Origin of the sequence: Porphyromonas loveana (assembly GCF_003096695.1) — a bacterium.
Classification (GTDB): domain Bacteria; phylum Bacteroidota; class Bacteroidia; order Bacteroidales; family Porphyromonadaceae; genus Porphyromonas; species Porphyromonas loveana.
Map to the genome: position 1 here is coordinate 1 of NZ_QEKY01000012.1, position 57,671 is coordinate 57,671.

49 protein-coding genes and 5 tRNA genes (1 of these 54 running past the window's edge) are annotated in these 57,671 nt (G+C 50.9%); 25 read left to right on the plus strand and 29 right to left on the minus strand.

Going from position 1 to position 57,671, the window contains the following annotated elements; translation table 11 throughout:
• Positions 1-385 precede the first annotated feature (385 nt).
• The 17 genes from C7382_RS07310 to C7382_RS07395 all read left to right on the plus strand — a co-directional run bounded on the left by C7382_RS07310 (position 386) and on the right by C7382_RS07395 (position 19,269).
• Positions 386-790, plus strand: coding sequence for a hypothetical protein (locus C7382_RS07310; protein ID WP_116679642.1), 405 nt, complete (start codon positions 386-388; stop codon positions 788-790).
• A gap of 87 nt (positions 791-877) precedes the next feature.
• Positions 878-1,537, plus strand: a complete 660-nt coding sequence (locus C7382_RS07315) for an ABC transporter ATP-binding protein (protein WP_116679643.1) — start codon at positions 878-880, stop codon at positions 1,535-1,537.
• 11 nt (positions 1,538-1,548) lie between these two features.
• Positions 1,549-2,826, plus strand: coding sequence for an ABC transporter permease (locus C7382_RS07320; RefSeq protein WP_116679644.1), 1,278 nt, complete (start codon positions 1,549-1,551; stop codon positions 2,824-2,826).
• Positions 2,827-2,841: 15 nt separating this feature from the next.
• Positions 2,842-4,104: an ABC transporter permease gene (locus C7382_RS07325; protein WP_116679645.1), complete on the plus strand. Its 1,263-nt coding sequence runs from the start codon at positions 2,842-2,844 to the stop codon at positions 4,102-4,104.
• Between the two features lie 29 nt (positions 4,105-4,133).
• Positions 4,134-5,237: an efflux RND transporter periplasmic adaptor subunit gene (locus C7382_RS07330; RefSeq protein ID WP_116679646.1), complete on the plus strand. Its 1,104-nt coding sequence runs from the start codon at positions 4,134-4,136 to the stop codon at positions 5,235-5,237.
• On the plus strand, positions 5,234-6,601 hold the full coding sequence (locus C7382_RS07335; RefSeq protein ID WP_116679647.1) for a TolC family protein: 1,368 nt from the start codon (positions 5,234-5,236) through the stop codon (positions 6,599-6,601). The genes C7382_RS07330 and C7382_RS07335 overlap by 4 nt, the downstream gene beginning before the upstream one ends.
• 1,003 nt (positions 6,602-7,604) lie before the next feature.
• Positions 7,605-8,924, plus strand: coding sequence for a DUF6242 domain-containing protein (locus C7382_RS07340; RefSeq protein ID WP_262499711.1), 1,320 nt, complete (start codon positions 7,605-7,607; stop codon positions 8,922-8,924).
• Entirely contained in the window at positions 8,905-9,621 is a 717-nt protein-coding gene (gene porG, locus C7382_RS07345) for a type IX secretion system protein PorG (RefSeq protein WP_116679649.1), read from the plus strand. Before C7382_RS07340 ends, porG begins: the two co-directional genes overlap by 20 nt.
• An 81-nt stretch (positions 9,622-9,702) precedes the next feature.
• The gene (locus tag C7382_RS07350; protein ID WP_116679650.1) at positions 9,703-10,479 is read left to right on the plus strand and encodes an isoprenyl transferase; all 777 of its coding nucleotides are present in this window, start codon (positions 9,703-9,705) and stop codon (positions 10,477-10,479) included.
• A gap of 12 nt (positions 10,480-10,491) precedes the next feature.
• Positions 10,492-13,170, plus strand: coding sequence for an outer membrane protein assembly factor BamA (gene bamA / locus C7382_RS07355; protein WP_116679651.1), 2,679 nt, complete (start codon positions 10,492-10,494; stop codon positions 13,168-13,170).
• Positions 13,171-13,242: 72 nt separating this feature from the next.
• Positions 13,243-13,755 carry an outer membrane protein OmpH-1 gene (gene ompH1 / locus C7382_RS07360; RefSeq protein ID WP_116679652.1) on the plus strand — a complete coding sequence of 171 codons (513 nt, stop codon included), beginning with the start codon at positions 13,243-13,245 and terminating at the stop codon, positions 13,753-13,755.
• A 34-nt stretch (positions 13,756-13,789) separates the two neighbouring features.
• Positions 13,790-14,281, plus strand: coding sequence for an outer membrane protein OmpH-2 (ompH2, locus tag C7382_RS07365; protein WP_116679653.1), 492 nt, complete (start codon positions 13,790-13,792; stop codon positions 14,279-14,281).
• 254 nt (positions 14,282-14,535) lie between these two features.
• Positions 14,536-15,114, plus strand: a complete 579-nt coding sequence (gene rbr, locus C7382_RS07370; protein WP_116679654.1) for a rubrerythrin — start codon at positions 14,536-14,538, stop codon at positions 15,112-15,114.
• Positions 15,115-16,236: 1,122 nt separating this feature from the next.
• On the plus strand, positions 16,237-16,776 hold the full coding sequence (locus tag C7382_RS07380) for a DUF4199 domain-containing protein (RefSeq protein WP_116679656.1): 540 nt from the start codon (positions 16,237-16,239) through the stop codon (positions 16,774-16,776).
• Positions 16,776-17,726, plus strand: a complete 951-nt coding sequence (locus C7382_RS07385; RefSeq protein ID WP_116679702.1) for a glycosyltransferase family 2 protein — start codon at positions 16,776-16,778, stop codon at positions 17,724-17,726. Before C7382_RS07380 ends, C7382_RS07385 begins: the two co-directional genes overlap by 1 nt.
• The gene (locus tag C7382_RS07390) at positions 17,723-18,262 is read left to right on the plus strand and encodes a nitroreductase family protein (RefSeq protein WP_116679657.1); all 540 of its coding nucleotides are present in this window, start codon (positions 17,723-17,725) and stop codon (positions 18,260-18,262) included. Before C7382_RS07385 ends, C7382_RS07390 begins: the two co-directional genes overlap by 4 nt.
• Positions 18,259-19,269 (plus strand): FAD:protein FMN transferase, encoded by a 1,011-nt coding sequence (locus tag C7382_RS07395; protein WP_243405678.1) that lies wholly within the window; start codon positions 18,259-18,261, stop codon positions 19,267-19,269. The genes C7382_RS07390 and C7382_RS07395 overlap by 4 nt, the downstream gene beginning before the upstream one ends.
• A 73-nt stretch (positions 19,270-19,342) precedes the next feature.
• Here C7382_RS07395 and C7382_RS07400 read toward each other — a convergent pair whose 3' ends face one another.
• From C7382_RS07400 to C7382_RS07435, 8 genes are all read right to left on the minus strand, one after another.
• Positions 19,343-19,915: an electron transport complex protein RnfA gene (locus tag C7382_RS07400; RefSeq protein ID WP_116679658.1), complete on the minus strand. Its 573-nt coding sequence runs from the start codon at positions 19,913-19,915 to the stop codon at positions 19,343-19,345.
• Between the two features lie 25 nt (positions 19,916-19,940).
• Positions 19,941-20,531: an RnfABCDGE type electron transport complex subunit E gene (locus tag C7382_RS07405; RefSeq protein WP_116679659.1), complete on the minus strand. Its 591-nt coding sequence runs from the start codon at positions 20,529-20,531 to the stop codon at positions 19,941-19,943.
• Positions 20,528-21,205, minus strand: coding sequence for an RnfABCDGE type electron transport complex subunit G (locus tag C7382_RS07410; protein WP_116679660.1), 678 nt, complete (start codon positions 21,203-21,205; stop codon positions 20,528-20,530). The genes C7382_RS07405 and C7382_RS07410 overlap by 4 nt, the downstream gene beginning before the upstream one ends.
• On the minus strand, positions 21,205-22,185 hold the full coding sequence (locus C7382_RS07415; protein ID WP_116679661.1) for an RnfABCDGE type electron transport complex subunit D: 981 nt from the start codon (positions 22,183-22,185) through the stop codon (positions 21,205-21,207). The genes C7382_RS07410 and C7382_RS07415 overlap by 1 nt, the downstream gene beginning before the upstream one ends.
• 14 nt (positions 22,186-22,199) lie before the next feature.
• Positions 22,200-23,531, minus strand: coding sequence for an electron transport complex subunit RsxC (gene rsxC / locus C7382_RS07420; protein ID WP_116679662.1), 1,332 nt, complete (start codon positions 23,529-23,531; stop codon positions 22,200-22,202).
• Between the two features lie 36 nt (positions 23,532-23,567).
• A complete protein-coding gene (locus C7382_RS07425) occupies positions 23,568-24,428 on the minus strand; it encodes a Fe-S cluster domain-containing protein (RefSeq protein ID WP_116679663.1) in 861 nt (286 codons plus the stop codon).
• A 9-nt stretch (positions 24,429-24,437) separates the two neighbouring features.
• A complete protein-coding gene (locus C7382_RS07430; RefSeq protein WP_116679664.1) occupies positions 24,438-24,860 on the minus strand; it encodes a SoxR reducing system RseC family protein in 423 nt (140 codons plus the stop codon).
• Positions 24,861-25,172: 312 nt separating this feature from the next.
• Positions 25,173-26,462: a tetratricopeptide repeat protein gene (locus C7382_RS07435; RefSeq protein WP_116679665.1), complete on the minus strand. Its 1,290-nt coding sequence runs from the start codon at positions 26,460-26,462 to the stop codon at positions 25,173-25,175.
• Positions 26,463-27,089: 627 nt separating this feature from the next.
• Between C7382_RS07435 and C7382_RS07450 the strand changes: the two genes are divergently transcribed.
• The gene (locus tag C7382_RS07450; protein ID WP_116679668.1) at positions 27,090-27,947 is read left to right on the plus strand and encodes a GLPGLI family protein; all 858 of its coding nucleotides are present in this window, start codon (positions 27,090-27,092) and stop codon (positions 27,945-27,947) included.
• Between the two features lie 42 nt (positions 27,948-27,989).
• Positions 27,990-30,650, plus strand: coding sequence for a peptidase associated/transthyretin-like domain-containing protein (locus C7382_RS07455; RefSeq protein WP_207772723.1), 2,661 nt, complete (start codon positions 27,990-27,992; stop codon positions 30,648-30,650).
• 85 nt (positions 30,651-30,735) lie between these two features.
• On the opposite strand, the gene C7382_RS07460 is transcribed toward C7382_RS07455, so the two are convergent.
• Positions 30,736-32,448, minus strand: a complete 1,713-nt coding sequence (locus tag C7382_RS07460; protein WP_116679670.1) for a S41 family peptidase — start codon at positions 32,446-32,448, stop codon at positions 30,736-30,738.
• A 289-nt stretch (positions 32,449-32,737) separates the two neighbouring features.
• On the opposite strand from C7382_RS07460, the gene C7382_RS07465 reads away from it, so the two are divergent.
• Positions 32,738-33,658 (plus strand): magnesium transporter CorA family protein, encoded by a 921-nt coding sequence (locus C7382_RS07465; RefSeq protein ID WP_116679671.1) that lies wholly within the window; start codon positions 32,738-32,740, stop codon positions 33,656-33,658.
• Positions 33,659-33,667: 9 nt separating this feature from the next.
• Positions 33,668-34,420 carry a copper homeostasis protein CutC gene (locus C7382_RS07470; protein WP_116679672.1) on the plus strand — a complete coding sequence of 251 codons (753 nt, stop codon included), beginning with the start codon at positions 33,668-33,670 and terminating at the stop codon, positions 34,418-34,420.
• 34 nt (positions 34,421-34,454) lie between these two features.
• Here C7382_RS07470 and C7382_RS07475 read toward each other — a convergent pair whose 3' ends face one another.
• The 17 genes from C7382_RS07475 to C7382_RS07555 form a co-directional block, all read right to left on the minus strand.
• Positions 34,455-35,609 (minus strand): exo-beta-N-acetylmuramidase NamZ family protein, encoded by a 1,155-nt coding sequence (locus C7382_RS07475; protein WP_373698136.1) that lies wholly within the window; start codon positions 35,607-35,609, stop codon positions 34,455-34,457.
• Positions 35,610-35,662: 53 nt separating this feature from the next.
• Complete coding sequence (fsa, locus tag C7382_RS07480) at positions 35,663-36,325, minus strand: fructose-6-phosphate aldolase (protein WP_116679674.1); 663 nt, start codon at positions 36,323-36,325, stop codon at positions 35,663-35,665.
• A gap of 199 nt (positions 36,326-36,524) precedes the next feature.
• Positions 36,525-36,595 (minus strand) — tRNA-Gln (locus C7382_RS07485).
• A 294-nt stretch (positions 36,596-36,889) separates the two neighbouring features.
• Positions 36,890-37,477, minus strand: coding sequence for a 30S ribosomal protein S16 (locus tag C7382_RS07490; protein ID WP_116679675.1), 588 nt, complete (start codon positions 37,475-37,477; stop codon positions 36,890-36,892).
• 111 nt (positions 37,478-37,588) lie between these two features.
• Positions 37,589-37,831 (minus strand): GlsB/YeaQ/YmgE family stress response membrane protein, encoded by a 243-nt coding sequence (locus C7382_RS07495; RefSeq protein WP_165815139.1) that lies wholly within the window; start codon positions 37,829-37,831, stop codon positions 37,589-37,591.
• A 60-nt stretch (positions 37,832-37,891) separates the two neighbouring features.
• Positions 37,892-40,744 (minus strand): excinuclease ABC subunit UvrA, encoded by a 2,853-nt coding sequence (uvrA, locus tag C7382_RS07500; protein ID WP_116679677.1) that lies wholly within the window; start codon positions 40,742-40,744, stop codon positions 37,892-37,894.
• 142 nt (positions 40,745-40,886) lie between these two features.
• A tRNA-Leu gene (locus C7382_RS07505) sits at positions 40,887-40,970 on the minus strand.
• Between the two features lie 40 nt (positions 40,971-41,010).
• Positions 41,011-41,093, minus strand: a tRNA-Leu gene (locus tag C7382_RS07510).
• Between the two features lie 90 nt (positions 41,094-41,183).
• Positions 41,184-41,256 (minus strand) — tRNA-Gly (locus tag C7382_RS07515).
• Between the two features lie 178 nt (positions 41,257-41,434).
• Positions 41,435-41,803 carry a DMT family protein gene (locus tag C7382_RS07520; protein WP_116679678.1) on the minus strand — a complete coding sequence of 123 codons (369 nt, stop codon included), beginning with the start codon at positions 41,801-41,803 and terminating at the stop codon, positions 41,435-41,437.
• 80 nt (positions 41,804-41,883) lie between these two features.
• Entirely contained in the window at positions 41,884-42,678 is a 795-nt protein-coding gene (locus tag C7382_RS07525) for a cation transporter (protein ID WP_116679679.1), read from the minus strand.
• Between the two features lie 796 nt (positions 42,679-43,474).
• On the minus strand, positions 43,475-44,092 hold the full coding sequence (locus C7382_RS07530; RefSeq protein WP_116679680.1) for a YiiX/YebB-like N1pC/P60 family cysteine hydrolase: 618 nt from the start codon (positions 44,090-44,092) through the stop codon (positions 43,475-43,477).
• Between the two features lie 27 nt (positions 44,093-44,119).
• Positions 44,120-44,464 carry a nuclear transport factor 2 family protein gene (locus tag C7382_RS07535; RefSeq protein ID WP_116679681.1) on the minus strand — a complete coding sequence of 115 codons (345 nt, stop codon included), beginning with the start codon at positions 44,462-44,464 and terminating at the stop codon, positions 44,120-44,122.
• Positions 44,465-44,623: 159 nt separating this feature from the next.
• Positions 44,624-44,695: transfer RNA gene (locus C7382_RS07540), tRNA-His, on the minus strand.
• A 147-nt stretch (positions 44,696-44,842) separates the two neighbouring features.
• On the minus strand, positions 44,843-45,487 hold the full coding sequence (locus tag C7382_RS07545; RefSeq protein WP_116679682.1) for a hypothetical protein: 645 nt from the start codon (positions 45,485-45,487) through the stop codon (positions 44,843-44,845).
• 78 nt (positions 45,488-45,565) lie between these two features.
• A complete protein-coding gene (locus C7382_RS07550) occupies positions 45,566-47,692 on the minus strand; it encodes a M3 family metallopeptidase (protein ID WP_243405679.1) in 2,127 nt (708 codons plus the stop codon).
• A 39-nt stretch (positions 47,693-47,731) separates the two neighbouring features.
• Positions 47,732-49,852 (minus strand): tetratricopeptide repeat protein, encoded by a 2,121-nt coding sequence (locus C7382_RS07555; RefSeq protein WP_116679704.1) that lies wholly within the window; start codon positions 49,850-49,852, stop codon positions 47,732-47,734.
• An 875-nt stretch (positions 49,853-50,727) separates the two neighbouring features.
• Here C7382_RS07555 and C7382_RS07560 point away from each other — a divergent pair.
• On the plus strand, positions 50,728-52,815 hold the full coding sequence (locus C7382_RS07560; RefSeq protein WP_116679705.1) for an HD family phosphohydrolase: 2,088 nt from the start codon (positions 50,728-50,730) through the stop codon (positions 52,813-52,815).
• A gap of 29 nt (positions 52,816-52,844) precedes the next feature.
• Positions 52,845-53,390, plus strand: a complete 546-nt coding sequence (locus tag C7382_RS07565; protein ID WP_116679684.1) for a shikimate kinase — start codon at positions 52,845-52,847, stop codon at positions 53,388-53,390.
• On the opposite strand, the gene C7382_RS07570 is transcribed toward C7382_RS07565, so the two are convergent.
• Together C7382_RS07570 and rpe are read right to left on the minus strand one after the other, a co-directional pair.
• Positions 53,344-54,882: a ComEC/Rec2 family competence protein gene (locus C7382_RS07570; protein ID WP_116679685.1), complete on the minus strand. Its 1,539-nt coding sequence runs from the start codon at positions 54,880-54,882 to the stop codon at positions 53,344-53,346. The two genes, C7382_RS07565 and C7382_RS07570, sit on opposite strands and share 47 nt — an antisense overlap.
• A gap of 8 nt (positions 54,883-54,890) precedes the next feature.
• Positions 54,891-55,547 (minus strand): ribulose-phosphate 3-epimerase, encoded by a 657-nt coding sequence (gene rpe, locus C7382_RS07575; protein ID WP_116679686.1) that lies wholly within the window; start codon positions 55,545-55,547, stop codon positions 54,891-54,893.
• 165 nt (positions 55,548-55,712) lie between these two features.
• Between rpe and C7382_RS07580 the strand changes: the two genes are divergently transcribed.
• Both C7382_RS07580 and C7382_RS07585 read left to right on the plus strand, forming a co-directional pair.
• Positions 55,713-56,138, plus strand: a complete 426-nt coding sequence (locus C7382_RS07580; RefSeq protein WP_116679687.1) for a LexA family protein — start codon at positions 55,713-55,715, stop codon at positions 56,136-56,138.
• 6 nt (positions 56,139-56,144) lie between these two features.
• A complete protein-coding gene (locus C7382_RS07585; RefSeq protein WP_116679688.1) occupies positions 56,145-57,413 on the plus strand; it encodes a Y-family DNA polymerase in 1,269 nt (422 codons plus the stop codon).
• A gap of 37 nt (positions 57,414-57,450) precedes the next feature.
• Here C7382_RS07585 and truA read toward each other — a convergent pair whose 3' ends face one another.
• On the minus strand, positions 57,451-57,671 hold the final stretch of the coding sequence (truA, locus tag C7382_RS07590) for a tRNA pseudouridine(38-40) synthase TruA (RefSeq protein ID WP_116679689.1). It continues 538 nt past the right edge of the window; only the last 221 of its 759 coding nucleotides appear in the window; the start codon falls outside the window, past its right edge; it ends in the stop codon at positions 57,451-57,453.

The window sequence follows — 57,671 nt, forward strand, 5'->3', positions numbered from 1 at the left end:
TTTTAATCATAAAATCTGCAAGTTTTCTGCTATGAAGATAAGAAAACTTGCAGATTTAGCAAAGATATTCGCAAACTAATTTGCTGAATATCAGAAATTAAAACGAATTTTAAGGGACGACTATATAATATAGGTGTGGTAGTAGCGGAAGAAAATTTTTTCGCTTAAAGTTTGCGAATTTCAAAATTAGCTCATACTTTTGCGGTGTACTACAGAACTAATACGCAGGTCTGACAGGGTAGGATCAATAAAGAGTAATAACGAAATAGCAGGATAAGTATCACGTAGACGAAGTTTGAGTTGCGAGAGTGTAACCTTTTGGGCAGTAGCTCGTCAAAGAGGCAAACAAACTCAAGCAAGAACTTAACAAAAAAAGAAAACGATTATGGATTTAGATTCAGTTTTGGTACCGGCGGTAGTCTTCTACTTCATCTTCAAGATCTTCGAACTCTACGTGCGCCGTGGCGAGCGACTCCGCCTGATCGAGAAGCTCGATAGTCTGTCCTCCGTCGAAGGAAAGGTGGACCTCCGTATGCTCACACCTACCCCCTCTCTCGGTATCGGCCGCAACGTCGGCATCAAGATAGCCAGCCTTCTCATCGGTATGGGTTTGGGCGCACTACTCGGTATGGTGATGACGTTTTTCTTCGTGCGCGCCATGGACGGTTATGTCGATTGGAGCTTTTATCACACCTATGAGATGTTTTCGGGCATGGGAATGCTGATTTTCGGCGGACTCGGGCTGCTTATCCCCTCTATCATCCTACGCGATGAGAAGAAAGAACAATAAAGAGGAAACTGACACCCCCCCCCCACATGACAGGTTTCTGTTTGCTCTTCGTCATGGAAATAAAGAGGCAAATAAAAAAATAAACAAATGATTGACATCAAAGGCATTCACAAGACCTATCCGGGTGCGCAGCCACTGCACGTACTCAAGGGCATAGACCTGCACATCGCAGCGGGCGAGATGGTTTCCATCATGGGCGCATCAGGATCGGGCAAGAGTACACTGCTGAATATCCTCGGCGTGCTCGACAACTACGATGAGGGCGAGTATCGTCTGCATGGCGAACTCATACGCGATCTGACCGAGAACCGAGCGGCCGAGATACGCGGTCGGATGCTCGGATTTGTATTCCAGAGTTTCAATCTCATCTCCTTCAAGAATGCTGTCGAGAATGTGGCATTGCCTCTCTATTACCAAGGGGTAAGCCGTCGCAAGCGCAACGATATAGCGATGGAGTACCTCCGTCGTGTGGGGCTGGAGGACTGGGCGGATCATCTGCCCAACGAGCTATCCGGCGGACAAAAGCAGCGCGTGGCCATCGCTCGTGCACTCGTTTCCAAGCCACAAGTGATACTGGCGGATGAGCCTACGGGTGCCCTCGACAGCGTAACGACTGTGGAGGTGATGGATCTGCTCCGCAGTGTCAATCGGGATGGTATCACCATGGTCATCGTCACGCACGAGCAATCCGTGGCCGAAAGTACAGACCGCATTATTCACATCAAGGACGGCATCATCGGTGCCTGACGGAGAGCCTTATGTTCGATACTGACAATCTGCAAGAATTAGGAGCTACGCTGCGCAAAAATAAGTTGCGTACGGCTCTGACCGGATTTGCCGTGGCGTGGGGTGTCCTGCTGCTGGTGCTGCTGCTGAGTGCAGGGCGCGGATTCCAGCACGGTATCCGACACAATGTGGAAGAGTTCCGCATGGGTACCACGGCCATCACCTTCTCTACATGGCGTACGAGCAAAGAGTATGGCGGCTATCCGAAGAATAGATATATATATCTGACACCGGACGATTGTGAATACCTCGTCAAGCTCAATCCCAAACTGATAGAAGGCTATTCTTACTACATGTATCAGTGGCAATATGATGTGCAGTACGAGGAGCGTACGTACACGGGGCCGACAAAGGCTGTGTCGGGAGAATATGCTAACATGGTCTCCACTCCGATTCTGGAGGGACGCTTTCTCTCTCCGGCCGATGATGCTATGAGTAAAAAGGTGATAGTCTTGTGTGAGCAGGCGGCGGACAATCTCTTCGGTGAGGGTGTTTCTCCCGTAGGTAAGTATGTCAATCTCTCCAAAATAGCCTTCCTCGTCGTGGGAGTTTGCAAGGGCGAAGGAGGAGGACAGTTCAGCCCCAACTATATCCCATTTTCAACTTATAACGGTGTCTTTGCCAAGGGCTTTCGTATAGACTGTACGTTGGCAATGAACTGCCCTATGGTCAGGACCGAAGCGGAAGTGGAGAGGCTGAAGACGACGCTCAACCGCCAATTGGCATTCCGCAAGGGTTACGACCCTACCGATACGGAGGTGTCCTATGTAGATGCTCCGGTAACGGATATGAAGACAATGGATCGTATCTTCAGCGGGATCGACATATTCCTTTGGATTATTGGCCTGAGTACGCTTGTCATTGGTATCATCGGTGTGGCCAATATCATGCAGGTGACCGTGAACGAACGGCAGCGCGAAATCGGTATCCGCAAGGCTTTGGGAGCTAAACCGAAAGCGATCATCAATATGATACTCACAGAGTCTGTCATTGTTACCCTCGTTTCCGGCCTCATCGGGCTGGTTGTCGGAGTAGGTCTCATGGAGTTTATCTCGCAATGGGTGCAGAAAACAGGAGTAGGTTCGCAGGTAATGGAAGGCAGGACGCTCACCCTCTTTCTCGATCCGAGCATTGACCTCGGCATTGCCGTGCTGGCATTGATCGTCATGGTCGTCAGTGGTGCCGTTGCAGGTTATCTGCCTGCCCGTAAGGCCATACGTATACCGGCTGTGGAAGCCATGAGAAACTAAACAGAGAGACTGACTATGAGATTTTTTGACAGAGACCGCTGGGTCGAGATTTGGCACACCATTCGGAGCAATCGCCGACGTAGTCTGGCTACGGCCTTCGGAGTATTCTGGGGTATTTTCATGTTGGTGATCCTCACCAGCGTGGGGGCGGGCTTCAGTAATGGTATCCTGCGTGAGGTGTCGGGCATAGCTGCCAACTCGGTTTTCTATTGGACCAATACGACCTCCAAGCCCTATCAGGGGTTCCGAAGCGGACGCTATTGGGGTGCTACAACGAGCGATCTGCAAGCTGTGCGTAGCCAAGTGCGCGAGGTGGAATACATCAGTCCCGTCATGTGGGCGAGACGTACTGATAATAATGTTGTCTTCGGAGAAAAGGCAGAGACGTTCAATGTAGTGGGGGCAGAGCCAGATTATTTTGAAATCAATCGCCTCAACGTGCTTCAAGGACGGAGCCTCAACGCTGTGGACAATCAGCAGCAACGTAAAGTGTGTATGATCGGGAAAGAAGTGCGAGACAAGCTGTTTGCAGGCACCGATCCCGTCGGACAGGTCTTACGCGTCAACGGCCTTTATTATCGGGTGATCGGTGTGGTTGAAGCCAAGAGCAACAATGTCAACATAGGATCGTCTCCGAAGAGTACCGTTTACATCTCTTATAGCGTATTGCAGCAACTGGAGAATAGGGGCAATAAGGTGTACAATTTCGCTGTCAGTGCACATCCTACGGCTGATATGAAGCAGATGTTTGCGAAGATCGAGACCATCATTCGCTCACGCAACAACATAGCTCCGGACGATGACAAGGCTCTTTCCAAATTTGATATCTCGGCGCAGTTCCAACTGATGAATATGATCTTTACAGGCATCAACCTACTGGTATGGATAGTCGGCATCGGTACGCTACTCACAGGTATAGTGGGAGTGTCCAATATCATGCTCGTTACCGTCCGAGAGCGGACGCGAGAGATCGGTGTGCGTCGCGCACTGGGAGCCAAACCTCGCACGATCATCGGCCAGATTTTGAGCGAATCGCTCCTGCTGACGGCTCTGGCCGGACTTTCAGGGCTGATACTCGGTGTGGGTGTGATGAGTGTAGTGGATACGATAACTGCACAGGCTTCTTCCGACGGTTTTTCCTTTATCAGTCCGCTGATACCCTTCGGTACGGCCATGCTTTCCCTTTTTATCATCATAGCAGGAGGAATACTCGGCGGTATGCTGCCGGCCTATCGCGCTATCCAGATCAAGGCTATTGATGCCATCAGAGACGAATAAACGAATAACAAGAAATATAAAGAACCAAGATGAAAAAGTATTTCAAAATCCTCCTCTGGGTGCTGTTTGGCATCGCAGTAATCGGAACCTTCACGTTCCTGTGGCAGAAATCCAAAGCCAAACCTAAGGATTATCAGATCGAAACGGTGACCAAGCTGGACACCCTCGAGAGTAAGACGGTTATCACGGGCACGGTGGAGCCGCGCGACGAGGTCCTTATCAAGCCGCAGATGAACGGTATCGTGGCAGAACTCTTGCATGAGGCCGGCGACATCGTGCAGAGTGGCGATGTGATCGCCCGTCTGACAGTCGTTCCCGAGATGATTCAACTCAGTCAGGCCGAGAGCCGTGTGCGCATTGCCGAGATCGGTTATGAGCAGGGCAAGGAGTCTTATGCCCGCAGCAAGGACCTCTTCGAGAAGTCGGTCATTGCTCGTGAGGAGTTTGAAGCGGCTGAGGCCAACTATGCCAAGATCAAAGAAGAGCTGGCTAATGCTCGCGAAGCCATGGAGATCGTGCAGAAAGGTGCGAGCAGTCGCTCCGCCAAGCAGAGCAATACGCTCGTGCGCAGTACGGTGACGGGTAAGATTCTGAATATACCTGTGAAGGTGGGTAATTCTGTCATTCAAGCTAATACGTTCAACGAAGGAACTACCATCGCATCAGTAGCCGACATGAACGATCTCATATTCGTCGGAAGGATAGACGAGACAGAGGTGGGTCGCATCCGAATGGGGTCGCCCATGCGTATCTCAGTGGGCGCACTCGGTAAGGAGACTTTCCCTGCCACGGTGGAGTACCTCGCTCCCAAAGGAACGGTGGAGAACGGTGCCGTACTCTTCGAAGTGAAGGCTTCGGTTCGCATCCCGGGGGAGCGTGTGATTCGTGCCGGCTACAGTGCCAATGCGGAGATCGTGCTCGAAGGGGCTTATGGTGTGCCGGCAGTGCCTGAAGCTTGTATAGAATTTAGTGGTGATAGCACCTTCGTTCAGGTGGTGAAGAGTGAGAAGCCGTTGCAAACGGAGCGTCGCCAAGTGAAGACGGGTGTCTCCAACGGATCCAGTATCGAGATCAAAAGCGGACTGAAGGTGGGCGAAAAGGTACGTGGTATCGAAAAGGCAGAACAGAAATGAAACGGACAATCCTCCTGACGGCCGTGGCCGTCTTCACAGCACTGCCTACGCTTCGGGCGCAGACCGAACCTGCAACAACGAGCATCCCGACATCTCCTCTCACGCTGGAGGACTGCATCCGGATAGCTAAGGAGCGAAACCTGAACCTGCGCATGCAGGAGATCGAGCAGGCGGGGCGCACCATCAATCTCGATGCTGCACGCCACAGCTTCCTGCCTACGGTCAGCGCCGGAGTGGGACACAATTACAGCTTCGGTCGCTCCAAGGATAAGACGGGGGTGACGGTGGATCGCTCTTCGATGAATACGAACTTCAATGTGAGTGCATCTGTCGAGCTTTTTAGCGGCACACGCCGTCTGCACGACCTCAAGCAGCAGCAGTTAAATGTTGCCGACGGAGAGGCTTTGCTGGAGAAAGCTCGAGAAGACCTCAGCTTGCGCGTAGCATCGTTGTACATCAATCTCCTCTTCAGACAAGAAATGACCCGCACGGCCGAGGCTCAGTTGGCACTTACAGTCGAACAACGCAATCGCACAGCCGAATTGGTACGTGTGGGCAAATGGGCAGAAGGGCGTCTCCTCGATATTGACGCTCAATTGGCCAAAGACGAACAGTTGCTCGTGCAGTACCGTTCCGAGGAAGAGTTGGCACGTCTCGATTTGGGTCAGGCACTCGAGTTTGACCAACCCGAAGGTATCACGGTCAAAGCTCCGGATACCGATGCGCTCGTGGCGGAGAGAATGGCTTCGCTTGTTTCTCCCGATGAGATCTATCGAACAGCCGTTGCCATCAAGCCGGCCTTGCGTTCGGGCGAGTTGCAAATTGCCGCGGCTCGTGAAGGTTTGGCCTCGGCTCGTGCCGCCTACTTCCCAACGCTCAGCTTTGGAGCCGGATACAGCAACGGATACTTCCGCAATCTTGGCAAAGAGTACGCCGCACTCAATACCTCCTTTGCCGACCAATGGAAGACCAACGGCAGCTACAGCGTCGGTCTCTCGCTCAATATCCCCATCTTCAATGCAATGCAGACGCAGGACCGTGTGCGCAACAGCCGTCTACAAGTGCGTGCAAGCGAACTTCGCCTGACCGAAGAGAAGAAGACGCTCTACAAGGAAATACGTCAGGCCTATAGCAATGCCGTCGCAGCGGACAAAGCCATTTCGGCTGCGCGTAATAGTACTGCTGCTACCCTCCGAGCATACGAATATGCCCGTGACAGCTTCGAGGCGGGACGTCTGTCGGCTTATGAATATGCCGAAGCCAAGACCAAATACGCTCTGAGTCAGGTGGAAGAAATCCGAGCCAAGTACGACTTCATCTACAAAGCCAAAGTCCTCGACTTCTATCGCGGCATCGACTTCTGAGTGTGTCGGCTGGATAGGTTCTAATACCAAGTCTCCGGACTTGTAAGTAGGAAGTCGTAAAAGCCCTCTTCGTAATGAAAAAATGATATTGGTTCTCTTCTCTCGAAAGATATGAATTTGAATCCTCCTTTTCCTTATATTTGCACCGTAAATAAATGACTAAATGATCGTAATGACGAATAACAGACTTGTGAATGTAATCTGCCGCAATTGCCCTGCTCTCTTTCCTTTTTCTCTTGCTGTACAGCAAAGAGATTGAGGTGTGTTGCGAGTAAAGTTGATAAGTGTTTATCTTCTAATGGCAGATAGGATGGAATAAAGGCAGTTTGATATTGCTCAAAGCATAGAATCCCCGTTGTGTTCTTCCCTGAACGCAATGGGGATTTTCTTTTTTTTATTCACTTTAAATATCCTCTTGAAGAGCATTATCTTTATAAAGTTTACCTTCTAATCTTTATAAGTTTGAAGATGAGCTTTATGATTATTAGAAATGATTATTATAAAAATTGTATGTAGAAATTATAAAGATTACTTTCCATAGCCGTAATTATTGCGTTTCATGTGTTCAAATCGCGTTTTTTGCCCTTTGTCTGCTCTCCGGCCAACCCTCAACAGGTCGCTTATTTAGAGAGAATCTAAATAGCTGGTCGATGTTGATAAGTTTTTTGGTGCATAAATTATCGCCGGAAGAGTTACATAGATTAACAGAGATTGGATTTTATTTGATTTCTTTCCTAATTTGGCTGAAGGGGGGCCAAGTCAAAAGTGTAAGTCCTTTGTGGAGAGAGGAAAAGTCTGCTGACAGACCGTTTTTTCGGAGTTTTCATCCTCGATTTACCCGTCGTGCAATATGAGTTTGCTTCTACGGATGGGCAAAAAAGAGGAGACATATAGCGCTATAACGTTAGATGTCTTATCTTTGTGCACTAAAATATCGCTAAGAATGTGCTATAAACGATTCATCCCATGCCTCATCTTGGCATTACTAAGTCTTTGGGCAGGAATGTCTTTGACCTCTTGTTCTAGAGAGAAGGTCGATCTTGAGGACGTTAATGTCGTGGATTTGCAAATCCACCGTTTTGTGCTTTCGAGCAAAAAGGAGCCAGCTTTGTCTAGCGTTTTTTTCTCTATCGATCATAAGAATGGAACTATCATCAACAAGAAAGCTTTGCCATATGGCACTGTCCTGGACTCTGTGATGATGCATATCTCTACTGCTACTTCCGCCAAGAAACTTCAGGTGGCCATTAACGATGGAGAGTATCACGATTGGCAGACAACGGATTCGCTTTGGCTGCGTGACTGCCATACGTTGCATCTGACTGTGACGGACGAGAGCGGAGAAATGACCAAGAATTATACAGTGACGCTCAATCACTATGATTACGAGCCCACCACTTTTGTTTGGAATCTGATGAGTGGGGTTGCATTGCCTGACCTTAATGCTACGTATGCTGATGTGGTGACCCATGGTGACAAGGCCTATTTGGTCGCTGTAGTGGGGGGCTCTACTGTGTTATATGCGACTGACAAGAATAACCCCATGCTTTGGTCGTTGCTGCCAACTTCGGGACTGACCGGAGCATGCAGGCAAATAGCCGTGGCAGAAGATGGGCGTGCATGGATACTGACGGAGGCCGGTAAACTGTATCAGAGTGATAACTTCGCACAATGGACGGAAGTGGCTCCCGGAGGCAATGTGTCTGCTCTCTTGGGTGGCATGGTGTGGCCTCAGGGTAGTCACACGTTGGCTCTGCTGGGTGAGAAAGACGGCAAACTTTGCTTCGCTACCAACATAGATGGGGTCTTCGCATGGCGTGAAGAAGCTCCCAAGTCTTTCCCTGTGCGCAACTTTAGTGCACAGCTCTATCGCTCCAATAACCATCCCATGCTGCGTGTTGTGGGGGGCGTTTCTCGTGCAGGAGAGGCGGTAGACTCTGTATGGATATCCAGCAATGGAAACGATTGGATCGCTCTCAAACTCGACTCTGCTGCCATCCCTGCCTCTGTGGAGAAGGGTGCTTTGGTGGCGACATCTTCGGACGGTAATCTCTACTACTATGCCACAGAATATCGCGAAGGTGTGAAACGGCTTGCCGTATCTTATTCGACCGACAAGGGCATAACATGGCGTAGGGGGGGGGCCGATGTGATGTTGCCCGCCAATCCTTTGTATGCCGGTGGTTATCCCCATTCTTTTGTCTGTGCTTTCGGTAGTAGTACCTACAATATATATCAGTTTGGTGGCGTTAGCTCCTCGGGAACATTCTTTTCTGAGTTATGGAAAGGGGTCCTGAAACTGAATGAAAACAACAGCAATTAGGAAGACGAATCATGTGGCACGCCTCTGTGTCCTTATGGTGTTGTGTGCCTTCTGCGGTGGGCGAGCTGTTGCTCAAGACTACCTCTACGAAATAGGTGGGGGTCTTGGCGTAGCGCAATACTACGGAGATGCCAATAGAGGGCTGCTCGGCTCAACGGGCTTCGGCTTGGAGGCTTTCGGGCGGTACAATCATAACTTCCGTTGGGCGTTTAGTGCCATCCTTGACTGGCGCTCTCTCAGCGGAAACTCGACTCATGTGGGGAATGTATTCCCCGGTGCTGCTCAGGCAGATTTTAGGGCGAGTCTGACTCAGCTGCATGTGCGAGCAGAGTTCAACTTCGTCCCATATAGTGATGGCTATAAATATTTGGGTACTGCTCGTTTGTCCCCTTATCTGACGGCGGGTATCTCTATGGGGATGGCCTCCGGAACCAAAGGTTCGGCCTTTGCACCCGGTATCACAGGTGGAGTGGGGGTGAAGTACAAGCTCAAGCGCCGCCTCAACATCGGTGTGGAGTATGCTTTCACCGGATTGCTGACGGATGCACTCGATGCTCTTACAGAACAGAGTGCATGGTTGAACAATCCTTATCAGGTCAATGACTCATGGCTCAAAAATAGAGATGCTACAGGAGCATTGATGGTAAGGCTGACGTATGACTTTGGTCTGCGTAAGAGCAATTGCAATAAACGATGACGGCACGAAAGCCTCCAATGAAGGAGAGCTCTCATGCTGCATCTTTAGATAGATTAAAGAAGATATAGACTGAAAGTCGGAATGGCAAGTGATAACGAAAAGCTCCCGTCGATTGCGAGCGTCCCGAGGCACATAGCCCTCGTGATGGATGGCAATGGGCGTTGGGCCAAGATGCGTGGCAAAGAACGATACGAAGGCCATGCTGCCGGAGTGGATGCACTGCGTGTTGTGTTGCGTGCAGCTGCTGACTACGGTGTAGAATACTTGACTGCCTATACTTTCAGTACAGAGAATTGGAATCGTCCGGAAGAGGAGGTGCGTGCGCTCATGGGCTTGTTTGTCACAGCGATCATGAACGAGCTACTGGATCTCATGGAAAATAATGTACGTCTTCTTGCCATCGGCGACTTTGACCGACTGCCGGAAGACGTTCGCACTTCATTAGAGCAAGGTATCCGCAAGACCGCCGGCAATACAGGGCTGTCTTTGGTTTTGGCCCTGAGCTATAGCTCGCGATGGGAACTGACTGATACTGCTCGCAGGCTGGCTGTGCAAGTACGTGACGGAGCCATCGCTCCGGAGGATATAGACGAGGCCTTGATCTCGGGGCAATTGTCCACGAGCGGCATCCCCGATCCCGATCTCTTTATCCGTACGGGAGGAGAGAAGCGTATTAGTAATTTCCTGATGTGGCAGATGGCTTATACCGAATTGGTCTTTACCGATACGCTATGGCCGGATTTTAATGCCGACTGCTTGCGACAGGCCATCGAGGAGTATTCTTCCAGAGAGCGTCGCTTCGGTAAGACAAGTGAGCAGATCGCTCTCTCCGGAACAAACAACAAATTGAATCTCTGACAGAGAATGACTATGTGTAAAAAAATGATAGCCCTTGTGGCTCTCTTCTGTTCTTGTGTGGTGTCCCCTCTAGCGGCACAGTCTCAAGAAATGACGCTACCGGATACTATATACAATCCGGAAGTATCGTATGCCAAGCCTATTCATAAGACTATTGCTGCTATTGAGATCGAAGGGGTGAGAACCTTCGATGATTTTGTCTTGCGCAATCTTTCCGGTTTGGCAGTAGGAGACGAAGTGCTGATCCCCGGTGATGCCATGTCGGCTGCCGTCAATAGGATTATGCGCCAAGGCTACTTCTCCAATGCTCGCATTGTGGTGGATAAGTATGTGGGCTCTCAAGTTTATCTCCGGATCATCGTTACCGAACGTCCCCGTATCAGTCAGGTTACTTTCTCTGGCGTGAAGAAGTCCGAGCGCGAAGATTTAGAGTTGAGATCCGGTCTGAGACAGGGTACGCAGATGACTCGCAATAACGAGGACAAGGTGAAGCAGATCATCCAGAAGTACTTCAATGATAAAGGCTTCCGTGATGCCAAGGTGACGATTACACAAGAGCCGGATCTCTCGAAAGAAGGCTATGTGAACGTTGCTATCGCTATAGAGAAGAAGCATAAGACCAAGGTCAATGATATTTACTTCAGTGGCAACAACTCGCTCAGCGACCATACACTTCGTATGGCGATGAAGAATACCAATGCCAAGTTTAGTCTCAAGAAGCATATCCGCTCTTCTTTCTTGAAGCTCTTCAGCTCGAAAAAGTTTGTAGAAGAAAGCTACCGTGAAGACTTGACACGCCTCGTAGAGAAATATCAAGAGTATGGCTTCCGTGATGCCGAGGTGATAGCTGATAGCGTGGTGAGGACTCCTGACGGTAAGCGTGTGAACATCTATCTCAATATAGATGAGGGACAGAAGTACTATATCAAAGACATTAACTTTGTCGGTAATTCACAATACCCTGCCGAGTATTTGGACAGAGTGCTTGGCATCAAGTCGGGGGATGTGTACAATCAGAGACGTTTGGCCAAACGGTTGAATGAGGATGAGGACGCCGTCGGCAATCTGTACTATAATAATGGATACATCTTTGCTTGGGTGGATCCTGTGGAGACCAATGTGGTGGGTGATTCAGTTTCGCTTGACATCCGTATCGCAGAGGGTAAGCCTGCCAACATCAATAAAGTGATTATCAAAGGCAATACAGTTGTTTATGATGAAGTCGTACGCCGCGAACTATATACCAAGCCGGGCCAGCTCTTTAGTCGTGAAGATATTATCAACTCAATTCGTCTGATCAATCAGCTCGGACACTTCGATGCCGAGAAATCAGTCCCGCGCCCGATTCCTAACCAAGAGTCAGGTACGGTGGATATAGAGTATGACTTGGTGCCTCGTAGTAGTGATCAGTTGGAGCTTTCGATGGGTTGGAGCCAATCCGGACTCTTATTTAGGGGGGCTATCAAATTTACCAACTTCTCTGTTGGTAATCTGTTACATCCTTCCATGTATAAGAAAGGGATTATCCCGCAAGGAGATGGACAGACCCTTTCGCTGAGCGCTCAGACCAATGGTAAGTACTACCAGCAGTACAGTATCTCGTTCATGGATCCTTGGTTTGGTGGTAAACGTCCGGATATGTTCAGTGTTAGTGCATTCTATTCGAAGACTACGGCTATTGATTCCAAGTTCTACAATAGCAATGCCAGCAACTATTACAACGCTTACTACAATAGCTACTATAATAACTATAACAGCTATTATAATGGTATGGGTAACTATGCCAGTGATCTCTATACCCAAGCCAGTGACCCTGACAAGTCGTTGCAGATGCTTGGAGCCTCTATTGGCTACGGTAAACGACTTACATGGCCTGACAACTGGTTCCAGATCTATGCTTCTCTGAACTATACGTACTACAAGTTGCGTAACTGGAGCTACAATACTTTCCAAAACTTTCACCACGGATCGGCCAACGATCTGAATCTCGAATTGCGTTTGTCTCGTACCTCCATTGACAATCCCATCTATACGCGTAGCGGATCAGACTTCATGGTATCGGTAGCAGCGACACTTCCGTACTCTCTTTGGGATAATCTGGATTATGCCAGTTCAACGTTGAACGTGAGCGATCGTTATCGTTTTATTGAGTACCACAAGTGGAAGTTCAGAGGCCGTGTCTTCACGCCGTTGATTAACCCTGCAACGCATAAATACGCTCCTGTGCTCATGGGACGTGTGGAAGGAGCTATTCTGGGTTCTTACAACTTGAATAAGAAATCGCCTTTTGGTACTTTCTATATGGGTGGTGACGGTATGTCCAGTTATTACGGTGGCTATATGAATGAGACCATCGGTCTACGTGGGTACAAAAATGGTACCATTGCCGGTAACAACTATGACTATGCGTATGCCTATATGCGCCTTTCTATGGAGTTACGCTTCCCCATCCTCTTTGAAAACTCCTTCAATGCTTGGGTGTTGGCCTTTGCTGAAGCTGGTAATGCATGGCGCAATATCGATAACTACAATCCCTTCAACCTTAAGCGTTCTGCTGGCGTGGGTTTGCGTGTGACGCTGCCGATGGTAGGAATGCTAGGTATTGATTGGGGATATGGTTTTGACCGTCCAGATAATTCTACCGTGCGTGGTGGTAGCAACATCCATTTTGTCCTCGGACAAGAAATTTGATCTGGCTTAAACTCAGCTATGCTCATGCATATCTAAAGAGATAGTTACTAACGAATAATACAACATTGTGATATGAAACGATTTTTGGTATTCATCGGTTTGATGCTGGCGATGGCCTCAACGGCCTTTTCCCAGAAGTTTGCTTTGGTAGATATGGAGTATATTCTCAAGAATATTCCTGACTACGAAATGATGAATGAGCAGTTGGATCAAGTATCTAAGAAGTGGCAGAACGAAATAGAAGCACTTGAAAACGAAGCACAATCTATGTACAAGAAATATCAGAGCGATCTCGTATTCTTGTCTGCGGCACAGAAGAAAGCTCGCGAAGAAGCTATCGTGAAGAAAGAACAAGATGCATCGGATCTGAAACGCAAGTATTTCGGTCCCGAAGGCGAACTATTCAAGAAGCGTTCTGATCTCATGAAGCCCATTCAGGATGAAATATGGAATGCAATCAAAGAGATTGCTAAGCGCAATAACTATCAGATGGTACTCGACAGAGGTACATCCGGTATCATCTTTGCGAGTCCTACCATCGACATAAGTGATATGGTGCTCAGTAAGATGGGATTCAGTAAGTAAAGAAACTATTAACGAACAAATAAGAACAAACGAAATGAAGAAATTTTTTCTCATGCTTTTGATGGCTCTCCCATTGAGCCTCATGGCACAGAAGGTAGCGGTGGTAAACACCGAAGAGATTATTACCAAAATGCCTGAACAGGTGGCTGCCACGAAACAGCTCAATGAATTGGCTGAAAAATACCGTGTAGACCTCAAGAGCATGGAAGACGAGCTTACCAAGAAAACAGAAGAGTTCGTGAAAGAGCGTGATGGCTTGGTGGAGAACATTCGCAATCGTCGTCAGCAAGAACTGCAAGACATTCAGACTCGCTATCAACAGTCTTACCAAACGATGCAGGAAGATCTGCAAAAGCGTCAGCAACAGCTCTTCGCTCCGATTCAGCAGAAGGTGGCCGATGCCATCAAGAAAGTGGGAGACGAAGAGAACTGTGCCTACATCATGGAAGCAGGTATGATGCTCTACACCGGTGCAACGGCTGTGGATCTGACCAGTAAGGTGAAAGCAAAGCTCGGAATACAATAAAGCTGCCAGACTCTTTTAAAAGGGGTAACTGTACAAAACAAATGGGGGCTGTCTCTACATCGAGGCAGCCCCTTCTTTTTTCAAGTTAACACCGCGGGTATGAGAACTTTCAATGCATGCCTCACAAGATTGCGTACCAATATTTAGGTATGTTTGGTGCCTTTTTTCTTGCATTGTTCATTCTTAATACCTACTTTTGTGAGGTAAGAAGAAGTCATATTATCATTGTCTCACCTCGAACAAACAGAACTGATATGGATAAAAGCATTAAAGGGACAAAGACAGAAAAGCATCTGTTGATGTCATTTGCCGGTGAATCACAAGCTCGTTCACGTTACACATTCTTCGCCAGTGTGGCCAAGAAAGAGGGTTTCGAACAGATAGCCGGTGTTTTCATGGAGACTGCCGAGCAGGAGAAAGAGCATGCTAAGAGGTTCTTTTCTTTCTTGGAAGGAGGTATGCTTGAGATTACAGCTTCTTACCCCGCAGGTATCGTAGGTACTACTGCCGAGAACTTGCGTGCAGCTGCAGAAGGAGAAAACGAAGAGTGGACGGATCTCTATCCTAAATTTGCCGATGTGGCAGAGGAGGAAGGATTCAAGGAAATCGCTGCAGCATTCCGTCAGATAGCTAAGGTAGAAGCCGAACACGAAAGACGCTATCGGGCACTATTGGCTCATGTAGAGGACGGAACAGTCTTTGAGCGTGCCGAGGAGATCGCATGGCAATGCCGCAACTGCGGTTATGTGATCACCGCCAAGAAGGCACCCAAGACTTGTCCTGCTTGCGTTCACCCGCAGGCATTCTTCGAGCCGATGAAAACGAATTACTGAGGATCATCCATATAGAGACGAAGTAATTATCTGATCTCATGTTTTTGAAGGAGGCACCACTCGGGAGAGCGGTGCCTCTTCGTTTATCACTACTTCATTGCACTCTTGAAAATCCGGCTTGGAAGAACCCGCGAAATAGGTTTGTTTGCATTAAACTGCAATGCTGTGTCAGATAAATCCTCTATTTTGGCTTATCGAAAGCCTCTATTGGTGGTATTTTGATAATGCGAAACAATTGTTCAATAATCATTTTCTAAAAACAAACGATATGAAGAAATTATTCTCTGTTTTTTTTGGAGCTAAAAAAGTTTTCAACATCGAAGGAATATACAGAGTTGTTTGGATTCATTCTAAATAAGCAGGCTTTTGAATGCTAATCTGTGAACAAACAGAGGTTGAAAAAGACGATTTGCTCAGTCGGAAGATTACTTTTCTGAGCTTGGTGGATGATCTTTATAATTCCTACATTCTATTTTTATAAAGATTGTTTCTGATAATTATAAAGTTCAGGAATGAACTTTATAAAGTTAAGAAGTCATTTTTATAAAGTTTGCATCCTCCAAAAGGCTATTCAAGACCGCTAAAAACGGAAAGTCCCCGTTGCATTCTGCCACGAATGCAACGGGGACTTGATGCCTTTGGGATTATGACTTGGAGGGCTTACCGGATCCTATTCATGGTCAGGGAGCATGTCTTATAGACAGATCGGGCTGCTATCGCTCTGATGCTGCCGGATATCGAAAGAAATAGGGGGGAGACGGGGCGGTTTCCGTCGCTTTTGCTCATGAGTCTCATATTCATCATTACTTTTATTTATTGCATGTTACTATTGGCTTTGTCGGTCGGTATGCTCTGAAATTTAGCTATTTATGTGTTGTGGCACTGCCCGATCGGCATACAAAGGTAACAAATAGAATGCATCCTCTCCCCTCATGCATCGTTTTGTACGTTTGGCCGTGATCGGCTTTTCGGGCTCTGAAATGACATGCGCGGTCATAAGCCCTCTGTTCCTTCTAATTTGATTGGCTGATTTTGAATGCAATTGTCCTGTTTTGCAGGCGCTGTCGGCGCAATGTTGTACTTTTGAGGCTTAGAACAATACTAATCTTGTGACTGAAATATATGGAAGATAGAAGTAATCTCTTTCGGATGAGTGCGTTGATGGGCTTGATATTCGGAGCCTTTTGGTGTCTCAAGTACATCTGTGTGATGCTGGCGTTCAATATGCCGCTCTTGATACTGCTGTACCTGCCGCTTACCTGCTTTGTGCCTTTCATGGCTCATATCCTCACCAGGCGCTATCGCAATTCGCTGCCGGAGCAGGATCGCTTCAGCTTCATGCACGGCTGGCAATTCTCTACGCTTCTCTACCTCTTTGCTGCCATTTTGGTGTCCATACCGCATTATTTCTTCTATGCCGATATCCTGCCGACGCATTTGCCTAACCTGAAGGCTCAACTGCAAGAGTCGTCGGCCATGATGACGCAGATATTCGGCACGGAAAACTGGCAAGAAGCTCTGGAACAAGGACTCAGTGTGCGCCCTGCTGCCCGCGTGCTGAATGACATCTCCACCAACTTCTTCTGGGGTGCGCTATTCTCTATTCCCGTGGGGCTGATACTTAGGAGACGGGCTTCATCGGACAATACTCAAGAGCAATGATCGATATATCCGTAGTGGTGCCTCTGCTGAATGAGGCCGAATCGCTTCCTGAGCTTCATGCTTGGATCAAGCGTGTGATGAATGAGCGAGGCTACTCGTACGAGGTGATATTCGTCGATGACGGTAGCACGGACGATTCGTGGGCTGTGATCGAGCGACTGCGTGCCGAGAATCCAGAGGTCAAAGGGATCAAGTTCCGTCGCAACTATGGTAAGTCGCCCGGCTTGCATTGCGGTTTTGCTCGCACACAGGGCAAGGTGGTCATTACGATGGATGCCGACTTGCAGGATAGTCCGGACGAAATCCCCGAGCTGTATCGCATGGTGACGGAAGAGGGATACGACTTGGTGAGCGGATGGAAGCGCAAACGTTACGATCCCATCTTGAGCAAGAACCTGCCTTCCAAGCTCTTCAACGCTACGGCTCGCAGGCTGTCGGGTATCAAACTGCACGACTTCAATTGCGGCCTCAAGGCTTATCGCCGCGAAGTGGTGGAGAATATTGAGCTGTACAACGATATGCACCGCTACATTCCTTATCTGGCCAAGACGGCCGGTTTCGGACGCATCGGAGAGAAAGTGGTACAGCATCAGGCACGTAAGTACGGAACGAGCAAGTTCGGCATCAGCCGATTTTTCCATGGCTATCTCGATCTACTCACGCTTTGGTTCATCAGCCGCTTCGGGCGTAAACCGATGCACTTCTTCGGATTGCTCGGTTCGGGTATGTTCCTGATCGGCTTTTTGGCTTTGGCCGTGGTCTTGGTCAATAAGCTGACGGCTATCATCAGCCATACACAGGCGCCCTTGGTGACGGATCGTCCCTACTTCTTCATTGCCCTCGTCGCCATGGTGATAGGCACGCAGCTATTCCTTACGGGCTTCATCGGAGAGATGATGAGCCGTCAGGCATCGGATCGTAATAACTATACAATAGAAAAAGAGATATGACACACCTCCCTCAAGACTTCCGTTTGATAGAAGACTTTTATCGCACGCGCAGGTCGGTACGCAAGTTCATCGACCGCCCCGTAGAAGAGGAGAAACTCATGGCCATCCTCGAAGCGGGACGCATAGCGCCATCGGCGCATAACTATCAGCCCTGGCACTTCCTCGTCGTACGCGATGAAGAGGCACGCAAGCGACTCGCCCCATGCTCGCAGCAACCGTGGTTCCCGGGTGCCCCTACCTATATCATCGTCTTGGGCGATCATGATCGGGCATGGAAGCGTGGTGCGGGCGATTCGGTGGACATCGACACCTCCATCGCCATGACCTATATGATGCTGGAGGCGCACAGCCTCGGACTGGGTGCTACGTGGGTATGCGCCTTCGATCAGGCATTGTGCTCGGAGATATTCGAGATACCTGCACACATGACACCCATCTCAATCTTGGCTTTCGGATATGGCGATCCGACGGTGCCCCCGCGCGAAACATTCAACCGCAAAGCTTTGGAAGAAATCGTGAGTTTCGAGAAGCTATGAATCTGACGAAGCGTCTCATGGCCGCTCTGGGGATGATAGTCCTCGGTGCGGCTTTCTTTTCTTGTCGGAAGTCCCCCGCCTATACCAAGATCGAGGGCGAAGCATTCCACACTTACTATCACATCAAGTATAAAGGAGAGACGGACTATACCTCCGTGGTGGACAGCGTGCTGAAGCGGTTTAGTCATTCGCTCAATCCGTTCGACAGTACCAGTGTTATTGCTGCCATCAATCGCAATGTTTCGACCGATACGGACAGCCTTTTCCGTCGCGTCTTCCGCCGAGCGCAGGCGATCGCAGAGGTGTCCGGAGGCTCGTACGATATTACTTGTGCCCCGCTTATCAATGCGTGGGGCTTCGGGTTCGAACATGAAAAGACCATTACGCCCGAGCTGATAGACAGCCTTCGAGCTTTTGTGGGCTACCGGAAAGTGCGTCTGGACGGCAATGCCATTGTCAAAGACGACCCGCGCCTTATGCTCAATACGTCCTCTATAGCCAAGGGATATGCTTCTGACTTGGTGGCAGAGGCGTTGGCCTCTCGTGCGATCACAGATTATATGGTGGAGATCGGAGGCGAAGTGGCTTATTCGGGACTCAATCCCCAGGGTAAGCCCTGGCGCATAGGGGTGAATAAGCCTGTGGACGATAGTACGGGGATCGTGCAGGAGTTGGAGCTGATCGTCGAGCTGGAAGGCAAAGGCGGCTTGGCCACATCCGGCAACTATCGCAACTATTATCTCCGCGATGGCAAGAAGTATGCCCATACGATCGACCCGCTCAGTGGCTATCCCGTGCAGACCGATGTCCTCAGTGCTACGGTCATCGCTTCAGATTGCATGACTGCCGATGCGCTGGCCACAACGTTCATGGTTGTCGGTTCGGAGCGAGTGGCCGCCATTGCCGAGAAGCTCTCTGTGGACTACTTGCTCATACTCTCCGACGGGGAGGGTTCTTCCTATCGGGTCGTGATGAGCGACGGCTTCCGTCGTCGCGTCGTTAATTGACAGAAAGACCCTAAAAAACAAGCCCCGCAAGTCTCATGACCTGCGGGGCTTGTTGCTTTATAACTCTCTACGATTAGGCGATGCCGCTGAAGCCCATGAATGCCATAGCCAAGATACCGGCAGCCAAGAGTGCGGAAGGAATGCCCTTCATGGCTTTGGGGAGGTTGGTCACTTCGAGCTGCTCACGGATACCGGCGAACATAACCATCGCCAGCGTGAAGCCGATAGCAGTAGAAATGGCATAGATAACGCTCTGGAGCAAGCTGTAATCCTTCTGGATCACCAAGATGGCCACACCGAGCACACAACAGTTGGTCGTGATCAGCGGGAGGAATACGCCGAGTGCTTGATAGAGGGGAGGAGAGACCTTCTTGAGGATGATCTCCACCATCTGCACCAAAGCGGCGATGACCAAGATGAACGCGATGGTCTGCATGAATCCGAGGCCGAAGCGATCCAAAACAAACTTCTGAATCAGGAACGTAACCAACGTGGCCAAAGCCAATACGAAAGTTACGGCTGCCCCCATACCTACAGAGGTGTCTACCTTCTTCGATACGCCTAAGAACGGACATATACCGAGGAACTGCGACAGTACGACGTTATTAACGAAAACTGCCCCGATGAATAATATGAAAAATTCCATAATGATGTCTTTTGCTTAAGGGGGGTTAGGCACTCTTCTTCATTTTGTTCACAAGCGCGATCAGATAGCCCAAGGCGATGAAAGCACCGGGAGCCAGAACGAAGATCAAAGCTCCGTAGGACTCGTTGAAGACGGCGAAGTCAAACAGCTTGCCGCTACCGAGAAGCTCGCGTACGATACCCAAGACCGTCAAACTGAGCGTGAAGCCCAATCCGATACCGATACCATCCAGTGCCGAATGGAGAAGGCCTTTCTTGGAAGCAACCGATTCGGCACGTCCGAGTACGATACAGTTTACTACGATCAAGGGGATGAAGATACCGAGACTCTTGTCCAAGTCGGGCAGATAAGCCTTGATAAGCATCTGCAATACGGTAACGAAGCCTGCAATAATCACGATGAATGCAGGGATACGTACCATATCGGGGATGAGATTCTTGACCAAGGACACCACCGCGTTGGAGCAGATGAGCACGAACATGGTAGCCAGTCCCATGCTCATTCCATTGATGGCCGACGTCGTTGTGGCCAGCGTGGGACACATACCAAGGAGGAGGACAAAGGTCGGATTCTCCTTGATGATACCGTTGGTAATAACGCTTAAACTCTTACTCATTGCACTTCGGTATTATCTGTGTTAGTATTCATTGTTGAGTCAGCCGTAGCAGCAGGTGCCGCTTCAGGCTGAGCACTGCCTTGTGACTGTGCAGCTTTGAAACCGTTGTAGGCGCGTTGCAATGCATCCAAAAACGCACGGCTACTGATCGTGGCGGCTGTAATAGCGTCCACTTGACCTCCATCTTTGGTGACGGCAAGAGGTGTATCGCTCATTTGTACGCCACGCATATCTTGGATCAAGCCGTCCTTTTTGGGAGACAGGTGGAACCACTCTTGCATCTTGGCACCGAGACCCGGTGTTTCGCTGTGGTTGAGTACCGAAAAGTCATGGACTTTACCATCCATATCGAATCCGTACATAACGGTGAACTTACCACTAAAGCCTTTGTCTGTGAAGCTCTCAACAGCATAGCCTACCACGTCTTGACCTTTCTTGGCAGGGAAAACTGTGAGTTTGGAACCCTCAACGTCTACTTCAAATCTCTCTTCGTAGGGGTTGTTGTCAAACTCGGCTACCACCTCTTTGATGGCCGCTACCTTGGCATCTACCTCAGCTTTGGCGATAGGCTCTTTCGTGACTTCGTTCATAAAGCCGAGTGCAGCCGAAATGACTACGCAGAAGCCCGTCAGCGAGAGCAACATATTGGGGAGTGAAGATTTTAGCTTTTCCATTAGTTCTTTCCTCCAAAATGTTTAGGTTTCATATACGTGTTGATAAGGGGAGTCACGCCGTTCATGATCAAGATGGCGAATGACATTCCTTCGGGATAAGCTCCGAATGTACGGATAACCACCGTCAGAAGACCGATGAGACAGCCGTAAAGAATCTGTCCCGACTTGGTCATCGGCGAGGTCACGTAGTCCGTAGCCATGAAGATGGCACCGAGCATCATACCGCCGGAGAACAAATGGAACCACGGTGTGGCCGGGAATGCCTCGGGGCTTGCCAAGTGAAGAATGCCGGCCAATACGAAAGCCGATGCAAATATGGACACGGGGATGTGCCAAGTGATAATCTTCTTGAAGAGCATGTACACCATACCGATCAAGAGTGCTATCGCGCTGACCTCACCGAGTGATCCCGCTTCACCGATAAACATGTGCAAGTCGGTAGGGATATTAGCCAATGCAGAGGTGTCACCACTCATGGCAGCCTTCATCAGGCCGAGGGGCGTAGCACCGGTTTCGGCATCCATATAGGAGCTCATCTGTCCTTCTGTAGGCCAGAGAGTCATCTGTGCAGGGAAAGAGATGAGGAGGAACACACGACCCACGAGTGCGGGGTTGAAAATGTTGTTCCCCAGGCCACCGAATGACATCTTGCCCAAGGCTATAGCCACAACGGCACCGATGATTACAATCCAGATGGGCAGATTACTCGGCAGGTTGAACGCCAAAAGAACACCCGTCAGAATAGCAGATCCATCCATGATGGTGGGTTCCTTGCCCAACATGTACTTGCTGATCAAGAACTCTACAATGCAGCAAGTCAGTACAGCAACAGCTGTTACTATCACCGCACCAAGTCCAAACTGATACACCGACATAGCCAGAGCCGGTATGAGGGCGATCAGTACGCCATACATATTCTTGCTGATGCTGTCTCCGCTATGTATGTGCGGTGAAGGGGAAATGATAATCTTATTTTCCATCGTTATTTCCTTTCTTACTGCTTACGTGTTCTTTGGATACCCATCACGGTCTTCTTTGCTTGACGGATATAGTCCAGCAAGGGGCGATTGGCCGGGCAGGTAAAGCTGCACGAGCCACACTCGATACAGTCCACTACGTTACCTTTCTCTGCGGTATCCCAACTCTTATATAAGGTGTCGCGCATCAGGAATGCGGGGTTCAGACCCATCGGACACACGCCTACGCACTTGGCACAGCGGATGCAGTCGCGCATGGGCTTGCGTACTGACTCTTCTTTGTCGAGGATGAGTACGCCGGAGCTACCCTTAGTCACAGGAACATCGGGAGACAAGAGCGCGCGTCCCATCATGGGGCCACCGCCGATGATCTTACCGGTATTTTCCGGCAGGCCTCCTGCAGCTTCAATCAGTGCTGCGATGGGCGTACCAATGCGCACGAGGAAGTTGGAGGGACGAGAGAGCTTCTTACCCGTTATCGTAACGATACGCTCAATGAGGGGCTTGTTCTTCTGTACAGCTTCATACACGGCGAATACCGTACCCACGTTCTGTACCACCGCTCCGGTGCTGATAGGCAGCGCGCCACTCTTCACCTGCTTGCGGATAACAGCGTCGATGAGCTGCTTCTCACCACCCTGCGGATATTGTACCTTGAGCGGCATAACTTCGATGCCCGGGTATGCAGCCGCGAGCTTGGTCAAGTGAGCGATGGCGTCTTTCTTGTTGTTTTCGACGCCGATTACGGCCTTTTGTACCTGGATAGCTTTCATTAGGATGCTCACACCCACCATGATCTCTTCGCCTTTCTCAAGCATGAGAGCGTGGTCGCTCGTCAGGTAAGGCTCACATTCAACGGCATTGATGATCAGTATCTCGGCCTTGGTGCCCGGAGGAGGCGACAACTTCACGTGTGAGGGGAAGGTAGCACCACCAAGTCCCACGATACCGGCAGCAGAGATTTTGTCCACGATCTCTTTTGCACTTAGTTTGCACTCTTTGACAAGGGCGGGAGAGCGGTCGATGCCCTCTTCCCATTCATCTCCCTGAACGTCAATGAAGATAGCCGGTCTGGTATAACCGCTGGAATCGAAAACCGAGTCGATCTTCAGCACCTTACCCGATACCGATGAGTGGATGTTGGCCGAAACGAATCCGCCGGCCTGAGCGATGATGGTCCCGACCTTTACTTCGTCCCCTTTCTTGACTGCGGCAACTGCCGGTGCACCGATGTGCTGACCAAGGGGGATGACTACTTGTGAGGGGATAGGCAGTACCTCTACGGGCTTGCCTGCCGACAACTTATTTTCGGGGGGATGTATACCTCCGATTCGGAAAGTCCTCAACATAATTCTATGTGGTCTTTGTTGTTATTTATTCCGTTATTAAACAGTCTCCGGTGCCGTTTCGGCAGGTGCCGCTTCCACTTTCTTCTTCGGAGGGAAGTTCAGCTCATGGATGGCATTGGTGGGGCACACATCCACACACTTGCGGCACATACGGCACTTCGTGTGGTCGATGTAAGAGAGGTTGTTCTCAATGGTGATGGCCTCGAACTGGCACTGCTTCAGACAGAGTGAACAGCCGATACATGCATTGCTGCAAGCCTTCTTGGCAGCGGCACCCTTATCCTTGTTCACGCAGCTGACGAAGATGCGACGGCTCTTGGGACCTTTCTTGCGCAGCTCAATGATGGACTTGGGACAAGCCTTGACGCAAGCGCCACAGGCTGTACAAGCATCTTCCACCACTTCGGGCAGGAGCGTGACGGGATTGATGCGGATAGCTTCGAAGTTACAAGCATCGACGCAGTCGCCCAATCCCAGACAGCCAAAGCTACAGCCCGTCTCTCCGCTATATAGCGAAGCGGCCACAGCACAGCTACTGGCACCGTCATACTGATTCGTGCGTGGGCGAGCATCGCAGTCGCCGTTACAACGAACCACGGCGATCATCGGATCCTGAGCTGCAGCGGCCATCCCGAGGATGTCGGCTACCTTACTCATCACTGCTGCTCCACCTACGGGGCAGAACAGACCGTCGAGGCTGTCGGCTTTGACACAAGCGCTGGCGAAACCGCCACAGCCGGGGAAGCCACAGCCCCCGCAGTTAGCTTGGGGCAGTACTTCGGCTACCTGTCCGATGCGCGGGTCTTCCTTGACCTCGAACTTCTTTGCGGCCAAAAACAAAACCAACGCACCGATGGCGCCGATTGCGGCCAAAACAATCACAGTAGTAAGTATCATATTAAATTGTTACTGATTATTTTTTCGAATAGTAAATACCAGACGTCGGCTCAGTTTGCCGTTGAATAGTCGTAGGATCAGATAATACACCCCCATGCCGCCCAGCGAAATGAGCGTACCCATGCCCTCGCTCAGCCCCAGCATGCTCAGGGTGAGGACGAGCAGAAGTATCAGTAAAATCAGGGGAAGGACAAAAGAAAGAAAGACGGCCAAACGCCCCATGGCGCTGTGCCCCTCCAGTATCACCTCGTCGCCTACATGGATGTCAGGTGAGGCTCCCGTCACAGTGATGTATCGATCCTTGCAGTCCGCAGACGAACAGTAGCCGACTGCATGACAACCGGCGCACGCACTCTTCTGCTGCACGCACACCGTTACCGTGTTGGCTTCCACTCGGCTGACAACTCCGTTATGACTAATAATCTCGCCCATTTCAATTAGTTAGGCATTTGTGGCTGTCTCTTAGTTTGATAATGTAAGGAAAACATTACACCTGACGGCGGCAAAAGTACACAAATCTTGCTAATGCGCGCAAGAAAACGCGCCAAAATTGCGCCATGTCTCCCTATAAATGGGGATTGTGCTCCTCCTCCGTGACTCGTCCGCGATCGGATTTTCTCCACGGCATATATAAATTTTTATAAGAGTAACAGGAGGCTTGCTGTCAAAGTCAAACAGAATGGCACAAGAGAGGCTGATTCGTATGTTTGAAACACTACCCGATAACCACTCTTACAGAGGGCGTTATAGGTTTTCTTCCTCCTCTTCCTCGGGGCCTATGAGGGATAGTCGGGTGCGAGCTTCTGCCAATCGACGGAAAGCCTCAGCATCTGTTTGGGCTGAACTATATCTCTCTTTGTCGACAACAAGACGATACATGTGGATGGCTCCCGACCGATTGCCCATTCTCTCGAAGCATTGTCCCAATAGGAGACAAGCCTCACTATTGCCTCTGTCGTACTCCACGGCGTAGCGCAGATGCGAAATGGCGTTCTCCGTCCGCCCTTGTTCGGCGATGCAGCGTCCGAGAATGGTGTGTACTTCGGTGAGTCTGTCCGTCTTGGGCTGAATCAGTTCGAGCGCATTTGCCATCCGTTTTTCTGCTTCGGCCCACTGCTCCTGACGAAAGGCACACATCGCATAGTAGTATTTGGCCATGTAGTTTTGTTCGTAAGCTGCGGCATCGGCGCGGCTGAAAAACGCTTCGGCCTGTCCCCATCTTTCCGCCTTATAGAAGGCCAATCCGCAATAAAATAGATCTTTGAATGCTGTGGGCATATTACCTTGTCGGATGACACATTCGTAGTCTTGCAGCGCACTGTCGGCTTCTTGCAGCAGCATCATCGCTTCGGCATGGAGCAGGAGTAAGGATGTGTTCAGAGAATCGATCTTCAAGTAGCGTGCTGTGGCCTTTTCCATCAGGCGTATCTCTCCCAATTGTGCATATAGAGATGCCAAGTCTATCAGGGAGAGAAAGTCGGTCGAGTCGCGGCGCAATTGGTTTTCCAATAGTTCAATTGCTTTTTGTGGGCGATGTAATGTCTTGAGCGATTTCGCTCTGAGGCGAATGACGGGAGCGACCGAATCTTGGCGTAAGATTTGATCGGTTACGGCCATCGCCGCGGAATCCTGTCCCAGATGTACAAGCAGTTTGGCCAGACTGTATCCTGTGGAAATGTCAGATGTGCGTTCATAGCCCGACCTTAGTGCCTCAGTCGCCGCCTTATAATCCTGCATGCTGATGTGAAGTTCTGCCTCGAGGCGATAGACCGTCGGATTGAGAGGGGCTACGTTTATGATCGTTCGGTAAGTCGCAATGGCCTCGGACAGTCGTCCCAGCTCGCTCTGAGCTTTCGCTTTCAGGCATAGAGCCTCTTCGCCCAGTAGCCGACAGCTGTCGGCCCAATCAAGAGCTTCTTGGTATGCCATGCGCTCGATGAGCGTCTGCATCCGACCCAAATCATCCCGTTCTTGTGCCATCAGGGGTAGGGAAACGAATGTAATAACGATAATACGGAGTATGCGTTTGGTCATATTGTTGAATCCTTTTGTGCGAAAATACCATATTTCGGTTGATGCCGAGTGTACTGTGAAAGAATGTGCAGAAGTGTTATGATCTCCGACGTGCCCCATTCCTCGAAAAAACGCACGCCAAAAAGAAATGATTTTGGCGCCATTTCGGAAAAATTTATGCGCCAAATCGAAAAAGTTTTGGCGCGTATTTCTCTCCGCTTTTGGCGTGAGTTCCCGTTGATTTTCAGCTCGTAATTTTGAAAGGCTTGTCCCGTTCCTCTAAATGCGTCTGGACGGGTTAAAAAAGATGAAGTCTTGTTGGCCTCGTATAAGGAGTTGGGTAGTTGTCGTTTAATGTGTTTCTTGGCATTGTATGACCAGACTAAAAAATGGCCTTGTCGCAAAAAAATCTCACAGTTTACATTGTCGATCAAAAAATATGTAAGTTTGCGTATGTAACAATTTTGTTATGAAACTGAGAAAAATTATTCTTATGGCGGCCATTGCTTTTGCTTCCGTATTTGCTCTAGCCTCTAGCCCTTATGCTTATTACAGGACCTCTTGCGGGAAAACAGTGATTGGACATGAACAGAGTCCAGATGATATGAGTACATATACAATAAAGACGGTTGGATCAATTACTCTACCATGGTAAAATTTGTATCGATTGCTAAGGAGCACTATGCTGTAGTGCTCCTTTCCTTTTTGTTGGTGAGTATCACCACCCCACTAGAAGCGCAGACGCATTCAACGGCTCCTTCGGGTGGAATGAAGTTGACCTATGACCAGAAGCCTATGGGGCAAGCATCTGTGGAGTGCATCTATCGCTATACACGGACCAATACAAAAAGAGAAAAACAGTCCCAACGCCTTATCCTGCAGGCCAATAATAAACAGAGCAAATGCTATTCGCTCGCGAAATACAAGCTTGATTCAGTGGCTAACCTGAGAGGTCGGAACAATATGAAACTAGCGGACTTCCAGATGTTGCTGACTTCTTATTCCGAAGCCTCCATAGGTGACCAGTCCTGCTACAACAGCCGCGAGTACCGCGACGCGAAGAAAGCCGAGCTTACGTCCTTCATTTATGAATTTGGCCCGCGCAACATCGAATACACTACTCCGTTGCCCACTGTGCGATGGAATACGGCTCACAAGGAGCGTGTCACCATCTGCGGCTACTCTTGTCGGAAAGCTACGGGCGAGTTTGGAGGTCGCAAGTGGACCGTATGGTACACGACCGACATCCCCGTGAGCAGCGGCCCTTGGAAGTTGGGCGACCTGCCCGGGCTCATCCTCCGTGCCTCAGATGCCACGGGGGAGCACAGCTTCGAGGCTGTGAGCATTCGCAATGCCAAGAGTACCATCTTCTGGGATGTATTCACGACGCAGAAGACTACGGCAGAGAAGGCGCGGCAGATGTCCCGAGACAAGCACAAGAATTATGAGCAGCATGAAAGAGGGTTCGGTGTCATCCAACCGAATTACACGCTGCTGGAGCCATAATACGCTAAGGTCGTCTCACTCAACATTGTCCGCCAAGATCGTATGACATCAGTCCTCATGAAGCGGAAACTGACGATGCGCTATCTGCTCGTATCCCTGCTCATGCTGCTTACCGGCACAGCCCTTGCCCAGATGCGTATCGAGGGCAAGGTGCTGGATGCCGAGGACAGATTGCCGTTGGCCGGAGCATCCGTTCGCCTCATGAAAGAGGTGGAGGATGATCCCGATGGCGAACTTATCGCCTATGCCATAGCCGACGATAAGGGATACTACCGTCTGTCGGTGGAGTCGCGACCGCAAGTGGAGGGCAAGTATCGGCTTGAGTATCGTTGCTTGGGCTACGTGCCTTATAAAAGTGCTGTCCGATGGGAATCGGGCCAAAGCCGGATGTTGCGCCCCGATGTGCTCCTGTCGCCATCGGACACCAAGCTAAGAGAGGTGACAGTGCAGAGCACTCCTGTCTATACTCGCGGCGATACCATTAAATATATGGCACACGCCTATAGCGATGCGGGCACACGCACATTGGCCGACTTGATAGCCCGCATACCGGGTTTGGAGGTGGAGACCGACGGCATTGTCCACTATCAGGGCAAGCCCATAAGTGAGCTATATATAGAAGGATTGTCCTCAGTGGGGGACAACTACGGGCTTGTGGTCAAAAATCTGGATGTACAAGCCGTCTCCGGTGTGGAAGTCCTACAGCGCCACCAGCGTGTGCGCGCCCTCAAAGACGTTGAGGTGCCGGATGCAGCTGCACTCAACATCCTGCTGAAAGACAAGAACAAGCTCCGCCCCACCGGGCAATGGGACATAGGTGGCGGATACGAGAGCGGTCTCTCCTACGACACCAATCTCTATGCCATGCTCATAGGACGCAGGAGCCAGACGCTCCTGTCCGTCATGGCGGACAACTGTGGTCACCTGAGAGAAGAGGGCGGATTTATCCTCGCGCAGGGAGCGCAGATGCCCGAAGCAGGCAATCTCATCGGTGTCACAGAGGGGCGTTACGGACCGCCTTTGTCACAGAAGTACTATATGCAAGGCAATGATCTCTCTACGGGTCTGATGCATGGGCGCAGAATAGGTCCTTATGGTATGTTGCGTCTCGGAGGGGGTTATACCTACCAGACTACTTCTCAAGAAGGATGGATGGAGAATGTGTATATGGGCGGGGACGGAGCCGTGACCATATCGGAGCATGCGCTCTCCTCTCAAGAGCGACACAATGTAAAAGCCGAACTCCATTATCAGCACAATGCGGATTCGCTCTTTGTGGAGAATAACTTCTCTTTTCTGGGTTCGCACCACGACACACGAAACAATTTGTTCGCCGATGCACATTCGCTATATGCTGTGAAGCGGCAGTTTGGCAGCTTTGACAACTTCTTTCACTATATCAAGAAGACAAAGAGCGGTAAGGTGCGCCGATTCATGACCAATCTCTTCGGCCGATCGCTCCCCACGGCGCACATCTCTGTACTGAAAGACGAAGGCGGTATAGCTCAGTTGATCGACGGATATGACTTCGGCGGCCAAGTCTCAGGAGGCTATTCCGCTCGGATAAGCAAGCAGCTTTCCGTATCGGCAGCCACCGGGCTTGCAGCCGTGTACCGCGGGTACGGCCTGTCAGACATCGAAGAGGCTCCTCAGACCATGCGGCACTACTCGGGTTATGACCTGAACGTATCCTTGGCTCCGGGTTTTACTTTCGAGGAAGGGGCGCTACGCATAGAGGGGCAGCTGCCACTGACCTACTACGGCAGAGGATTTCGTGACAAGGTCGCAGTGGATTATCTCGTGAATAAGGTGCTGCCGGAGTGGAATCTGCTTCTGCGTTATGAGATGAACGGCTACTTCAGGTTCGACTGGACACTGGCATATACGGACAAAATGGACGTACCGGCTACGCTCATCACCCAACCGATAATAACGGACTACAACCAGATCGTGACCCATACGGCAGGTGCCGTGGCGCGCAATAGGTCTTACGTGTCGAGGTTCGGCCTCCAATACTCAGATGTGATGAGTGGGGTGATGGCTTCTGCTACGACAGCTGTTGTAAAGGACAAGGGCAACTTGATCCGAGACTTCGATGTTTCGCAGGGGCAGATAACCTACACGACGCAGTCCTATAGGTCGTCGGGGCTCTCGTGGAATAGTTCGAGCTTTCTCTCGTGGCGCATAAGACCGCTGAAAACCAAGCTCGACCTCTCGGGCAGGTACGCCTATTCGCAGACCGAAGCCATGCGTGCAGGTGTGATTTATCCCGTGGTATCGCACCGTTTTTCACTTAGGCCGTCTTTGCTTTTCACCCCGATCCGCTCTCTCTCGTGGGAGGCATCGGTCAGTTGGGGCTACACCAGGCTTTTCCATCAGTACGAGGAGGTGTCATATCGCTCGCAGCGACATGAAATGCGAGCGTCGAGCCGTCTCACGTGGCAGCTCCTGCCGCAGTGGGATTTCTTTACCTCTGCCGACTACATCCGTCTGGAGTTGCAGCCATCCGGCAGTCGTCACATATACTTTGCCGATGCAGGAACGCGCTATCGATTGGGGCGTTACGAATTGTCGGCGACGGTGGACAATCTGTTTAATACGAAGAGTTACGAGACGGGTTATCAGATAGGAATGGATTCTTTCCATGCGTTCTATCACCTACGCCCCCGTCGCTATTTGCTGACGTTCCGAATCTCCTTCTAACAATTTGCATAGAAACGAACACAGTGTGGCCAAAAAGAGCTTTTTGGCCACACTGTGTCTGTGTTAGTACCGTGGACGATCCGTGCTATTTCTTGGGCGTGGACTTGGGCGCGGATAGGATGCGTGCGATGCGATCGGGCTCGTCTCGGAGCAGTCGGACGGCTTCTTTGACCACCTTGTCGTCGGGCAAACTCTGGCGGATGCTGCCACGTTCGTAGTAGTAGCGGGTCACGATCTCATTGTTCAGATGGTTCATGATCTCCTTCTTGAAGCGACGCAGGTCGCGTGCAAGGTTGGGTTTGAGCTTTTCACGCAGTGCCTTGAGCTCGGCATTGGCATCGGGCAGATAACCTTCTATTTTGGCAAGTTCCTCGAGCTTCTCCAGCATCTTGCCACTCTGGCGGTCGTAGTCGAATTTCTTTTCCTCCATCATGCGGCAGAAGGCGGCATAATCCTGATCCGTAATGGAGAAGGTTTCAGGCTGGCCGATGCTCTTGTGGCGGAGGAAATAGTCGGTGACGTAGTCGAAGACGTCGTTATTGACCGCTATATAATAAAGGAGTGTGGCAGCGGTGTCTTGCTTCACTTCGATGTCGGGCAGTATGCCACCTGCATCTTCGACGGGACGACCTGCGGCCGTGTAGAAGACTTTGTGCAGACTGTCGGGGATGGTTGTGGCCATACCGGTCTGATTGGCCTGGCTGTAATCCATCCGTTGGATGCATCGGCCGCTGGGAATGTAATACTTGGCAGTGGTGAGTTTGATGATTCCGTTGTAAGGCAGTTGGCGAGTGGTTTGCACGAGCCCTTTGCCATAGCTCTTCTGTCCCATGAGAACAGCACGATCCATATCTTGCAAGGCACCGGCCACGATCTCTGAAGAGGAGGCGGACTGTCCGTCGATGAGGACAACAATGGGGATCTTGGTGTCCACCGGCTCCGTAAGCGTGCGGAAGACTGCCGCCGATTCGGCCGAGCGTCCGCGGGTGGTGACTACTTCCTTGCCTTTGGGTACGAAGAGATTGACGATTTCGATGGCAGCCTGCATGAGACCACCGCCATTGCCACGAAGGTCAAGGACAAGACTCTTGGCTCCCTTCTTGTCTCGCAGGTCGAAGAAGGCGGTGCGTACTTCCTCGGCACTCTTGTCCGTGAAGCCGTTCAGTCGGATGTATCCTACCGAACCGTCGAGCATACCGCTATAGGGGACGGTGTTCATGATCACCTTGCGACGCTTGACTGCGAACGTGCGGGGCTTCGTCTCTCCGTAGCGCATGACCGTTACCTTGGCAATGGTGCCCGCCACACCTTTGAGGGCTTGGCTGACCAATGGGGTGGTGGACTTGCGGAAGTCCTTGCCGTCGATGGTGAGAATGCGGTCGCCAGCGATTAGTCCGGCTTCGTCAGCCGGCATACCCTGCATGGGGCTTTGGATGTATACGGAGCTGTCAGGGCGTTGCGCGATGATGGCTCCCACGCCGGCATATTCGCCTGTGGTCATGAGTTTGAGCTCGTCCATATCCTCGTATGGGATATATTCGGTATAAGGATCGAGACCGCCCAACATGGCATCGATGCCACGGCGCGCCATCTTGTTGATGTTCACAGTATCGACAAAATACATCCTGACGTTACCGATCACATTGCTGAGGATGTCCATCGACTGGATGTACTGATCCCTACTGCGATCTTCCTCGATCTGCTGTTCTGTCTTGGCTTTCTGTTGTGCACACGCGGTCATGAAGCTGCCCGTGAAAAGCATCACGAACATGGACAAAAATAAATGAGTCTTTTTCATGCGCGCTAAGGTACAAATTTTCGGTTCGTAGAATAAAGTATATTCGTGCTGGGGCGAATTTTTCGCGTGATAATCTTATCTTTGTGACTCGGTAATTGAGCTATCGGAAGTCGTGAGACATTATTCCCGACGATCCGATTGTCCGAATCTCACAATAAGAATCACAAAAAATGGAAGATCCATTCCCTCCGTCGAGCCGAACTAAGAACTAATAGGCATTGCTGTGCATCCCTGAACGACGGAGGAGGTGTGGTGCAATGCCACAACGAAAAGAGAAGGAAGTACAGCAATGAGAAAATACCTTTTTGCCGAACAGGGTTTTGTGGAAAAACCCGAATTCGATACCGACTGTTGGGTGTGCGTAGAGGCCCCCGACACGGAGGACATGAAGTTTCTGATCGATAAGATCGAAGTTCCCGAAGATTTCCTATCCGACATAGCCGATGCTGACGAACGCCCGCGTATCGAACACGACGGGGAATGGATGTTGGCCATTATTCGCATCCCGATAGAGAGTCATCTAAGCGGCGTGCCTTACGTTACGGTGCCGATGGGAATAGCGACCAAAGCGGGTGTGACGGTGAGTATCTGCTATCATCGGGCTCCGATGTTGGCAGACTTCCTGATGCATACGCGACGCAAGCGTATCTCAGTCCTGAACCGGATGGAGTTGATCCTACGCCTGATCTATTCCTCGGCGGTCTGGTTCCTGAAATATCTGAAGCAAATCAACAATGAGGTGACGATATCTGAGCGGGAGCTGGAGCGTAGTATCAGGAACGAGGACCTCATCCGCCTGATGATGCTGCAGAAGACATTGGTGTACTTCAGTACCTCGATTCGTGGAAACGAGGCAGTGCTGGGTAAGGTGCGAGCCTCATCGGGGAGTCCGTTGGACAAGGAGTTGGTAGAAGATGTGCAGATCGAGTTGCGGCAGGCATATAATACGGTGAATATCTACAGCGACATCCTTTCGGGAACAACGGAAGCTCTGAGCGGTGTGATCTCAAACAACCTGAATACAGTCATGAAGCGCATGACTACTATCTCCATTGTGCTCATGCTCCCGACATTGATTGCAAGTTTCTACGGGATGAATGTGCCGATAATGGGTAGCAGCTTTCCGTTCTCTTTCTTCATTATCATCGGGGCTTGTGTGCTCTTGTCGGCTGTGGCTTTCCTCTTTTTCAAAAAAATCAAATGGTTCTGATATAATCTCATGGCAATGCAATTAGAAGTTTGTGCCAATTCGGCAACGAGTTGTCTGCAGGCAGAGGAGGGTGGAGCTACCCGAGTGGAGCTTTGTGCCGGTATTCCTGAGGGGGGGACGACCCCCTCGTCGGGAGAGATAGCCGTTGCTTGCAAATTGGTCAATATCCCCATTCACGTCATTATCCGCCCCAGAGGAGGAGACTTTGTCTATTCACATCATGAGATTGAGGCCATGCGCCACGATATTTGCGTGGCTCGTGATTTGGGGGCGCAAGGAATCGTGATCGGTTGTTTAACGCCCGACGGATACTATGACGAAAAGGCTAATGCTCTTCTCTTGTCAGAAGCGCAGGGGATGAAGCTGACTTTCCATCGCGCATTCGATGTGTGTGCAGCTCCTACAGAGATGCTCGAAACGCTGATTGAAGCAGGCTTTCATCGTGTTTTGACTTCGGGATGTGCACCTACGGCGGTTGAGGGTAAATTGATGCTGCGCCAACTACATCAACAGGCAGCCGGCAGGATCGGCATCATGGCCGGTTGTGGCATACGCGTGGACAATTTGGATGCTCTGGCAGAATACACGGGCATTACTGAATTTCACAGCTCTCTGCGACATCAGGTGTCCAGTCCTATGCGCTTCCGCAAGCCGGAAGTAAGTATGGGAGGCACGGTACATATAGACGAATACAGTCGTCCCGAGACGTCAGCCGATTTGGTGCGTCAGGCTGTAGAGATACTTCGCCGTCGTGAGAAATAGGTTCTTTCGGAAAAGAGACTCGAAGACCGATGTATTACTGATCGGGATAGAGCAGATACTTCTGTCGCATCTTGCGGTACTTCTTCAGTCCTGGCTGCCAGGTGGCGCGGATCTCTTCCTCGCTCATTCCCTTTTCTATCTGTAGGGCCAATTCTTTTGTTCCCGCAAGGATGTTGAAGGTCTGTCTGCGATTGATAAACCTCAGTCCCTCCTCACGGGCGATGCGATAGAAGTGTATCAGCAAGTTGAGCGAGAATCCTTTGGGAGCTTCTACCCCGCGGAGGTCTATTCCATGGCAAACCCTTCCTTTATAGAGTGGGTTGCTGTCCATGCCTCGGATGGGGCGTGGGGTAAAGGTGAAGTCGCCGAAGTTTTCATTGTGATAGCCTAAGACCTCGAAAGGAAAGGTCGTACCTCGTCCGATGCTCATGATTGTGCCTTCGAACAGGCAGAGTGAGGGATACCATGCAATGGCCTGAGGCGTAGGCAGATTGGGACTGGGCTTTACGGGAAGGATATAGGGCTGTCCGTGTTTCCAACCTGTCATCGGTATGACGGTCAGATCGCATTTGTCGCTCTTCTTCACCAGCCATCTTTCTCCATTGATCATCTGCGCCAACTCTCCTATCGTGAGGCCGTGTAAGACAGGCAGCGGATCCAAACCGACGAAGGAACGACAATCTGGCTGTAGTATAGGTCCGTCTATATTGTCGTTGGGATTAGGACGGTCGGTAACGATGAGCTTCTTGCCCTGCTCTGCACAAGCTTCCATAACGTAGTGGAGTGTGCTGATATAAGTGAAGAACCGCGTGCCTACGTCCTGCATGTCGAATAAAACTACATCTACGTCGCGCAACATCCCTTTCGTGGGTTTTTTATTATTGCCATATAGCGAGACGATGGGGATACCCGTTTTCATGTCTCGGTCATCTCTGACCGTTGCTCCCGCATCGGCATCGCCGCGGAAACCATGCTCAGGGCCCAATACCTTCATGATCTGGACACCATGTCGGAGAAGGTTGTCAAGTAAATGCTCTCGTTCGGGACCAACTATACTTGTCGCATTCGCCACGAGAGCTACAGCTTTTCCCCTCAGCAGAGGCAACAGCTCCTCTGTTCGTTCTGCTCCGACGACTACGGACTGCCTTTCCTCTTGCCCGGTGGCATAGGCTTGGATACAAAACGACATTAGCCCGCAGATGCAGGCTAATGTGATAATGTGACGTGTAAGAGATCGGACGATCATTTCCCTTCGTTTACTCGACGATGATCTTCCAAGAAAGCTTTCAGCCCGCTATCCGTCAGAGGGTGTTTCAGAAGTCCCTTGATCGCGCTGAGGGGGCAGGTAGCTACATCGGCTCCTACTTCCAGACATTGGATGATGTGCTGAGTGTGGCGAATGCTGGCTGCGAGTACTTCCGTGTCGTAGCAATAGTAGCGGAACATCTTCACGATATTCTCCACCAACAGTATACCATCGCTGGCAATGTCATCGAGTCGTCCAACGAAAGGAGATACGTACGAAGCACCAGCCTTGGCTGCGAGCAGAGCTTGTCCTACGGTGAAGATCAGCGTACAGTTCGTACGAATGCCTTGCTCGCTAAAGTATCTGATCGCTTTGATCCCTTCGGCTGTACATGGCACTTTCACTACGATTTGCGGATGCAGAGCTGCCAACTCCATACCCTCTTTGATCATGCCTTCGTAGTCTGTGGCAATCACTTCGGCACTCACATCTCCATCGACAATCTCGCAGATAGTCAGATAGTGCTTGGCACAATTTTCTTTTCCACTAATACCTTCTTTGGCCATCAGAGACGGGTTGGTCGTCACGCCGTCCAATACACCCATGTCATTCGCCTCGCGAATCTGATCCAAGTTAGCTGTGTCGATAAAGAATTTCATTGTCGTATCCTCTTTATTTGTTTTTGATGTTTTAATACTTCAGTAGCCCAAAGGTAGGTATTTTTGACCGACTCACCCACGAATCCGAATCATGCAACCTGTATATACCCTCCCTCGGTAATCTGAGGCTGCCTCCGATGGAAAAGAAAAAGGGTCACGCCCTCGGTATCAACCGCCTGACGTAACCCCTTTTTTGTAGTTGTCTCACAAGGATTCGAACCTTGACAAACAGAACCAAAACCTGTTGTGCTACCATTACACCATGAGACAATCCTCGTAGCAACTGAGGGGATTCACCTCATTTGCGCTGCAAAGATATGTATTTCTGGTAAATCTACAACCCCTCAGGCAAAAAACATATTTGATCGTTTGTTTTGAGGAGCAGAGATCAGTCCATATTGTTTAACGTGTTCTGTATAGTCGTTGCTTTGCTTTGAGATGTGTTGATATGATGATAGAGTTGGAGCGCTTTCTCAAGGTAAAAAAGAGTAGGCCTATAAATAGAACGAAGGAAGCATCACTAAGGACACCCCCTCCGTTCACCTGAAGTACGTACGTCTGTAATTATTCTGCGCTTTCTGCTGCAGGAGCTTCTTCAGCGGGAGCTTCCACAGCGGGAGCTTCTTCTACGGCTGCTTCTTCTGCTTCCGTTGCGGCGGCGGCAGCTTCTGCTTCAGCCTTGGCTTTTGCTTCTGCGGCTTTCTTCTCTGCTACAGCTTCAGCCTTAGCCTTGTTCACGGCTTTCTCGGCTTCGAGCTTGGCTTTGTTTTCTGCAGCAGAAGCTTCTTTAGCCTTAGCCTTTATGCTATTAATAGCATCCTTCTTCCCTTTCAGCCATTCGTCGAACTTGCGTTCGGCTGCAGCCTGATCGAAAGCGCCCTTCTTGACACCACCGAGGAGGTGCTTCATCATGAGTACACCCTCGCGTGACAGGATATTACGTGCTGTGTCGGTAGGCTGTGCACCTACGCCGATCCAATACAAAGCGCGCTCGAAATTCAAATCTATTGTAGCAGGATTCGTGTTCGGATTGTAAGAACCGATCCTTTCAATAAACTTGCCATCACGTGGCGCCCTGCTGTCTGCGACAACGATCTTGTAGAAGGCATAGCCCTTGCGACCGTGTCGTTGCAATCTGATTTTTGTTGCCATTTTTGAATTGATTATTTGCTTTCGCTATTGTATTAGCGGGTGCAAAGATAAGTGATTATCTTACAATCACAATGGATGTGCCCGATAATCCGGTCGGAAGAGGCTTGACTTTCAGTGTCTCTTGCTTAGAAAATCGGCCAAAACGAGTAGCAGGATGGCTCCCAACGTAGAAGTAGCGAGTCTCGGGAGCAATGATGTGCTACCCGGAATACCCAGCAATTGCAGCAGGTAGCCACCCAGAACACCGCCAATGAGACCGATAAGAATATTGAGTAATAGTCCCAATGATTTGCCTCGACGTATCTTGCTTGCGATATAGCCTGCCAAGGCTCCGATAATGATTGATCCTAACATATTATTGTTGATTAGTGATTGATAATTCAGTTACTTTTCTTTCATAGCTATATATGGTGTCTAATGGATATCCGTCAGCACCTCCTGTAACCATTGTCCCGTATAGGAGCCTTGGCAGAGCATTACCTCTTCGGGCGTGCCTGTCGCTACCAGACTGCCACCGGCTGCACCTCCGTCGGGCCCCAAGTCAATGATGTAGTCCGCACTCTTGATCATTTCCATGTTGTGCTCCACGACCACGACTGAGTGTCCTTTGTCTATGAGGGCATTCAGAGCGCGCAACAAGGTACGAATGTCGTGGATATGCAGACCCGTCGTCGGTTCGTCGAAGATAAAGAGCGTAGGCTCCGGCTTGGCCTGTCCCAGATAAGCAGCCAGCTTCACGCGCTGATTCTCGCCGCCGGAGAGCGTGCTGCTGCTTTGTCCCAGCTTGATGTATCCCAGTCCCACCTCGCGTAGGCATTCGAGTTTGTCGATGATCTTGTCCGTATAGCCGGCCTTGGGATGCTCCGAGAAGAACTCCACTGCCTGATTGACTGTCATCTCCAGCAGGTCGTATATGTTGGCTCCGCAGTATTCCACATCGAGAATTTCCTTGCGGAACCGTTTGCCATGGCATTCCTCACATTCCAATGTTATGTCGGCCATGAACTGCATTTCCACGACTATGCTGCCGTCTCCTTTGCACGCTTCGCATCGCCCGCCCTCTTTGTTGAAGCTGAAGTAGTACGGTTGGTACCCCATCTGTTTGGAGAGAGGGAGCGTACTGTACAGCTTACGGATCTCGTCATAGGCTCCTATGTAAGTGACGGGGTTGGATCGTGTGCTGCGGCCGAAGTTGTTCTGATCCACATACTGTATATCCTTGACCGCCTTGATGTCGCCTCCTATCCTGTCAAAGGCCAGTCCCGTTGTGCCGGCGCCCTCTATAGCTCTCTTTACGCCTTCGTAGAAGAGATCGCGCACGAGCGTACTCTTGCCCGATCCGCTCACACCGGTCACCACCGTGAGAACATGGAGCGGGAAACGCACATTTACGCCTCTCAGATTGTGCTTGGCGGCACCTGCTATCTCGATGTACGAATGCCAGGGACGGCGTAGCGTCGGCACTTCTATCCGTTCTCTACCCGTGAGGTAGGCCGCAGTGTAGCCGGGCGTGTCCTTGTCTATGCGGCTGTATTCGCCGGCATAGACCACTTCCCCCCCTTGTCTGCCCGCTTTGGGACCTATGTCTATTAGGTAGTCGGCTGCGCGTATCGTCTCCTCGTCATGCTCTACGACCACGACCGTATTGCCGATGTCCCGAAGTCGCTTGAGTACGCCAATGAGCCGATTAGTGTCGCGTTGATGGAGACCGATGCTCGGTTCGTCCAAGACGTATAAAGAACCTACCAAGCTGCTGCCCAACTGTGTGGCCAGGCTGATGCGCTGGCTTTCGCCTCCGGATAGCGTGTTGGAGAGACGGTCGAGCGTCAGATAGCCCAACCCCACTTCGAGGAGGAACTGTAGTCGCTTGCCTATCTCCTCCAGCAAACGTTTGCCCACAAGCCTGTCATCCTCCGATAGCTGTAGTGCGCCGAAGAAGTCCGTTGCTTCCTCCACGGTCATCGCCGTCAGCTCCGAAATGTTCTTGCCGCCTATCCTCACGCATAAGGCATCCGGCTTCAGCCGCTGTCCCCGACAATCGGGGCAGACCGCTTTGCCGCGGAAGTGTGCCAGCCGGACGCGGTTCTGTATCTTGTGCATCTCCCGCTGCAGCATCCCGAAGTAGTCGTCTATGCCCACGGTCGGGTAGTCGGGTTCGCCTGTGGGTACGCCCCGCCACAGCATTTCGCGCTCTTGGTCGGATAGTTCTTTATAGGCTTTGTGTATGGGGAAGCCCAGCGGCACACTCTTCTCGATGAAGTAGTCTTTCCACATCTGAGACTTGGGCCCTATCCAGCAGGCTACGCATTCTTCATAGACGGATAGTGATTTGTTGGGTACGACCAAATCCTCGTCTATACCCATCACTCGTCCGAAGCCTTCGCAGGTGGGGCAGGCTCCGATGGGATTGTTGAAGCTGAACATCTCCGGACTCGGCTCTTGGAAAGTGCGACCGTCTGCTTCGAATACGTTGCTGAACATGCGCTCCTCAATGGAGCCGTCAGGACGTTCTATGTGCAGACGACAAGCACCATGTCCCTCGAAGAATGCCGTCTCTGCCGAGTCGGCCAGACGCGATTCGTAGTCGGCGCGTGTCTCTGTAATCACGAGGCGGTCGATCAGCAAGTCACAAGAGCCGTTCTCCGACTGCTCTTCTCCCGCTGTCAAAAAATCCTCTATACGCTTCATTTCGCCCGATACGAACAGACGGGTATAGCCTTGTTGCTGCTGGATCTGCAAATGTTCGTGCATACTGCGGCCGGCAGGGGCGTGCAGTTCTACAAGCAGGTATAGCTTCGTCCCTACGGGTTGGCCTATGGCATAGTTCACGAGGTCGGCCACGGTGTGTTTCTTCACCTCCTCTCCGCTTGTGGGAGAGATGGTGTGCCCCACGCGAGCAAAGAGCAGGCGCATATACTCGTATATCTCTGTGGACGTGGCCACGGTACTCCTCGGATTGCGACTGACGATGCGCTGTTCGATGGCGATGGCTGGCGGAACACCCGCGATCAGGTCGCACTCGGGCTTGCGCATACGCCCCAGGAACTGGCGTGCATAAGCCGACAGGCTCTCCACATATCGTCTCTGCCCCTCGGCATAGAGCGTGTCGAAGGCGAGCGAACTCTTCCCCGATCCGGAAAGTCCGGTGATGACGACCAGCTTGCCGCGGGGGATGGACAGTGAAATGTTTTTTAGATTATTGACGCGCGCCCCCTTTACGATGATGGCTTCGCCACCGGTAGGCTGCGTACTCTCCTGTTGATTCATGCTGCACTTATTGATTTCGAAGAATAAAGATACCTCATTTTCTTCTCCCTTTGTATGCTTCGGCCGACTTCGCGCCGAGCGGATGGCTTCTTATTGCCAAACAAAAAAAGAGGATGCTCATTCGATGAACATCCTCCTCAAGTACGCGAGATGAGATTTGAACTCACACACCGAAACCGGCACTACCCCCTCAAAGTAGCGTGTCTACCAATTCCACCACCCGCGCATTTGTTTTGTTTTTTGTTGTCTTGCTTGCCTGTCATCGGTGCCCGGGACAGGAATCGAACCTGCACGTCTTTTGAACACTCGCACCTGAAACGAGCGCGTCTACCAATTCCGCCACCCGGGCGACTGTTGACTACCGATTTTACTCAGCAAGATCACCTTCTCAATAAAGATGTGGAGACTTCCCATAGACCGCTGTCTATTGCTCCTTTAGAGCGGAAGACGGGACTCGAACCCGCGACCCTAACCTTGGCAAGGTTATGCTCTACCAACTGAGCTACTTCCGCGATTGCGATGCAAAGGTAGTATCTTTTTTTACTCTCGCAAGTATTTCGAGCAGTATTTTTCTCATTGCATCCACTTTTGGCATTCAGCAAACCTCGCTGTATATATTGGTATGGGATGCTTGGTGTGGCATATCCCATCCATGCATGTAAGGTCCATGAATTGTAGTAGAACCGTCTATTATTTAAACACGAAATAGACCGCAAGGACGAGGCAGACAAAAGCGACAAAGTGGTTCCATTGCAGTGCTTCGCCCTTGAACAAGATGACGGAGAAGATCGTAAATACAGTAATGGAGATTACCTCCTGAACCACCTTGAGCTGCATCATAGAGAAGGTGCCACCGTTGCCGATGAAGCCGTAGCGATTGGCCGGTATCTGGAACATATACTCAAATAGCGCCAACCCCCAACTCATCAGTATAATCAGGTAGAGTGGGGTGGCATCAGTGAATATCTTCATCTGCTCCAGCTTGATATGCCCATACCACGCAAAGGTCATGAAGATATTAGAGATCACCAGTAGGGTAATCGTAATCCAAGGATTCATAAGCGATATGATATTATTCTGTTTGACATATCCGGCGACAAAACCAAACGCCCCAGTTTTGTATTTCAGATTTGGCCTTGCTATCTCGCTAACTTTAAGATCCGTATGGCTCCGCGTATTACTATCAGGAAGACCACGATGCCTATTATCAGATCCGGAAGGTTGCTGTCTAACCACCAGACGAGCAGTCCGGCGATGATTACACCTGCATTGATAATTACATCGTTAGCAGAGAAGATGATACTTGCCCGCATATGAGCGTCACGGCTTTGTGTGCGATGCAAAAGCCATAGGCAGGTTGAATTGGCTATCAAGGCAAGTGCGGAAATGCCGATCATCGATTGAAAGTCCGGCATGATTTCCAGCCCCATGAAACGACGTATGACCTCGGACAAACCGATAACGGCAAGTGCTGTCTGAAAATATCCGCTAAAAAGAGCGACTCTCTTCTTGCGCGCAACGGCTGCTCCTACCGCCCAAAGGCTCATCCCGTAAACGAGGGCATCGGCAAGCATATCCAGGCTATCGGCGACCAGTCCCATCGATTGGGAGATGATGCCTGTAGTTATCTCCAATAGAAAGAACACAAAGTTGATAGCCAAAACGATCCATAGCATTTTGCCCTGTTGTGTGTCGTTCTCTATGGGGGGAAGATGCTCGATGTCTTCAGTGCTTATCAGAGATGAGTCCAGGTTAAGTGTTTCGATTTCTTTGGCTATTGACCTTGGATCGTCTTCATGTACTACGCAAAGTGTACGATCGGCAAGGTTGAACTCTAACTTGAAAATGGCATCGTTTTCCTGCAGCTTCATCCGAATGAGGTTTTCCTCGCACGGACAGTCCATTTTGTCTATTTTGAAATTCGTTCTTTTCATACGGACGCAAAATTATAGATAATCTGTCCGAATTCTCTTGTCCTTGATGCCATGTTTCTTTTCTTCTGTGAAGGCCGATTTGTGTTAATAGATGTTGTCTGTTCCTGCTTTGTTTATGTGCCAAAAAACTTATCAACACCGAAGAAAAGCTTAGAATCATTCTAAATAAGCGATCTTTTGAAGGGTAGCCAAAGAGAAAAAATGAGAAGAAAAATGCCCCTTTTGCTTTCGCAAATTCGTTTTTACCGAGGAGAGCGATCAAGTTTATAAAAGTAAGATTTGATTTTTATAAAGATCACTTTCAATAATTATAATCATTGCATCTGGAGTTTATAAAGTTTAGAAGTCATATTTATAAAGTTTGCCTCCTCCAAAGAGCTGTTTGAGACTGCAAAAAAACGGAAAGTCCCCGCTGCGTTAGATTGCGAATGCAGCGGGGACTCTCTATCTTTGATTAGGCCGATCAGCTCTTATTCCATCCTATCTGCCATCGGATGATAAACGATTGTTTATAAATCTCTCCGTTGCATGGACACGCCAATGCGCGCACGTTAGGGGAAAAGGGAAGAGAGTGGGGTAGATCCTACGGGCTATATTACTACGGTTATTTCTCATCATTGTAGTCATTTATAACGAGCATTTACTGTTTGCGGGCAGAATGTTCTGATATTCATCTGTTTATTTTTCAGCTAACTTCCTGCTGCGGTGCAAATGTAGCAAAAAGAAGGCTCCTCCCATGCTCCTTGCCTTCTGCTCCACGAAACAATTTAAGAGAGGCTGATCGGATACAAATTGTTTAGTTTGTTTGTGCGATGCATGCTGTGCCTGAGAGGGAAAGGACGTCGTCGGGGGAGAAGACTGTGCGCCCGGCGATATGGAAGGAGGGACGCAGCGGAAGTAATGTGTCGGCTTTCAGCAAGCTGACGGCCACATACTCGGTGCAGTATAATTCGGCATCCGAATCGGAGTCGAAGGCATAATCAAAAGGTACAGCTCGCTCTCGATAGGCCAATGCCGCAGCGATGAAACGTGCTCGAACCGAGTCCGACAGCGCGAGGCGGTATACGCCTGCTCGACGCGAGTGCTTCAGAAAAGAAGTAAGTGGTTCCGCGGCAATACCTGCTTGACCAGCCGCACCAGTATCTCCTTCTGTATGTAAGACGACACAACTATCTGTGCCTGCATGCAGGATGATTCCCACATGGCTATATCCCGATATGCTCGAAGCTCGACGACTGATGAGCTGCGAATACCATGCCGTACCCAGACGGCAGATGAGATCGCCATCTCGTAATTTGGTGTCTTCGGGAAAAACCGGCACATTGGCATTGTCCCCCCTTCGCTGTGAGCATGCGCCCATACAGAGAAGGAGGGACATGAAACCGATGATGCAAAAGAATAATTTGCGCTGCATCCTACACCGGTTTTTAGGAGGGCGATGCTATTTGCCCATTGGCTGATCCACGAGCCACTTGCCATCTACACGGACTACGCGTGTAGTCGTGGTGTCATTGTCTAAGTCGACGAAAGTAACCCAAGCCTCTTGATCCACGATGCTGTCCTTGATGAAGACGAACTTATAGTTCGGCTTGATCTCGCCATCGAGCGTTGTGGCGAGGTCAATGAGCTTGTGCGTGCGCTCTGTGGCGTACTTCTTGGCTTCGTCCACCTTCTGAACGGCCATGTTTTCCATAAAGTTCTTCACTGCATCCTTCGGGCCTGAATTGCTACATCCTACCAGCCATGCACCCATAAATAGGGTGGTGGCTATTTTCCATGTTTTCATACGTCTTTCCTGTTTATGTATTGACTTGATAGGTGACAAATGTAATGATTATCCCATTTGCTACATCTTAGGCGGCATCTCCCAAGGGTGAAAGGCAGATAAAAAAAAGAAGCTGCTTCAACCGAAATTGAAACAGCTTCTCAAAAAAAATGATTGAGGGGTGGACGATGGGACTCGAACCCACGACAGACGGAACCACAATCCGTTGCTCTACCACTGAACTACGCCCACCATCATGATGACACTCTTGCGAGCAGCGGTGCAAAGGTAGTATCTTTTTTTACTCCTGCAAGCTTTTTGCCACGATAAATCAGAAGAACTCAAACTTTTGTTTGTGTGCGTCTGCTTGTGATTCGTGGAATATGGACTCGTTCCTTATTATTTCGGTTGGCGGGAGGAGGCCAAGGCGAGGATCAGCCCGAGGGCGATGGAAAGGAGTGCAGCGACAAATACACGGTATTCGGGCGGCAGGAGGAACGTGATCGTGTGTGCCGGTATCCAGAAGAACGGGATCGTTTTGCCCACGACAAAGGTCATGAAGCGATTCCAGTCCACACGCTCCACGGCGAGCCGTATGCTTCCTCCGGCACCTCCGGCCATATTGTCCAAATAGGCATCGCTGATGCGGTGAGCAGCCATGAAGGCCGGGCCAAAGGTTAGATTCATTACGGACGAAATGAGGAAGGCTGTATAGAGAGGAGCAGCGATATCCGGTAGCAATCCTCGAGCAATAATGCCCCGCACACCGGCTTCGTATAATGCGAAGTTGAAGACAATGAGTATGCCGACGATGCCCCATATCACAATGCGTGCCCAGAGGTAACGGGGGCATACGTAGCGTCCGGCTTTGATGCGTCCTGCCAGTACTTCGCCTATGGTAGCCAAGACGGCAAACTTGAAGAAGCCGATCGTATAAGGATAGTTGCGGCTAAGCGAGTTGAAGGTCTCAGAAGTCCAGGGCGAGAGCATCAAACCGAGCATCAGGCCGATGATCAAGAGAATGAGTAAGTCACCTTTTTTCATGTGTGTATAGTATAAAAAAGAAAGAGGCTGTGCCTCGGTCTTGTACTACCGGCGACACAGCCTCTTGCTTCGTTGGGATTACTGGAGACCGCGGGCGCGGAGCAAATCCTTGATGTCTGGCTTTTGCAGGCCCGTGAAAGCAGTGAAGATCGTATTGAAGTCCTGCGTATTACCGCGAGAGAGGATCATGTCGCGGAGACGCTGACCGTTTTCGAGTTTCATACCACCGTTGGCCACCATCCACTGATAAGCGTTGTTGTCCAGTACTTCACTCCAGAGATAAGCATAGTAGCCGGAGGCATAGCCATTGCTCCAAATGTGCCGGAAGTAAGAAGAGCGGTAGCGGGGAGGAATCTGCGGGTTGTAGAGACCTACCTTGCGCAGAGCTTCTTCTTCGAACTTAGCTACATCCGTGATCGCTTCGGCTTCTTCTACCGTGAGAGAGTGCCATGCAAGGTCGAGGCTGACGGCCGCGAGGTTTTCGCCCAAAGCGTAAGCCTGATTGAAGCCGGCTGCATCCTTGATCTTCTGTACCAGATCGGCAGGCATAGGCTCCTGCGTCTTCCAGTGCTTGGCGTAGTTGGCAAATACTTCGGGCTCCATGGCGAAGTGCTCATGGATCTGAGAAGGCATCTCTACGAAGTCACGAGCAACGTTAGTGCCTGAGAGTGAAGGATACTGCTGGTTGGCAAACATACCGTGCAGCGCGTGACCGAATTCGTGGAAGAGTGTCGTCACTTCGTCGAAGTTGATCAACGAAGGTTGGCCGTTCGTACCCTTGGTGTAGTTACATACGTTGTAGATAACAGGCTTCTGTCCCAAGAGGTGGCTCTGCTCTACCCAGTTGCTCATCCATGCACCGCCACTCTTCGTCGGGCGACGATAGAGGTCTGTGTAGAAGAGACCAATTTGCTTGCCATCGTGGTCGATAACGTCGAATACGCGTACGTCTTCGGCATATACGGGCAGGTCGTTACGCTCCTTGAACGTGAGGCCGTACAGCTTTTGAGCCATGAAGAATACACCATTCTTCAGCACGCTGTCCGTCACGAAGTATTGCTTCACTTCGTTCTCGTCCAAACCGTATTTTTCCTTACGCATTTTGTTGGCGTAGTAGCTCCAGTCGGCAGCTGTCAGGTCGCCTTCGAGTCCTTGTGCCTTGGCATAAGCTTGCAGTGCGGCTGCATCCTTCTGTGCGCTGGGTGCATAGGGTGTAGCTATAGATTTGATAAATGCAAATACCGTCTCAGGTGTTTTGGCCATCTGGTTCTGGAGCTTCCATGCTGCATAGTTGGGGAAACCGAGCAGACGAGCCTTCTGTGCACGCAGCTTGGCCAAGCGGAGTACGATAGCTTGCGTATCGTTCGAGTCGCCCTTCTCTGTGCGATAGAGAGATGCGTCGAGTACGCGCTGACGTATGGTGCGGTTGTTCAACGAAGCCAGGATGTCCTGCTGCGTCGTATTGGTGATGTTGATCAGATACTTGCCTTCCTTGCCCGCAGCTTTGGCATCATCGGCAGCTTTGGCTATTTCTGCCTCGGTGAGGCCGTCGAGAGAGTCCTTCGAGCTCACGATCACGGCAGCGGCATTACCGGCTGTGATCAGCTTGTTGCCGAAGTCGGTGCTCAGCGTAGCCTCCTCTTTGTTCAGCTCCATGAGCTTTGCCTTGTCTTCGGCATTGAGGTTGGCGCCGGAGCGTACGAAGCGGTCGTAATACTCTTGGATGAGCTTCAGGCCTTCGGCATCGATACCGGTCTTATCTCCTTCGTAAACAGCCTTGACACGTGCAAAGAGTTTATCGTTCAGGTAGATGGCATCGCTATGAGCTGCCAAGAGGGGGGATACTTCCTCTTCGATCTTCTGCAGGTCGTCATTTGTATTGGCGCTGGTCAGATTGAAGAAGATATTGGATACACGCGTAAGCGTCTGTCCCGAACGCTCCATAGCTACGAGCGTATTCTCGAAAGTGGGAGCTTCCGTATTGTTTACGATCGAGTCGATCTCAGCGAGATGCTGCTTCATACCGGCTTTGAAAGCGGGCATGAAGTGCTCGGTTTTGATCTTGTCGAAGTCCGGTGCCTCCAGGAAGAGTGTACTCTTCGTCAAAAGAGGGTTGTCCGAGAGGGCTGTGTCTCCCGACTTACTGCCATTACATGCTGTGAGCAAAGCCATAACACTAATTGCAAAAACAAATTTTTTACTCATTGATTGAGATTTTGTGAGATGAAACATTAGTTTTTTTTCTTAGAGAGGATGCAGCCGCAATACTTCCGGAATCAGTCGGATGGTCGTCTCGTCCACATGGGCGGCGAGCAGAGCCGGCATATCCGCCGTATAGGCTGCGAGGAACTCAGTCTTCCCTCCCGGTGTCAGCTTCTGCCCGATCTGGTAGTGATCGATGGCCTCCGCTATCCGTCCCATGGCCAGAGCTGTGTGTCCGGCGTTGAGGCGGTCCGTGAATGTGAGATTACTGTCAGAGTCGAGTATCATGCCATAGTAGTCGCAGGCGCGTTCGTACTGCCCTGTGAGGAATAGGCACCAAGCGATGGGACGACGAGCCTTGGCTGCATCCTCCACACTGAACTCATACTGGAAGAAACTCTTCAGGGCTTCATTATATTGTCCGTCCTCGACCAGCGCATTGCCTTTCTGTAGGAGCAATGCCGCCTCGTCGGGATGGCACTCGAATAATTGGGTAAATATGTCGGCCGCTTCTGCCGGACGATGCAGGAGGCGATAGCAGTGTGCCATCCGTCTCAGGAGCCATTCATTCTCTGTGTCGATCAGCTCGGCACGTGTATAAGCTGCCAAAGCCTCCTCGTAGCGTCCCTGCTGCTGGAGCGAAAAGCCCCATTTCTGTAGCAGGGTCGTGTCGGTGGAGCCTTTGCCATCGGTCAGCTCGGCATAGAGATTAGCCGCCTCTTCGTAATGCTTGCGACGGAAGAGGAACTCGGCTATGTGCAGGAGCGTCTCCCGCTTCTGCATATAGCGGCCGATGAGTGGCAGATCGGGAGAGATGGTTGTACAGAAAATGTCGTCGAACTCATTCTTCCGCTCATATACCTTATAGAATCGGTATAGGTCTTGCAGGTAGCCCTTGATGGCTGCGTCGAGTTTGTCTGCATCACCAGTGGGCACATCGGCGCGCATCTGCTCTTTCATCGCTTCCAGTTCTCCGCCCATGGCTCCCATGGCAGAGCCACGCAGAGCCGAGGGGATGCTCTCCACGGACAGGATAAAGGAGTAACGATCCGAATTACAGAGCTGCGGCCCTATCGTCTCTAAGAGCTGCTTCATCAGCGCATTGCCTTCCAAGAGTGGTGCTATTCGGCTGTGCTCAGCGTCGAAGGGCAGGAACCAATTGTGCATGTCGCGGAAGAAGCTGCTCCCCTTCAAATTCATGAACGAGGAGTGCATCACGTCCGCTCCTTCGAGTTGTAGCTCGGAGAACTCGCGGATCTTGCTGCCGAGACCGCTCTTCTCCAGTTCGTCCATCCACTCCGGATTGGCCGTCTCTTGGATGGAGTCGATGTCGCCCATGCCGAACTTGCGCAGATCGGGGGCCATCTTCTGCATATCGACAAAGAGTTCGTCTTGCAGATGTCTGGTGATCGACTCCGTCTCACGAGCAAAGAGGAAGCGTATCGTCAGCGTCTCCAGAGCCGAGTCCAGCGGCATCTGCTCGTGGATGGCTTCCAGTCGGGAGCCGATCTCCTCTGAGTAGAGACGTGCGTGATGAGGGTAGGTGCGTATCGCGAGCACGGCTCCGATGAGCAGACGGGCGCGATAGTCCGCCGAGGCATTTGTCCGCGCCAATTCTTCCAGCAGGAAGCAGAGCTTGCGGATGTCCCAACGCTGTAGCAAGCCCATCGTAACAGCCGAAGCCGCTGCCAGACGGATGTATTCGTCTGCCTGCGATAAGGCTGCGGCCTCTTCCTCGGTGAGGGTATCGGCAGTCCACAGGCTGTCGAAGATGAGACGCACCAACTCGTCATATTGCTTGCGACCTGTGCTCTCTGCTGCTTGTGCGAGGAGATTGGTTAGGTTTTCGAAGCCGATGCTGCGACGATAGCGCAGGCGGTCGAGGAATAGTCCGGCTCCTTGCCCAATCATCGATCCGAGCTGTACTTCAGCGGCGATGTCCATGAGCTGACGACGGAGGTAGATAAGCATTTCGGCCTGCTTCTCGTCCTTTACTCCACGCGCAAAATAAGAAAGGAGTTGTCGATACACGCCCTCCAACTCGTCGATACGCGTAAGCAGATAGGACTGCTGTGGCGTAGCAGAAGCGCGCACGTGGTCGAAGGCTTCACTCAGAAGCCCGTCTCCGACGGCTTGATAGATCTGTTGTAATTGATGGTTCACTATGCTGACACCCTGCTTTTTCTCTTTTCGATCGCTTGCAAAAATACTAATATCGGCCTGCACACCAACCCTCCGTGCGCAGCTCCATAACAAAATAACAATCCCGCAAGCCTATTTGTTGGACATAACCATTTGTTTCCCTCAAACGGAGCGGATGACTATTTGTTATCTCTACAAGCAATGTATGACCATTGATCTGATGATAAAAAAGCTGCAAACCAAGCTTGTACCGCCTACACATCTGTAGAATTTCTGTTTTTTGGATCATCATCAATGTCCGAATAGTCCCGAAAACAGTTTTTTTAGTTGTCGTTCACGTACGATGACTCTAATCACACTGCTTTTAGGTGCGTTATATACTGTAACGACTGGTATATCATTTGCTTTTGGGTGCATTATATACTGTAACGACTATTGTGTCGTTTGCTTTTGAGTGCATGATAGGCTATAATGACGTTAAAAGCATTTGTTTTTGATGCCATTACAGCCTGTAATGGCTGCTATATCATTTGCTTTTGTAGGCATTATACTATGAAATAGTCTTCGAGTACAATGCTTTTGTGCATGCTACAGGCTGCAATGAATTGAAAACCAGTCGATTTTAATCATTCGACTGATAAAGGCCGGCAGATTGACCGTTGAGGGGATGAAATTTCCTAAGCATCGATCGAACTCATGTTTTATAGATGGGATGCACGGCTGAATTTGGCGAAAAGCAATCTTTCTGCTTCTGCAATTGTTCTATCTTTGTAGAGTTGTCTATTCGTGTGATAAACAGTCGTTAAAGGGTGGGCGGATTGTTCGACAGCGCGCCTCCACTCCTCCACTCCTCTGATTTTATCGAGATAGACAAGCAATTCAATCCTCTATTGCAGATGAAAAAGGTAAAGACCCAATATAAGGCATTGTTTTTCTTCTTCCTGACGGCACTGATTCTCACATTCTTTGCTCCGCAGGAATTGAAATTCAAGTATCAGTTCCATCGTGGCAAGCCCTGGCAGTACGAACTGCTGACAGCGCCCTACGACTTCCACATCTACAAGCCGCAGGCGATACTTGATGCCGAGCGTGACAGCGTGCGCAGCACCATCAAGCCCTATTTCACGATGGACGAAACAGTGGGAGCGCAGATGCAGTTGGCTTGGCGCAACGACTATGAGAAGAATCACAAGGGTCAACTATCGTCCGTGTATGACCTCTACATCGTGGACTTCCTCCGCCAGATTTATCGGAAAGGGCTCATCAGCAATGAGGACAGCAAGGCGCTGCATACCAATGATGAGATGGAGGTGAATCTGCTCCAGTCCGACCGTCAGTCCACGCGCGAACCGATCACTCGTTTCTATACGCTCAAGGAAGCCTATGAGATGTTGATCGACGAGGCACCGATTCAGTTGGACAGGGAAGTGCTGCGGAAACTGAATCTGACCAATTATCTGCGGGTGAATCTGACGGAAAGCCCCGATATGTACCGACAGGTGTTGCAAGAGGAATTGCAAAATCTGTCCGTATCCACCGGTGTGGTACAAGCTGGTGAACGTATTGTTGGCACGGGCGAGATCGTGGATGGCCACACGTACAATGTGCTACAGTCGCTCAAGAAGTCCTACGAGGAGCGTTCGGGAGGCTCTGCTTATCAGTTTACACGCAATCTGGGTGTGTTCCTCGTCATCATCTTCCTGCTGCTGGGATTGTGGGCCTATATGCTTTACTTCCGGCATCACCTCTTCAACCGCCTGCACAATTCGCTCTTCATCCTTTCACTGGTGCTCATCCTTAACCTCATCACCGAGCTGACCATCCATTTCAGTTGGTTCAATATCTATATCATCCCCTTCATCATCCTGCCCATTCTGGTGCGTACGTTCCATGACTCTCGTACCGCTTTCTTTGTGCATGTGATCAATGTGCTGATCGCTGCCATGTTTGTACGGGATACTTACGAATTTATCATGCTGCAGATGATAGCCGGTATCGTGTCGGTGACGAGTATGCGCCGCCTGACCTCCCGTCTCCAACTCGTGCGCACGACCTTCCTCGTCTTCCTCTCCTATTCGGTAGTGCAGCTCTCATTCTCGCTCATGCAGGATGGCAGACTGGAGACAACCGACGGGCTCAATGTGCTCTACTTCGGGGTGAATCTGATATTCCTCATGTTCAGTTATCTGCTGGTGTATCTGGTGGAACGCGCTTTCGGCTATGTGTCCAATATCAGTCTGGTAGAGCTGAGCGACGTGAACACGCCTTTGCTCAGCCAGCTCTCGGAGGTGGCACCCGGTACCTTCCAGCACTCGATACAGGTATCCATTTTGGCGACGGAAGCGGCGACGAAGATCGGGGCGGACGTGCAACTCGTGCGCACGGGAGCCCTCTATCACGACATCGGCAAGATGAAGAATCCTTCCTACTTCACAGAAAATCAGGGAGCGGAGAATCCGCATTCCAAGCTCCCCTTCGATGAGAGCGCGCGCATTATCATCCGCCATGTGACTGACGGTATCGCATTGGCACAGAAACACGGATTGCCCAACTCGGTCATCGACTTTATCCGAACGCACCATGGCCGAGGCAAAGCCAAATACTTCTACAATTCGTACTGCAATCAGTATCCAGACACGGAGGTGGATCCCGAAATTTTCACCTATCCGGGTCCTAATCCCTTCAGCAAGGAGACCGCTATCTTGATGATGGCCGATGCCATAGAGGCGTCGAGCCGAAGCCTCAATCGTCATACGGAGGAAGGGATCCGCGAGCTTATCGACAGGATCGTAGATAGCATCCTGCAAGACGGGCTGCTGGAAGATACGCCGCTTACATTCCGTGACATACGCGTTTGCAAGGAAGTCTTCTTCGAGAAGATCAAGATCATGTACCACTCACGCATCACCTATCCCGAGCTGAAGAAGAAAGAGCAGGAGAAAGATCCTGAGACTGTCTCTCCCGCATCGGGAGGAGCTGTGTAGGGTAGGGGAATCTCGGAACGAGAAGCACGATGCAGACTACTATTTTTATCGTAGGCTATATGGGCTCCGGCAAGAGCACCGTGGGGCGCAAGATGGCCGATATGCTCGGGTGGAAGTTTATCGACACGGACTTCTTTATTGAGAATCGTTTCCGCAAGCGAGTAGCGGATATGTTTGCCGACGAGGGCGAAGCCGTATTCCGCCGACGAGAGCGCGTTGTCATTGAGGAATTGTCGGGCATGGAGAAGACGGTGATCGCCACGGGTGGGGGACTGCCCTGCCATTCGGACAATATGGCACTCATGAATGAGGCCGGCCTGACGCTATATCTGGAGGTTTCGGACGAGGTGCTCGCCCTACGCTTGGAGCTGTGCAAACGTACACGCCCGAAGGTGAAAGATAAGACCGGTGCAGAACTGCTGGCTCATGTCCGTGAGGAGATGGCTGTGCGGGGCGAGCTGTATCGGGCTGCCCGAGTCGTAGTCAATGCCGATGAGCTGGTGACCGAGGAGGATGAGACCAAGCTGGTCATTCATATCGTCGAAGACTTGCGCGCCAAAGGATTCCTGCCATAACCATTCCCACGATAATCGCCGCTGTTACAGGTAGAGACGGTTGCCACGTGCGTTCGAAACTCGGAGCCACGTAGGCCGCAGCCGTCACCAACTCTTCCGTCCATTGCGCACAGAGGGTGACCAGACTTCCCAGTATCCCAACAGACCATCCCAACGCCGCCACGATCATATAGAGAAGGGTGGCAGGAATGAGTATCGAGACGATGAGGGTGAGCGGGAGATTGACCCAGAGAAATACCAGACCGATGCGTCCGAAAAAGTGGGCGACGAGCGGTAAGGTAAATGCCTGAGCGGACAGACAGACACCGATGCTGTCGCGGCAGAGGCGGAGCACGGGCTGGCGCACGTTGGGTACAAGGCCGATAATCGGGTGGAAGAAAATCAGGATGGAAGCCACGGCGGCATAGCTCAGCAGAAAGCCCAGATCATAGTAGGCAAAAGGATTGGTCACGAGTGTCATGAAAGCCGCGGCAGCCCATATATTCAGCCCGTCTGCAGGCCGTCCCAGCAGTTTGCCGATGATATAGAGCGTAACCATGACCATCGAGCGGATGCCGGGGGCACCCAGTCCGCAGACGAAGGCGTAGCTCCATCCTCCGATCAACAATAGGAGCCACTCGGCTCTCTTCCATCGTTGCGGGATCGGCAAGGCACGAAATAAAAGTCCGATGGCACTCAAGATGATGACCACGTGGAAGCCGCTCACGGCCAAAATATGTGCTACGCCTGCGGCGGTGAAGGCCTTGCGCAGAGCAGGATCATCTCCGTATCGTCCCAGACACATAGTCTCCAGCATACTGCGCTGTGAGTCGGATAGCGCGGGCGAGAGCGTCTGTAGCGTTGCAGCCAACCAGTCCGATACATCCATCGCAGTCTTGCGCAGAGAGAAAGGGCGTTCTCCTGTTATCGGCTGCAGTGTGATCGCTTGCCGACTTGTGTGGAGCGTGCCGCTTATGCCTCTGCCGGCGAGGTATCGTCCCATCGCGGGTGCCTGCTTCTCCCATTGGGCGATCGAGCGGGTGTACATACGGTTAATGCCGAGCACTTGGCCCCGACGGATAGCCTCCTTTCTCTCATGTCCTCGTATATATAATAGATAGGAAGGCGACGTGTCTCCCGTGACCGGACGCACGAGCATCCGCAGTTTGTCCCCCCGCCATTCGGGATTGCTCTCAACATAGAAGGATGTGCCCATCGGCAGGTTCTCGGGAGCCGATGCTGTCATCCTTTCTAAGGAGAGTTGTGTGGACAAGGCTCCCGTGCCAATCAAGAGCGAGGCTATCCATCCCCGACGCAGAAGATAGATGCCACGAGGACCAATGATGCGCCCGAAGAGGAAAGATGCAGGCAAAAGCAAGACCCCTGCCGTCAGTGCGACAAGCACGACGGTAGGGGTCCGAAGGTATGTGGCCAGAGCTATGCCTACGACGAGGAAGAGCAGCGGCGATAGAAAGGGGCGCCTGCGGATGTGGAGTCTCCGAAGGAACGTCATATCACCCCTTAGCGGCGATAACTTTTGAGCAGACTGATGGCTTCCTCCGGTTTTTCGGCTCCGAAGACATAGCTTCCTGCCACGAGCGAATCGGCACCGGCTTCGATCAGTTGCTTGCCGGTGGTGGCATTGACACCTCCGTCTATCTGGATGAGCGTATTCAGCCCTCGGCGGTCTATCATCTCGCGGAGGCGACGTGTCTTATCAGTCGCTCTTTCGATGAACTTCTGTCCTCCGAACCCCGGATTCACACTCATCAACAGCACCATGTCGGCCTCTTCCAGTACGTCGGTCAAGGTTTCTACGGGGGTGTGGGGATTGAGCGTGACGCCCGACTTCATGCCGGCCTTGCGGATGGCGGCCAATGAGCGATGCAGGTGCGGGCTGGCTTCGTAGTGCACGTTCATCATGTGCACGCCCAGTTCGGCCAGTCGGTCCACGAACTTCATCGGCTCCACGATCATCAAGTGGACGTCAAGCGGTTTCTTACAGATCGGGCGGATAGCCTCCAGGATGGGGAAGCCGAACGAGAGGTTGGGGACGAAGACGCCGTCCATGATGTCGATATGCAGCCAGTCGGCATCGCTGCGATTGATCATCTCTATGTCATCGGCCAAGTGCAAGAAGTCGGCCGAGAGTAGCGAGGGAGATATGATGGGTTTCATATCGCGTTTGTGGTTAGTTAGTTGCCACAAAGTTATGCCTTTCTTCCGACCCGTAATCCTTTTCCCGTCTTCGATTCGCTTATTAGAAGCGCATAGATAGTCCGATTTGTTTCCGGAGTGAGCTCTCAATCTCAACCTAATGTAATTCTTTATATTTGTCGAGAGATGATAGAATTATTCCAGACCGATACAGGCTCTTCCGTCCTGCTTCCTTTTGCAGACGAGGGCATACGCGCCGGATTCCCCACGCCGGCGCAGGACTATTTGGATGTGGCGATCGACTTGAATCACGAGCTTATCGCCCATCCGCAGAGTACTTTCTACGGACGAGTGAGGGGCAATTCGATGGAGGATGCCCATGTGTTTGACGGGGATTTATTGGTGATCGACAAATCCCTCAATCCGCGTGACGGGGATATGGCAGTCTGCTTCCTTGATGGAGAGTTCACTCTCAAGACGATCCGCATCACGGCGGAAGAGATCCTGCTCGTTCCCGCCAATCCGGACTATCCCACGATTCACGTAACCGAGTCGGACGACTTCACCATCTGGGGTATCGTCACTTATTGTATTCACAAGACAAGGAGATAGTCGCCTGTGTATGCTCTCTTAGACTGTAACAACTTTTTTGTCAGTTGCGAGCGCGTTTTCAATCCGGCGCTTTGCCATCGACCAGTCGTTGTCCTGTCGGGGAATGATGGCTGCATCATAGCGCGAAGCAACGAGGCCAAAGCTATCGGCATAGGGATGGGGCAGCCTTTCTTCAAGGTGCAGGAGCTTATCCGTCGTCACGATGTGGCTTATCTGAGTTCTAACTTTGTCCTCTATGGCGATATGTCGCGACGGGTGATGTCTCTTGTGACAGAGATGGTGCCGCATATGTCGGTCTATTCGGTGGACGAATGCTTCATGGACTTGACCGACGTGGCGGATTATATGACGCTGTGTCGAAAACTGGCTCGTCGTGTGCAGCAATGCACAGGCATACCCGTGAGCATCGGGATAGCCGAGACGATGACGCTCGCCAAAGTGGCAGGCAAGTATGCCAAACAATATGCCGGTTATAAAGGGGTATGTGCCATCGACACAGAAGAGAAGCGCGAGAAGGCGCTTCGCTCGTTCGAGGTAGGCGATGTGTGGGGGATAGGGCGCCGACTCTCCAAAAAACTCTACTACTATGGCGTCAATACGGCTACCGACTTTTGCCAGATGTCGGAAGGGCGCGTCCGTCGGCTGGCGGGCATAACGGGCGTGAGGACTTGGCAGGAGCTGAAGGGAGTGGCTTGCATCGAGTTTGCATCGTCTCATCCCCGTCAGAGCATTTGTACCACACGTTCTTTTGCCCGTCCGTGCTATGAGTTTGACGCCCTGCTCAAATACTTGGCCGTCTTTGCCGATAGTACTTGTGGCAAGTTGCGCAGAGAGAAGGAGAGAGCCTGCAGGCTGAGTATATTCGTGAGTAGTAGTCGTTTCGACCAAGAGAATCGTTATGCTGCCTCCAATGAAATGAGCTTACCCGTGGCCACGGCCGATCCTTCCGAACTATTGCCACATATCCGCTCGCTGCTGCAAGAGATTTACCGCCCTCATGTGCCCTATAAGCAGGCGGGAGTTATCTTGTCCGACATCGTCACTGAGGCCTATCAGCTCAGTCTGTTCGACCCCATAGACCGTGCTCGCCAAGAGCGTTTCCTGCATGCGGTGGACAATATCCGAGGCCGTTATGGAAGGGATAGTCTGGCGATGGCGATACAGGGTGTGCATGAAGAGAAAGCCGTTATCTCGTCATCCAAATATCGTTCACGAGACTACACAACGAGTCTGAACGAAGTCATCGACATCGTCCTGCCACCAACGAAAAAATAAGGGAGCGTCTCTTCGGAAGATAGCTATACGCGACAGCTTAAAGAAATAGCTCGGAGGGGTAAACTACTCGCTCCAGATAGAGGGCGTGTGCGGGAGCCGATGAGCCGGCCTGTCCGCGATCTTGGGATTGGATGATGCGTCGGAAGTCCTCGACGGACAGTTTGCCCGTACCCACGTGGAAGAGCGTGCCGACGATGGCGCGGACCATATTGCGTAAGAAGCGATCTGCAGTGATGACGAAGACCCATTGTCCGGCTT

Bases quoted from the DNA above. Each gene is read 5' to 3' on its own strand.
- C7382_RS07310 (WP_116679642.1), top strand. From the start codon at position 386: ATGGATTTAGATTCAGTTTTGGTACCGGCGGTAGTCTTCTACTTCATC.
- C7382_RS07315 (WP_116679643.1), top strand. From the start codon at position 878: ATGATTGACATCAAAGGCATTCACAAGACCTATCCGGGTGCGCAGCCA.
- C7382_RS07320 (WP_116679644.1), top strand. From the start codon at position 1,549: ATGTTCGATACTGACAATCTGCAAGAATTAGGAGCTACGCTGCGCAAA.
- C7382_RS07325 (WP_116679645.1), top strand. From the start codon at position 2,842: ATGAGATTTTTTGACAGAGACCGCTGGGTCGAGATTTGGCACACCATT.
- C7382_RS07330 (WP_116679646.1), top strand. From the start codon at position 4,134: ATGAAAAAGTATTTCAAAATCCTCCTCTGGGTGCTGTTTGGCATCGCA.
- C7382_RS07335 (WP_116679647.1), top strand. From the start codon at position 5,234: ATGAAACGGACAATCCTCCTGACGGCCGTGGCCGTCTTCACAGCACTG.
- C7382_RS07340 (WP_262499711.1), top strand. From the start codon at position 7,605: ATGTCTTTGACCTCTTGTTCTAGAGAGAAGGTCGATCTTGAGGACGTT.
- porG (WP_116679649.1), top strand. From the start codon at position 8,905: ATGAAAACAACAGCAATTAGGAAGACGAATCATGTGGCACGCCTCTGT.
- C7382_RS07350 (WP_116679650.1), top strand. From the start codon at position 9,703: ATGGCAAGTGATAACGAAAAGCTCCCGTCGATTGCGAGCGTCCCGAGG.
- bamA (WP_116679651.1), top strand. From the start codon at position 10,492: ATGTGTAAAAAAATGATAGCCCTTGTGGCTCTCTTCTGTTCTTGTGTG.
- ompH1 (WP_116679652.1), top strand. From the start codon at position 13,243: ATGAAACGATTTTTGGTATTCATCGGTTTGATGCTGGCGATGGCCTCA.
- ompH2 (WP_116679653.1), top strand. From the start codon at position 13,790: ATGAAGAAATTTTTTCTCATGCTTTTGATGGCTCTCCCATTGAGCCTC.
- rbr (WP_116679654.1), top strand. From the start codon at position 14,536: ATGGATAAAAGCATTAAAGGGACAAAGACAGAAAAGCATCTGTTGATG.
- C7382_RS07380 (WP_116679656.1), top strand. From the start codon at position 16,237: ATGGAAGATAGAAGTAATCTCTTTCGGATGAGTGCGTTGATGGGCTTG.
- C7382_RS07390 (WP_116679657.1), top strand. From the start codon at position 17,723: ATGACACACCTCCCTCAAGACTTCCGTTTGATAGAAGACTTTTATCGC.
- C7382_RS07395 (WP_243405678.1), top strand. From the start codon at position 18,259: ATGAATCTGACGAAGCGTCTCATGGCCGCTCTGGGGATGATAGTCCTC.
- C7382_RS07400 (WP_116679658.1), bottom strand. From the start codon at position 19,915: ATGGAATTTTTCATATTATTCATCGGGGCAGTTTTCGTTAATAACGTC.
- C7382_RS07405 (WP_116679659.1), bottom strand. From the start codon at position 20,531: ATGAGTAAGAGTTTAAGCGTTATTACCAACGGTATCATCAAGGAGAAT.
- C7382_RS07410 (WP_116679660.1), bottom strand. From the start codon at position 21,205: ATGGAAAAGCTAAAATCTTCACTCCCCAATATGTTGCTCTCGCTGACG.
- C7382_RS07415 (WP_116679661.1), bottom strand. From the start codon at position 22,185: ATGGAAAATAAGATTATCATTTCCCCTTCACCGCACATACATAGCGGA.
- rsxC (WP_116679662.1), bottom strand. From the start codon at position 23,531: ATGTTGAGGACTTTCCGAATCGGAGGTATACATCCCCCCGAAAATAAG.
- C7382_RS07425 (WP_116679663.1), bottom strand. From the start codon at position 24,428: ATGATACTTACTACTGTGATTGTTTTGGCCGCAATCGGCGCCATCGGT.
- C7382_RS07430 (WP_116679664.1), bottom strand. From the start codon at position 24,860: ATGGGCGAGATTATTAGTCATAACGGAGTTGTCAGCCGAGTGGAAGCC.
- C7382_RS07435 (WP_116679665.1), bottom strand. From the start codon at position 26,462: ATGACCAAACGCATACTCCGTATTATCGTTATTACATTCGTTTCCCTA.
- C7382_RS07450 (WP_116679668.1), top strand. From the start codon at position 27,090: ATGGTAAAATTTGTATCGATTGCTAAGGAGCACTATGCTGTAGTGCTC.
- C7382_RS07455 (WP_207772723.1), top strand. From the start codon at position 27,990: ATGACATCAGTCCTCATGAAGCGGAAACTGACGATGCGCTATCTGCTC.
- C7382_RS07460 (WP_116679670.1), bottom strand. From the start codon at position 32,448: ATGAAAAAGACTCATTTATTTTTGTCCATGTTCGTGATGCTTTTCACG.
- C7382_RS07465 (WP_116679671.1), top strand. From the start codon at position 32,738: ATGAGAAAATACCTTTTTGCCGAACAGGGTTTTGTGGAAAAACCCGAA.
- C7382_RS07470 (WP_116679672.1), top strand. From the start codon at position 33,668: ATGGCAATGCAATTAGAAGTTTGTGCCAATTCGGCAACGAGTTGTCTG.
- C7382_RS07475 (WP_373698136.1), bottom strand. From the start codon at position 35,609: ATGTCGTTTTGTATCCAAGCCTATGCCACCGGGCAAGAGGAAAGGCAG.
- fsa (WP_116679674.1), bottom strand. From the start codon at position 36,325: ATGAAATTCTTTATCGACACAGCTAACTTGGATCAGATTCGCGAGGCG.
- C7382_RS07490 (WP_116679675.1), bottom strand. From the start codon at position 37,477: ATGGCAACAAAAATCAGATTGCAACGACACGGTCGCAAGGGCTATGCC.
- C7382_RS07495 (WP_165815139.1), bottom strand. From the start codon at position 37,831: ATGTTAGGATCAATCATTATCGGAGCCTTGGCAGGCTATATCGCAAGC.
- uvrA (WP_116679677.1), bottom strand. From the start codon at position 40,744: ATGAATCAACAGGAGAGTACGCAGCCTACCGGTGGCGAAGCCATCATC.
- C7382_RS07520 (WP_116679678.1), bottom strand. From the start codon at position 41,803: ATGAATCCTTGGATTACGATTACCCTACTGGTGATCTCTAATATCTTC.
- C7382_RS07525 (WP_116679679.1), bottom strand. From the start codon at position 42,678: ATGAAAAGAACGAATTTCAAAATAGACAAAATGGACTGTCCGTGCGAG.
- C7382_RS07530 (WP_116679680.1), bottom strand. From the start codon at position 44,092: ATGCAGCGCAAATTATTCTTTTGCATCATCGGTTTCATGTCCCTCCTT.
- C7382_RS07535 (WP_116679681.1), bottom strand. From the start codon at position 44,464: ATGAAAACATGGAAAATAGCCACCACCCTATTTATGGGTGCATGGCTG.
- C7382_RS07545 (WP_116679682.1), bottom strand. From the start codon at position 45,487: ATGAAAAAAGGTGACTTACTCATTCTCTTGATCATCGGCCTGATGCTC.
- C7382_RS07550 (WP_243405679.1), bottom strand. From the start codon at position 47,692: ATGAGTAAAAAATTTGTTTTTGCAATTAGTGTTATGGCTTTGCTCACA.
- C7382_RS07560 (WP_116679705.1), top strand. From the start codon at position 50,728: ATGAAAAAGGTAAAGACCCAATATAAGGCATTGTTTTTCTTCTTCCTG.
- C7382_RS07565 (WP_116679684.1), top strand. From the start codon at position 52,845: ATGCAGACTACTATTTTTATCGTAGGCTATATGGGCTCCGGCAAGAGC.
- C7382_RS07570 (WP_116679685.1), bottom strand. From the start codon at position 54,882: ATGACGTTCCTTCGGAGACTCCACATCCGCAGGCGCCCCTTTCTATCG.
- rpe (WP_116679686.1), bottom strand. From the start codon at position 55,547: ATGAAACCCATCATATCTCCCTCGCTACTCTCGGCCGACTTCTTGCAC.
- C7382_RS07580 (WP_116679687.1), top strand. From the start codon at position 55,713: ATGATAGAATTATTCCAGACCGATACAGGCTCTTCCGTCCTGCTTCCT.